The organism is Saccharothrix stipae, from assembly GCF_054781895.1.
The window spans coordinates 791,690-848,134 of sequence record NZ_BAAGTN010000017.1 but is presented as its reverse complement, the minus strand read 5'-3'; the positions used below and the strand labels follow the sequence as shown (position 1 = coordinate 848,134).

The 56,445-nt window shown below is 68.3% G+C and carries 52 protein-coding genes, 3 tRNA genes and 2 pseudogenes (2 of these 57 only partly in view); 24 read left to right on the top strand and 33 right to left on the bottom strand.

Annotation, left to right across the window (positions count from 1 at the left end):
* The 3 genes in view from ACYVLT_RS32135 to ACYVLT_RS32125 are tightly spaced (each overlapping or abutting the next) and all read right to left on the bottom strand, a layout consistent with a single transcriptional unit that may run on beyond the window.
* On the bottom strand, positions 1 to 68 hold the 5' portion of the coding sequence (locus tag ACYVLT_RS32135) for a hypothetical protein (protein WP_461123892.1). Its footprint begins 769 nt before the window's first position; the window shows 68 of its 837 coding nt (coding positions 1-68); its start codon is at positions 66 to 68; its stop codon lies beyond the left edge, outside the window.
* Positions 46 to 387 (bottom strand): hypothetical protein, encoded by a 342-nt coding sequence (locus tag ACYVLT_RS32130; RefSeq protein ID WP_461123891.1) that lies wholly within the window; start codon positions 385 to 387, stop codon positions 46 to 48. Before ACYVLT_RS32130 ends, ACYVLT_RS32135 begins: the two co-directional genes overlap by 23 nt.
* Positions 387 to 1,208 carry a hypothetical protein gene (locus ACYVLT_RS32125; protein WP_461123890.1) on the bottom strand — a complete coding sequence of 274 codons (822 nt, stop codon included), beginning with the start codon at positions 1,206 to 1,208 and terminating at the stop codon, positions 387 to 389. Before ACYVLT_RS32125 ends, ACYVLT_RS32130 begins: the two co-directional genes overlap by 1 nt.
* 369 nt (positions 1,209 to 1,577) lie before the next feature.
* Between ACYVLT_RS32125 and ACYVLT_RS32120 the strand changes: the two genes are divergently transcribed.
* A complete protein-coding gene (locus ACYVLT_RS32120; RefSeq protein WP_461123889.1) occupies positions 1,578 to 1,763 on the top strand; it encodes a hypothetical protein in 186 nt (61 codons plus the stop codon).
* Positions 1,764 to 1,780: 17 nt separating this feature from the next.
* Here ACYVLT_RS32120 and ACYVLT_RS32115 read toward each other — a convergent pair whose 3' ends face one another.
* On the bottom strand, positions 1,781 to 2,677 hold the full coding sequence (locus tag ACYVLT_RS32115; protein ID WP_461123888.1) for a ribonuclease Z: 897 nt from the start codon (positions 2,675 to 2,677) through the stop codon (positions 1,781 to 1,783).
* Positions 2,678 to 2,694: 17 nt separating this feature from the next.
* On the opposite strand from ACYVLT_RS32115, the gene ACYVLT_RS32110 reads away from it, so the two are divergent.
* Both ACYVLT_RS32110 and ACYVLT_RS32105 read left to right on the top strand, forming a co-directional pair.
* Positions 2,695 to 3,510, top strand: coding sequence for a serine hydrolase domain-containing protein (locus ACYVLT_RS32110; protein ID WP_461123887.1), 816 nt, complete (start codon positions 2,695 to 2,697; stop codon positions 3,508 to 3,510).
* Between the two features lie 121 nt (positions 3,511 to 3,631).
* A complete protein-coding gene (locus ACYVLT_RS32105; protein WP_461123886.1) occupies positions 3,632 to 5,602 on the top strand; it encodes a glycosyl hydrolase family 28-related protein in 1,971 nt (656 codons plus the stop codon).
* Here ACYVLT_RS32105 and ACYVLT_RS32100 read toward each other — a convergent pair whose 3' ends face one another.
* The 3 genes from ACYVLT_RS32100 to ACYVLT_RS32090 are packed head-to-tail and all read right to left on the bottom strand — an operon-like array spanning position 5,603 to position 7,206.
* Positions 5,603 to 6,565, bottom strand: coding sequence for an NAD(P)-dependent alcohol dehydrogenase (locus ACYVLT_RS32100; protein WP_461123885.1), 963 nt, complete (start codon positions 6,563 to 6,565; stop codon positions 5,603 to 5,605).
* Positions 6,565 to 6,786, bottom strand: coding sequence for a helix-turn-helix transcriptional regulator (locus ACYVLT_RS32095; RefSeq protein ID WP_360454505.1), 222 nt, complete (start codon positions 6,784 to 6,786; stop codon positions 6,565 to 6,567). Before ACYVLT_RS32095 ends, ACYVLT_RS32100 begins: the two co-directional genes overlap by 1 nt.
* Positions 6,787 to 7,206, bottom strand: coding sequence for a hypothetical protein (locus ACYVLT_RS32090; RefSeq protein WP_461123884.1), 420 nt, complete (start codon positions 7,204 to 7,206; stop codon positions 6,787 to 6,789).
* 162 nt (positions 7,207 to 7,368) lie between these two features.
* Between ACYVLT_RS32090 and ACYVLT_RS32085 the strand changes: the two genes are divergently transcribed.
* Positions 7,369 to 10,752 carry a wHTH domain-containing protein gene (locus ACYVLT_RS32085; protein WP_461123883.1) on the top strand — a complete coding sequence of 1,128 codons (3,384 nt, stop codon included), beginning with the start codon at positions 7,369 to 7,371 and terminating at the stop codon, positions 10,750 to 10,752.
* On the opposite strand, the gene ACYVLT_RS32080 is transcribed toward ACYVLT_RS32085, so the two are convergent.
* Positions 10,749 to 10,991, bottom strand: a complete 243-nt coding sequence (locus ACYVLT_RS32080) for a zinc-binding dehydrogenase (RefSeq protein ID WP_461123882.1) — start codon at positions 10,989 to 10,991, stop codon at positions 10,749 to 10,751. The two genes, ACYVLT_RS32085 and ACYVLT_RS32080, sit on opposite strands and share 4 nt — an antisense overlap.
* Before the next feature lie 72 nt (positions 10,992 to 11,063).
* Positions 11,064 to 11,339 carry a hypothetical protein gene (locus ACYVLT_RS32075; RefSeq protein WP_461123881.1) on the bottom strand — a complete coding sequence of 92 codons (276 nt, stop codon included), beginning with the start codon at positions 11,337 to 11,339 and terminating at the stop codon, positions 11,064 to 11,066.
* A gap of 380 nt (positions 11,340 to 11,719) precedes the next feature.
* Between ACYVLT_RS32075 and ACYVLT_RS32070 the strand changes: the two genes are divergently transcribed.
* The 13 genes and pseudogenes from ACYVLT_RS32070 (at position 11,720) to ACYVLT_RS32010 (ending at position 24,561) form a co-directional block, all read left to right on the top strand.
* Entirely contained in the window at positions 11,720 to 14,524 is a 2,805-nt protein-coding gene (locus ACYVLT_RS32070; RefSeq protein ID WP_461123880.1) for an AfsR/SARP family transcriptional regulator, read from the top strand.
* Positions 14,517 to 15,623: a hypothetical protein gene (locus tag ACYVLT_RS32065; protein ID WP_461123879.1), complete on the top strand. Its 1,107-nt coding sequence runs from the start codon at positions 14,517 to 14,519 to the stop codon at positions 15,621 to 15,623. Before ACYVLT_RS32070 ends, ACYVLT_RS32065 begins: the two co-directional genes overlap by 8 nt.
* Positions 15,620 to 16,549 carry an alpha/beta hydrolase gene (locus ACYVLT_RS32060; RefSeq protein ID WP_461123878.1) on the top strand — a complete coding sequence of 310 codons (930 nt, stop codon included), beginning with the start codon at positions 15,620 to 15,622 and terminating at the stop codon, positions 16,547 to 16,549. Before ACYVLT_RS32065 ends, ACYVLT_RS32060 begins: the two co-directional genes overlap by 4 nt.
* 21 nt (positions 16,550 to 16,570) lie before the next feature.
* Complete coding sequence (locus ACYVLT_RS32055) at positions 16,571 to 17,149, top strand: histidine phosphatase family protein (protein WP_461123877.1); 579 nt, start codon at positions 16,571 to 16,573, stop codon at positions 17,147 to 17,149.
* A 457-nt stretch (positions 17,150 to 17,606) separates the two neighbouring features.
* Positions 17,607 to 17,765, top strand: a pseudogene (locus ACYVLT_RS32050) (DapH/DapD/GlmU-related protein); the annotation flags it as partial.
* Between the two features lie 106 nt (positions 17,766 to 17,871).
* Positions 17,872 to 18,934, top strand: a pseudogene (locus ACYVLT_RS32045) (IS630 family transposase); the annotation flags it as partial.
* A complete protein-coding gene (locus tag ACYVLT_RS32040; RefSeq protein WP_461124165.1) occupies positions 18,935 to 19,780 on the top strand; it encodes an IS630 family transposase in 846 nt (281 codons plus the stop codon).
* A gap of 282 nt (positions 19,781 to 20,062) precedes the next feature.
* On the top strand, positions 20,063 to 20,212 hold the full coding sequence (locus ACYVLT_RS32035) for a hypothetical protein (RefSeq protein WP_461123876.1): 150 nt from the start codon (positions 20,063 to 20,065) through the stop codon (positions 20,210 to 20,212).
* Positions 20,213 to 20,463: 251 nt separating this feature from the next.
* Entirely contained in the window at positions 20,464 to 20,880 is a 417-nt protein-coding gene (locus tag ACYVLT_RS32030) for a hypothetical protein (RefSeq protein ID WP_461123875.1), read from the top strand.
* Positions 20,877 to 21,518 carry a helix-turn-helix domain-containing protein gene (locus tag ACYVLT_RS32025; protein ID WP_461123874.1) on the top strand — a complete coding sequence of 214 codons (642 nt, stop codon included), beginning with the start codon at positions 20,877 to 20,879 and terminating at the stop codon, positions 21,516 to 21,518. Before ACYVLT_RS32030 ends, ACYVLT_RS32025 begins: the two co-directional genes overlap by 4 nt.
* Complete coding sequence (locus ACYVLT_RS32020) at positions 21,515 to 22,252, top strand: DUF2637 domain-containing protein (RefSeq protein ID WP_461123873.1); 738 nt, start codon at positions 21,515 to 21,517, stop codon at positions 22,250 to 22,252. Before ACYVLT_RS32025 ends, ACYVLT_RS32020 begins: the two co-directional genes overlap by 4 nt.
* A 67-nt stretch (positions 22,253 to 22,319) precedes the next feature.
* The gene (locus ACYVLT_RS32015) at positions 22,320 to 23,153 is read left to right on the top strand and encodes a serine/threonine-protein kinase (protein WP_461123872.1); all 834 of its coding nucleotides are present in this window, start codon (positions 22,320 to 22,322) and stop codon (positions 23,151 to 23,153) included.
* Complete coding sequence (locus ACYVLT_RS32010) at positions 23,143 to 24,561, top strand: hypothetical protein (RefSeq protein ID WP_461123871.1); 1,419 nt, start codon at positions 23,143 to 23,145, stop codon at positions 24,559 to 24,561. Before ACYVLT_RS32015 ends, ACYVLT_RS32010 begins: the two co-directional genes overlap by 11 nt.
* Before the next feature lie 2,080 nt (positions 24,562 to 26,641).
* On the opposite strand, the gene ACYVLT_RS32005 is transcribed toward ACYVLT_RS32010, so the two are convergent.
* From ACYVLT_RS32005 to ACYVLT_RS31985, 5 genes are all read right to left on the bottom strand, one after another.
* The gene (locus tag ACYVLT_RS32005; RefSeq protein WP_461123870.1) at positions 26,642 to 26,836 is read right to left on the bottom strand and encodes a hypothetical protein; all 195 of its coding nucleotides are present in this window, start codon (positions 26,834 to 26,836) and stop codon (positions 26,642 to 26,644) included.
* Between the two features lie 173 nt (positions 26,837 to 27,009).
* Entirely contained in the window at positions 27,010 to 28,608 is a 1,599-nt protein-coding gene (locus ACYVLT_RS32000; RefSeq protein WP_461123869.1) for a relaxase/mobilization nuclease domain-containing protein, read from the bottom strand.
* A gap of 6 nt (positions 28,609 to 28,614) precedes the next feature.
* Complete coding sequence (locus ACYVLT_RS31995) at positions 28,615 to 29,145, bottom strand: MobC family plasmid mobilization relaxosome protein (protein ID WP_461123868.1); 531 nt, start codon at positions 29,143 to 29,145, stop codon at positions 28,615 to 28,617.
* 210 nt (positions 29,146 to 29,355) lie between these two features.
* Positions 29,356 to 30,093, bottom strand: coding sequence for a bifunctional diaminohydroxyphosphoribosylaminopyrimidine deaminase/5-amino-6-(5-phosphoribosylamino)uracil reductase RibD (gene ribD / locus ACYVLT_RS31990; protein ID WP_461123867.1), 738 nt, complete (start codon positions 30,091 to 30,093; stop codon positions 29,356 to 29,358).
* On the bottom strand, positions 30,074 to 31,408 hold the full coding sequence (locus tag ACYVLT_RS31985; RefSeq protein WP_461123866.1) for a helix-turn-helix domain-containing protein: 1,335 nt from the start codon (positions 31,406 to 31,408) through the stop codon (positions 30,074 to 30,076). The genes ribD and ACYVLT_RS31985 overlap by 20 nt, the downstream gene beginning before the upstream one ends.
* A gap of 478 nt (positions 31,409 to 31,886) precedes the next feature.
* On the opposite strand from ACYVLT_RS31985, the gene ACYVLT_RS31980 reads away from it, so the two are divergent.
* A complete protein-coding gene (locus ACYVLT_RS31980; protein WP_461123865.1) occupies positions 31,887 to 32,456 on the top strand; it encodes a bifunctional DNA primase/polymerase in 570 nt (189 codons plus the stop codon).
* A complete protein-coding gene (locus ACYVLT_RS31975) occupies positions 32,453 to 32,776 on the top strand; it encodes a hypothetical protein (RefSeq protein WP_461123864.1) in 324 nt (107 codons plus the stop codon). The genes ACYVLT_RS31980 and ACYVLT_RS31975 overlap by 4 nt, the downstream gene beginning before the upstream one ends.
* Before the next feature lie 60 nt (positions 32,777 to 32,836).
* On the opposite strand, the gene ACYVLT_RS31970 is transcribed toward ACYVLT_RS31975, so the two are convergent.
* Positions 32,837 to 33,064, bottom strand: a complete 228-nt coding sequence (locus ACYVLT_RS31970) for a DNA-binding protein (protein ID WP_461123863.1) — start codon at positions 33,062 to 33,064, stop codon at positions 32,837 to 32,839.
* A 94-nt stretch (positions 33,065 to 33,158) separates the two neighbouring features.
* Here ACYVLT_RS31970 and ACYVLT_RS31965 point away from each other — a divergent pair, with 94 nt between their 5' ends.
* On the top strand, positions 33,159 to 33,845 hold the full coding sequence (locus ACYVLT_RS31965; RefSeq protein ID WP_461123862.1) for a helix-turn-helix transcriptional regulator: 687 nt from the start codon (positions 33,159 to 33,161) through the stop codon (positions 33,843 to 33,845).
* A complete protein-coding gene (locus ACYVLT_RS31960) occupies positions 33,842 to 35,056 on the top strand; it encodes a tyrosine-type recombinase/integrase (RefSeq protein ID WP_461123861.1) in 1,215 nt (404 codons plus the stop codon). The genes ACYVLT_RS31965 and ACYVLT_RS31960 overlap by 4 nt, the downstream gene beginning before the upstream one ends.
* Positions 35,057 to 35,165: 109 nt before the next feature.
* Here the strand turns inward: ACYVLT_RS31960 and ACYVLT_RS31955 are convergent.
* From ACYVLT_RS31955 to ACYVLT_RS31925, 7 genes are all read right to left on the bottom strand, one after another.
* Positions 35,166 to 35,238: transfer RNA gene (locus tag ACYVLT_RS31955), tRNA-Arg, on the bottom strand.
* Between the two features lie 39 nt (positions 35,239 to 35,277).
* Positions 35,278 to 35,367, bottom strand: a tRNA-Ser gene (locus ACYVLT_RS31950).
* A 128-nt stretch (positions 35,368 to 35,495) separates the two neighbouring features.
* Positions 35,496 to 37,493, bottom strand: a complete 1,998-nt coding sequence (locus tag ACYVLT_RS31945) for an acetoacetate--CoA ligase (protein ID WP_461123860.1) — start codon at positions 37,491 to 37,493, stop codon at positions 35,496 to 35,498.
* A gap of 59 nt (positions 37,494 to 37,552) precedes the next feature.
* Positions 37,553 to 38,317, bottom strand: a complete 765-nt coding sequence (locus ACYVLT_RS31940; protein WP_461123859.1) for an ESX secretion-associated protein EspG — start codon at positions 38,315 to 38,317, stop codon at positions 37,553 to 37,555.
* Entirely contained in the window at positions 38,314 to 39,660 is a 1,347-nt protein-coding gene (locus tag ACYVLT_RS31935; protein WP_461123858.1) for a hypothetical protein, read from the bottom strand. Before ACYVLT_RS31935 ends, ACYVLT_RS31940 begins: the two co-directional genes overlap by 4 nt.
* Entirely contained in the window at positions 39,660 to 40,289 is a 630-nt protein-coding gene (locus ACYVLT_RS31930) for a hypothetical protein (protein ID WP_461123857.1), read from the bottom strand. The genes ACYVLT_RS31935 and ACYVLT_RS31930 overlap by 1 nt, the downstream gene beginning before the upstream one ends.
* Before the next feature lie 133 nt (positions 40,290 to 40,422).
* Entirely contained in the window at positions 40,423 to 41,100 is a 678-nt protein-coding gene (locus ACYVLT_RS31925) for a dienelactone hydrolase family protein (protein WP_461123856.1), read from the bottom strand.
* Positions 41,101 to 41,221: 121 nt separating this feature from the next.
* Between ACYVLT_RS31925 and hisC the strand changes: the two genes are divergently transcribed.
* Positions 41,222 to 42,289 (top strand): histidinol-phosphate transaminase, encoded by a 1,068-nt coding sequence (hisC, locus tag ACYVLT_RS31920; RefSeq protein ID WP_461123855.1) that lies wholly within the window; start codon positions 41,222 to 41,224, stop codon positions 42,287 to 42,289.
* Between the two features lie 4 nt (positions 42,290 to 42,293).
* Here hisC and ACYVLT_RS31915 read toward each other — a convergent pair whose 3' ends face one another.
* The 3 genes from ACYVLT_RS31915 to ACYVLT_RS31905 all read right to left on the bottom strand — a co-directional run bounded on the left by ACYVLT_RS31915 (position 42,294) and on the right by ACYVLT_RS31905 (position 46,383).
* Positions 42,294 to 43,043, bottom strand: a complete 750-nt coding sequence (locus tag ACYVLT_RS31915) for a sulfite exporter TauE/SafE family protein (protein ID WP_461123854.1) — start codon at positions 43,041 to 43,043, stop codon at positions 42,294 to 42,296.
* 155 nt (positions 43,044 to 43,198) lie between these two features.
* Positions 43,199 to 44,101 carry a KPN_02809 family neutral zinc metallopeptidase gene (ypfJ, locus tag ACYVLT_RS31910; protein ID WP_461123853.1) on the bottom strand — a complete coding sequence of 301 codons (903 nt, stop codon included), beginning with the start codon at positions 44,099 to 44,101 and terminating at the stop codon, positions 43,199 to 43,201.
* 554 nt (positions 44,102 to 44,655) lie between these two features.
* Positions 44,656 to 46,383, bottom strand: coding sequence for a bifunctional metallophosphatase/5'-nucleotidase (locus ACYVLT_RS31905; RefSeq protein WP_461123852.1), 1,728 nt, complete (start codon positions 46,381 to 46,383; stop codon positions 44,656 to 44,658).
* Positions 46,384 to 46,517: 134 nt separating this feature from the next.
* On the opposite strand from ACYVLT_RS31905, the gene ACYVLT_RS31900 reads away from it, so the two are divergent.
* Entirely contained in the window at positions 46,518 to 46,988 is a 471-nt protein-coding gene (locus ACYVLT_RS31900) for a MarR family winged helix-turn-helix transcriptional regulator (RefSeq protein ID WP_461123851.1), read from the top strand.
* Positions 46,989 to 47,047: 59 nt separating this feature from the next.
* On the opposite strand, the gene ACYVLT_RS31895 is transcribed toward ACYVLT_RS31900, so the two are convergent.
* From ACYVLT_RS31895 to ACYVLT_RS31870, 6 genes are all read right to left on the bottom strand, one after another.
* A tRNA-Ser gene (locus tag ACYVLT_RS31895) sits at positions 47,048 to 47,134 on the bottom strand.
* Positions 47,135 to 47,199: 65 nt separating this feature from the next.
* Entirely contained in the window at positions 47,200 to 48,504 is a 1,305-nt protein-coding gene (locus tag ACYVLT_RS31890) for a hypothetical protein (protein ID WP_461123850.1), read from the bottom strand.
* A 167-nt stretch (positions 48,505 to 48,671) separates the two neighbouring features.
* Positions 48,672 to 50,009: a hypothetical protein gene (locus ACYVLT_RS31885; RefSeq protein ID WP_461123849.1), complete on the bottom strand. Its 1,338-nt coding sequence runs from the start codon at positions 50,007 to 50,009 to the stop codon at positions 48,672 to 48,674.
* An 89-nt stretch (positions 50,010 to 50,098) separates the two neighbouring features.
* A complete protein-coding gene (locus tag ACYVLT_RS31880) occupies positions 50,099 to 51,427 on the bottom strand; it encodes a hypothetical protein (RefSeq protein ID WP_461123848.1) in 1,329 nt (442 codons plus the stop codon).
* Between the two features lie 318 nt (positions 51,428 to 51,745).
* Positions 51,746 to 53,272: a M28 family metallopeptidase gene (locus tag ACYVLT_RS31875; protein ID WP_461123847.1), complete on the bottom strand. Its 1,527-nt coding sequence runs from the start codon at positions 53,270 to 53,272 to the stop codon at positions 51,746 to 51,748.
* A 63-nt stretch (positions 53,273 to 53,335) separates the two neighbouring features.
* Entirely contained in the window at positions 53,336 to 53,983 is a 648-nt protein-coding gene (locus ACYVLT_RS31870) for a GNAT family N-acetyltransferase (RefSeq protein WP_461123846.1), read from the bottom strand.
* A gap of 55 nt (positions 53,984 to 54,038) precedes the next feature.
* Between ACYVLT_RS31870 and ACYVLT_RS31865 the strand changes: the two genes are divergently transcribed.
* Entirely contained in the window at positions 54,039 to 55,007 is a 969-nt protein-coding gene (locus ACYVLT_RS31865) for an NAD(P)H-quinone oxidoreductase (protein ID WP_461123845.1), read from the top strand.
* A 123-nt stretch (positions 55,008 to 55,130) separates the two neighbouring features.
* Here the strand turns inward: ACYVLT_RS31865 and ACYVLT_RS31860 are convergent, their stop codons facing one another.
* Positions 55,131 to 55,772, bottom strand: coding sequence for a class I SAM-dependent methyltransferase (locus ACYVLT_RS31860; RefSeq protein ID WP_461123844.1), 642 nt, complete (start codon positions 55,770 to 55,772; stop codon positions 55,131 to 55,133).
* Positions 55,773 to 55,803: 31 nt separating this feature from the next.
* On the bottom strand, positions 55,804 to 56,445 hold the 3' portion of the coding sequence (locus tag ACYVLT_RS31855; protein WP_360454429.1) for a cysteine desulfurase-like protein. 558 nt of this gene lie beyond the right edge of the window; the window shows 642 of its 1,200 coding nt (coding positions 559-1,200); the start codon falls outside the window, past its right edge; its stop codon occupies positions 55,804 to 55,806.

Genomic DNA, 56,445 nt, shown 5'->3' with positions numbered 1-56,445 from the left:
GGCCCCGGCCCACGCGAGTGCGCGGACGGTTCACCGTCCTCCGGTTCACCGACTTCCGGCTGGTCCACCCCGATCACCCGCCCTCGACAGGTCGGCCAGCGCGGCGAGCCGGTCGGCCAGTTCGCCGTCCGTCCGCCGGTATTCGGCGGTGATGGCGCGCAGCACCTCCGCGGTCCGCTCGGCGCCGCCGCACAGCCGGTCCATGGCGGCGTGCAGGCTGCGCTGGTACACGGTCACCGCCTCGCGCAGCGGGTCCGACTCGGCGAGCTGCGCGACGTCGATGCCGAACCGCCACACGACGTGGCCGCGACCGTCGTCGGACACCGCGGTGAACCCGCGCGCCAACCGGTCCAACTCGTCCAGGTCGACGGACAAGCCGTCCGCCATCACCGACCTCCCGCCCAGCGCCGCGCCACTTCCTCGGCGGTCCAGTAGGTGCTGCCCAGGCCTCCGACGACCGGGTCGACCACCAGACCGATGCCGGAACGGGCGGCCAACCCGAGCAGGTCGCCGCCACCGGCGCGTCCCGGGGCGCCCGGCGGCCCGCCCCGGGTCCGCTGGTACTCGGCCAGCCGCTCCGAACTGGTGAACACGCACAGGTACTCGCCACGATCGGCGGTCTCGGTCGTGGCCAGGAAGCCGCTGTCGGTCTCGAAGTGCAGGACCCACCGCTCCAGCAGATCCTCGATCTCGCCGCGCCCGGACGAGTTCCAGCTCTCGATCAGCCTGGTGAGGCGGTCCGGGCCGATCGCGTCGGTGCGCACGCCCACACCGGTGGCCCTGTACTCCTCCTCCGCCTGCCGCAGCCGGTCCAACTCGGCCGACGTGGGCGGCGCGGGTGGCCGTGCCCGCCAGTGCTGAACCAGGCGCAGACCGAGCGTGGCGACGCGCTTGTCCGCCGACCGCCGCTTCGGACCGCGGCGTTCGGCGAGGAGTTCGAGCCGCTTCTCCTGGTTGTCGAGGCTGTTGAGCACAGGGTCTCGTGGTGTGTTGCAGCTGTAGGCGAGGATGTCCGCGTCCCCCGCCCTTTCCACCACCTCTGGAATCGCCTTCTCCAGCTGGTGGAGCACCTTGACCAGAACGGTGTCCTGACCATCGGACGGGTGGACGTGCAGCAACGCACCGAGCTCGGAACCGCAGATTCTGATCAGGCCGTCGTCGCGCACACCCAGCCGGGCACGCAGCTTCTTCTCATCGAACACCGACACGTGGGGGACTCCTTGCGAAGCGCGCCGGAAACGGGTGATGGCGGACGATGGTAGCCGATCTCCACGACTCGCCCCACCCACTAAAACGCCAGGTCAACGCATCTGGATGATCTTTCCGACAAGTTTCCCGGCACCGAACACCGTTCGCCGCACGATTGCGGGCCCGAGCACCGGAGTTGCCCGGATATCGCGCGTCCCACCTGCGGAAACTTCCGCGAACTTTCCGGACCTCGCCGACGGAGCACGGCGAATTGCCGAAAAATTTCCGAAAGGCGGATATTGCCTGGATCTTGCCGACCGAAAACGTTGAAAGGCGTCCGAGAGGCCTCTTAACTCGATGAGGAGGAACGACGAGACAGGAGACCGGAGATGACCGCGACGCCCGATCCCGGCGGATGGCCCGCCCTGCTGCACCGGCTGGTCACGAGCTGGTCGGTGCTGCTGCGACTGCTGGTCGGTGTGGCCTCCGTGGTCGGGATCGTCACGTTCGCCTTGTACTTCCTCGGCGCGGTGACGGTGCAATTCGGGCCGTTCGTCATCGATCTCCACCCGTAGTCGACGGTGGTGCTCGCTCAGGACCGGCCGTCACGCCGCCGGGGCAGCGGTACCCGGTCCAGGTCGGCGGCCACCACGACCTCGCCGTCGAACACCTCGGCGGCCTCGTCGTGGAACAGGCGCGGGTCGGTGTAGCGCTGCGAGAAGTGGGTGAGGACGAGCTTGCGCACGCCGCACTGGGCCGCGACGGTGGCCGCCTGGCGGGCGGTGAGGTGCCCGTGCTCCACCGCGAGCGGCTCGTCGACGTGCAGGTACGTCGACTCGATGACCAGCATGTCGGCGCCGTCGGCCAGCTCGAACACCCCGTCGCACAGCCGGGTGTCCATGACGAACGCGAACCGCTGGCCCCGGCGCGGCACGCTCACCTCGTCCAGCAGCGGCGGCCGGAGCTCGCGGATCGCCGGGCCCCGGATGCCGCGGGCGGCCAACCGCTCGGGGAGCATCGTGCGGCCGTCCGGCTCGACCAGGCGGTAGCCGAAGGCGGGCAGCGTGTGGTCCAGCCGCCGTGCCTCCACCCGGCCGAACGGCCCCTCGGCGAGCACGCCCTGCTCGGTGACCGGGTGCGCGCGGACGTCGGCCACGTCGTGGAACGAGCTGGCGTGCCGGAGCCGTTCGAAGTAGTCCGCGCCCTCGGCCGGGAAGTGCGCGTGCACGGGGTGCGGGACGCGGTCGAGCGACATGCGCTGCACGACCCCCGGCACACCGAGGCAGTGGTCGCCGTGGAAGTGCGTGATGAAGAGCCTGGTGACGTCGGTGACCGCGACGCCCGCGCGCACCATCTGCCGCTGCGTGCCGTCGCCCGGGTCGAACAGGAAGCCCTCGGCGTCCCAGCGCAGCAGGTAGCCGTTGTGGTTGCGGGCGCGGGTGGGCACCTGGCTCGCGGTGCCGAGCACGACCAGTTCTCGGGGTGACACGTGGCAGAGTCTGCGGCATGGAGAGCTTGCAGGCCGTGTCGTCGTGGCCGGTGGACACCGCGGCGACGGCCGTGGTCGACGCGCGGGGCGAGGTGCTGGGCACGCACGGGCCGGTCGACCACCGGTTCCCGCTGGCGTCGGTGACCAAGCTGCTGACGTCGTACGCGGTGCTGGTGGCGGTGGAGGAGGGCGCGGTCGAGTGGGACCAGCCCGCCGGGCCCAAGGGGTCGACGGTGCGGCACCTGATCGCGCACACGTCCGGGTTGGCGTTCGACTCGGCCGAGGTCCAGGCCGCGCCGGGGGCCAAGCGGATCTACTCCAACACCGGCTTCCAGGTGCTCGCGGACTTCGTGGCGGCGGCCACGGAGATCCCGTTCGCGCGGTACCTGGCGGAGGCGGTGTTCGAGCCGCTGGGCATGGCGTCGTCGGAGTTGACCGGCTCGGCGGGCGCGGGCGGGGTGTCCACGGTGTCGGACCTGGTGCGGTTCGCGGCGGAGGTGCAGGCGCCGAAGCTGGTGTCGGCCGAGCTGGTGGCCGAGGCGACGACGGTGGCGTTCCCGGGGCTGCGCGGCGTGCTGCCCGGGTTCGGGTTGCAGAAGGAGAACGACTGGGGCCTCGGGTTCGAGGTCCGGGCGGCGAAGTCGCCGCACTGGACGGGGTCGGCCAGTTCGCCGCGCACGGCCGGGCACTTCGGGCAGAGCGGCACGTTCCTGTGGGTGGACCCGGACGCCGGGGTGGCGTGCGTGGCGCTGACGGACCGGACGTTCGGCGAGTGGGCCGCGGCGGCGTGGCCCGCGTTCACCGACGGTGTGCTGGCGGAGCTGGGCCGATAGTCAGTGCAACTAGTCGACTGATTCGCGCAATTTCTCGACAAACTCTTGTGATGCAGCGCACAGCCCGCCTAGGGTCACGTCGCCCTGCCGGTGCGAGAGAGACGAGATCCCGATGCCGCGGATGTCAGCCAGGTTCGGCATGGTCGTGGCGGTGGTGGCGGCCGGGCTCGCGACGCCCGCGGCCCAGGCCGCGCCCGCACCCGTCGTCACCAGGGCCGCGCTCGACCCGGCGCTCGTCGCGGGCCGGGGCGCGGACGTCGCGTTCGTGGAGCAGGAAGCCGAGAACGCGACCACGACCGGCACGGTGATCGGACCCGACCGCACGGCGTACACGTTGCCGTCCGAGGCGTCCGGCCGGATGGCAGTCCGGCTGCGGCCCGGCGAGCACGTCGAGTTCACCCTGCCGCAGGCCGCCGACGCGATCACCGTGCGGTACAGCATCCCGGACGCGCCGACCGGCGGCGGGATCACCGCGCCGCTCGACGTGGCGGTGAACGGCAAGCACCGCACGACGATGACGCTCACCTCGCAGTACGCGTGGCTGTACAACCAGTACCCGTTCACCAACGACCCGGACGCCGACCTGCTGCACCCGGACTGGTGGCTCACCGAGTGCTCGTGCGTGCCGTCGCAGACCACGCCCGCGCCCGTCATCCGCAAGCCGTTCCGGCCCAGTCACTTCTACGACGAGCAGCGCCTGAAGCTGAACCGGACCCACCGCGCGGGCGACCGCGTCCGGCTCACCGCGCCCGTCGGCACGAACGCCGCGTGGACCGTGATCGACCTGCTGGACTCCGAACTGGTGCCCGCGCCGCACGTGCGCCCGGTGGCCGCGAACGTGCTGCTGTTCGGCGCGGACCCGACCGGCGGGCGCGACTCGGCCGCCGCGCTCGACCGCGCCATCGCGTTCGCCAAGCGGCACCGGCTCCCGGTGTACCTGCCGCCGGGCACGTTCCGGGTCGACCGGCACATCGTCGTGGACGACGTGACGATCGAGGGCGCGGGCAACTGGCACACCGTGGTCAAGGGCCGGGAGGTCGCGCTCCCCGAGCCCGCGCCCGACGGCTCCGTCCACACCGGAGTCGGCTTCTACGGCAAGCCGGCCGAGGCCGGCGGCAGCCGCAACGTGCACCTGCGCGGGTTCGCCGTCGAGGGCGACGTGCGCGAGCGCATCGACACCGACCAGGTCAACGGGATCGGCGGCGCCCTCAGCGACTCCACCATCCGCGGCCTGCACCTGCGCCACACCAAGGTGGGGCTGTGGTTCGACGGTCCGATGTCGAACGTCTCGGTCACCGACAACATCGTGGTCGACCAGATCGCCGACGCGGTGAACTTCCACACCGGTGTCACGGATTCCTTGGTGCGCAACAACTTCATCCGCAACACCGGTGACGACGGCCTGGCCATGTGGTCGGAGCACCGGCAGAACGCCCGCAACCGGTTCGAGCGCAACACCGTGCAGTCACCCGTGCTGGCCAACGGGATCGCGCTGTACGGCGGCACGGACAACGCCGTGGTGGGCAACCTGGTCGCCGACCCGGTGCGCGAGGGCAGCGGCATCCAGCTCGGCTCGCGGTTCGGTGCCCAGCCGTTCACCGGGTCGGTCCGGATCACCGACAACACCACCGCGCGGGCCGGCACTTACGAGCTGAACTGGAACATCGGGCTCGGCGCGATCTGGTTCTACGCGTTGGAACGTGACATCGACGCCGACGTCCGGGTCGTGGGCAACCACTTCCTGGACAACACCTACAACGCGATCATGATGGTGAGCGAGTGGTCGGTGAAGGACCTGCACTCGATCACCAACGTGCACTTCCGGGACGTCCGGGTGGACGGGACGGGCACGTCGGTGGTGAGCGCCCGTTCGGCCGGGTCGGCGACGTTCGAGAACGTGGACGCCCGCAACGTCGGCGCGGTGCCGGTGAACAACTGCGGCGCGTTCCACTTCCCGGCCACCGGCTCGGAGTTCGCCCTGACCGACCGCGGCGGCAACGACGGCTGGCTCGCGCCGTGGCTGCTGCCGAACACGATCACCTGCGACGACCGCCCACCGGTCGTGCCGCCGCCCGCGCCGTCGCGGTGGTGACTAGGGCGTGATGACGGCGTGGCCGCGCACCCGGCCACGCCGCACGTCCTCGATCGCGGCGGCCGCCTCGGCCAACGGGTACGTGCGGTCCAGCGCGGGCGTGACCTCGCCCGCCTCGATGAGCTCGCGGAGCAGCACGAGGTCGACCAGGCGGTCCTTGTGCACCAGCGGCCGTGCCCTGATCCCGAGGAACGGCGCCGCGACCAGCCCGCGGACCCACCGGTCCAGGCCCATCAACCACCGACCGCCCGTGCCGCCGACGAGCGCGACCGTCCCACCCGGCTTCAGCAGCCGGCCGAGGGTGCGCAGCGGCGGGTTGCCGTAGAGGTCGAGCACCACGTCGAACCCGCTCGCGGTCAACGGCCCGGCCGCGTAGTCGAGCACGTGGTCCGCGCCGAGCCCCGTGACCAGGTCCGCCTTCGCCGCGCTGCACACCGCGGTCACCTCGGCGCCGTAGTGCTTGGCGAGCTGCACGGCGTACACCCCGACGCACCCCGAAGCGCCCAGCACCAGCACCTTCTGCCCGGCGCGGACCCGGCCCACGTCCCGGACCGCCTGCAACGCGGTGAACCCGGCGATCGGCACCGCCGCCGCCTGTTCCGGGGTGAGGTTGGTCGGCTTCACCGTCACCTGGCCCTCGGGCACGGCGGCGTACTCGCAGAACGCGCCGGAGCACCACCCGAACACCTCGTCGCCGACCTCCAGGCTGGTCACGCCCCGGCCGATCGCCTCGACCGTGCCCGCCAGCTCCAGGCCGGGCACCCGGTTGCGGGGCCGCCGCAGCCCGACCACCGGCCGTGCCGCGTAGGGCAGGCCGCGCAGGATGTGCCAGTCGGAGCCGGAGACCGCGGCGGCGTGGACGCGGACCAGCACCTCGCCGTCCCCGACCGAGGGCTTGTCGATCTCGTCGAGCCGCAGCACTTCCTCGAGCACGCCGTACGCGTCCTGGGTGATGGCTCTCATCAGTCTTCCTCCGGGTACTGGAACACGTCGCCGAGCGGGACTCGGAACACGCGGGCGATCTGGAAGGCCATCTCCAGCGAGGGCGAGTAGCGGCCCTGCTCGATGGCGATGACGGTCTGGCGCGTGACGTCGATGCGGCGGGCCAACTCGGCCTGCGTCATCTCGCCGTGCGCGAAGCGGAGGGCGCGGATCGAATTGGTGATCCTGGTCGGCTTGCCCACTCAGAACCCCCGCCGGTAAGCGACCAGCTTGACCGCCGCCCCGAACACGGCCCACGCGGTGAACACCGCGTAGATCGCGTTGGCGATCCAGAAGTGCGGCGCCTCCACCATCGCCAGCACGAAGGGCAGCACCATGCCGGCCCCGAGCACGATCCCGGCCACGTGCTCCCCGAACCGGTTGATGTCGCGGTCGCGGGCGTCGGCCTTGTAGCTGTCGCTGGGCTTGGCGATCTCCATCGCGATCCGACTGATGATCGACAACGCGATGGAGACGCCGATGGCCCACAACATGGGCGCCAGGTAGGACACCTCGGCCAACGGCCGGCCCCCCGCCCGCCCCAGGACGACCACGGCGTACCCGAGGTAGGTCAGCACGCTGACCACCAGGTACACCAGGGTTCCTCTCTCCTCGTACGACATCGCGCCCACCCCATGTAAAGGAAACTTGACATGGCCAGTGTCTGCCTTGCTTGACAGCATGTCAAGGATCTTTGACATCCGTAGGGCGTCGGGTGTCGAGCGCCCTCTACTGCGGGCGCTTTGGGATGCTTGTCGGACGCCGCCGCAGGACAGGTTGGAGCCATGTCGGACCGTGAGGTCAACAACTCGATAAGCGGATCCATCGTCTTCGGCGACGTGATCCAGGCAGGAGCCCTGGGGCAGCCGCACGACGTGTTCGCCGGCGCCGACGAGTGGGTCGTCCGGGCTGTCGGGTCGACCGTGTGGACCCACGTACCCGCCGAACGGGATCCGGGCGGGTTCCGCCACCACGTCCACCACTGCGTCCGCCGCCTGGTGGAACTGCGTGACGGGGTCGAGCCCCGGCTCACCGCCGATCCCTGGCACGACCCCGGGTTCGCCCTGCGCTTCCTGGAACGCGTCGAGTGGCTGGTGGGCGAACCGGATCCCGACACCCACCTCGACCTCTACCCCGCCGAGGCCGCCCTCCTCGTCCTCCTGCCCTTCCTGCACCAGGTGCACGGCTCGGAACTCGTCGCCGAGGCCGCGGGCGCGGACACCGCACGGGTGCTCCTCGAACAGGCCGAGGGGCACGACTTCCTGCTGAAGCGGGCCCGGCTGCGGCCGGACAGCGAGCCGTCCATCGGCTGGTGGCTGTCACACCGCCGGATGGCGCGGGGCGACGACTTCGGCGCTCCCGGACGGGTGCGGGACCTGCTCCACCGCATCGGTGCGGCCGCCATCGGGGAAGCGTTGTCGACGCACCGGGTCGTGTCCCTGCTCGACGGCTTGCGCCGCGGGCGCGAGGTGTGCGACTCCGAGTTCCTCGACTCGCTGCCGTCCGACGACCGCGTGCGCGGTCCCGGGCACCAACGCGTGCGGGACCAGCGGCTCTGCCTGATCACCGCGCTGGCGCACGGCGCGGCGATCGGGATCGCCGACTTGCCGGAGGTGGTGCCCGCGCACCTGGGCATCCCGCACCCGGTTGAGCCGCGAGCGCTGCGGCGCACCCTGGACGAGATGTCCTGGGGTGGTTCCCACGACTTACCAGTGCTGCGCGCGCAGTGCCACCACGAAGCCGTCATCGAAGGCCTGCGAGAGCACACCGCCCGCCTCGACGACTTCCTGCACGCGGTGCACCGCGTGGCACGTGAGCGGATCACCCAGCCCATGCCGGCCCTGCCTACGCGGTTGTCCGCGGCCGGCGTGGTCCCGGCGGACGGCGCGTTCACCGGGTGGGCGCGGTTCCGGCTCGACGAGCACCGGATCCGCGACCTGCTCATGGGCGTCCAGCTCTACAAAGACGAGGAACTGGCAATCCGGGAGCTGTACCAGAACGCGCTCGACGCGTGCCGGTACCGGGCGGCGAGGACCGAGTACCTCGATCGCACCGGCCCGGCGAAGTACTCCTACGACGGTCGGATCCGGTTCACGCAGGATGTCGACGAGGACGGCCGCCACTACCTGGAATGCGCCGACAACGGCATCGGCATGGGTGAGGCGGAACTGCGGGGCGTGTTCTCCAACGCGGGCGCGCGTTTCACCCGGCAAGCGGACTTCCGGCACGAGCGCGGCGCCTGGGACCGACTCGACCCGCCGGTGCGGCTGTACCCCAACAGCCGATTCGGCATCGGCGTCCTCAGCTATTTCATGCTTGCCGACGAGGTGCGGGTCACCACGTGCCGGATGGGTCGGGACGGCCTTCCCGGTCCCTTGCTGGAGGTCGGGATCCACGGCCCCGACCATCTCTTCAGGATCGTCGAGCGCGCCGAACGCGGTGACGAGCCCGGCACGCGTGTCCGGCTCTACCTGCGGGACGACGGCCTGTCGAGCATCGAGGTGCTGCGGCGCCTGCTCGCCATCGCCGAGTTCGCCACCTCCGTCCACCACGGTGAGCACGTCGAGCGGTGGGCACCGGGGCAGCTGAAGATCCGCAGGGGAGCCAACGAGACGTTCGGCCTCACGGCGCACGGCGCAACGGTCGCCTGGACGGAGGCTCCCGCCGGAGCACGGGTGATCTGGTGCCAGTACGGCGGCGCGCTCCTGGTCGACGGCTTGGTCGTGCACCCGTCGGTCCGCGCGGGCGTCTTCGCGCAGAGCTCCGCCGGCCTGGTCGGCGCCGTGGTCGACCTGTCCGGACCGTTCGCGCCGAAGCGGTTGTCGGTCGACCGGACCGAAGTGCTGGACGATGTCGCACCGGTGGTCGAAGACCTGCTGCGACGTGCCGTGGGCGCACTGGTGGCGGATGAGGCGGTGCTCGACTTCTCATACCTGTGCCGGGTGGCCGCCGGCAGCGTCCAGCTCGCCGACATGATCACCCGGACGTGCGTCCGGGGGCGGCATGAGCTGATCCTCGCCGACCGGGCGGTCGACATGGCGCGGGCCGGGTGCTTCCCGGCCGACGTGGGCATCCTCCGATCGCTTCAGTTCTCGAACCTGCTCACCGAACAAGGCGCTCCGTGGACCGGCGTACGAGGAGGCCTGGCCGACCACGTCCTGCTCTGGCGGTTGCTCGCCCATGCGCCGAACCCGGCATTGGACCGGCTCGTGGAGTTGTGCCCCGAACTGGACGTCGCCGCGCCGGTCCGCCCGGCACTTCCCTCGGATCAGGTAGTGCTCGCCACAATGGGTGGCCCCACGACCGGTACGTGGCGGCTATTCCCGATCTCCACCGAGGCGCTGCGGGCGGAGGTGACCTCCGCCGGCCTCGGGATGACCGAGGCGGAGCTGGAGCAGGCGATGCGGGCGCTCGGTGTCGACCGCGTCCCCGACCCACCGGATCTCGGGACGGTGCTCGACTCGGTGGTGTCGGAGGTGGAGGACGAGTACAAACCGGCCTACCTGCTGGTCGACGCGGCCGAGAACGGGTCCGAGGTCGAAGCCGCCGCCGCACGGGCCCGGCAGGAGGGTTACGTCGTCGCGGAGGACGTGGTCGCCATCGCCGCCGAAGCCGCAGCGGACGGCGACGACGTCCTCTTGGCGATCGACGGCGACCGGGAGTCACACGGTTGGATCGACCTCGACGAAGCGGTCCCTCCCGGGCACCTCGCCCGGATCACCGCCGCTCGCGGCATCCCCGCGTCCCAGGCGGTGCGGAAGCTCCGGCGGCTGGGGTTGGTCGCGGACGCCGCCGGCGTGCCCGCGGAGCCGGACGAGATCACCATGTCGCTGCTGAGTCGCTACTGGACCGGGTCAGGGTCGTGGCGCGAGCCAGGGGCGCGGGTGTCGCTCACCGAGGTCATGGAGGCGGCGATCACCCACGACCTACCACTGGCCGAAACCCACCGGCGGCTGGCCGAGCTGGGATTCGACGTCCCGGAGGCCTTCCCCGCCGACGCGCGAGTCGACGACCGGTTGCTCTTCCCGGTCGACGAAGGAACCGGCGAAGTGCTGGAGCCGACGGACGTCGTGAGGTACGGCGACGTCATCGCGTCCGCGTCCAGGAACGGCCTGCCAATCGCCGAAGTGGTGAAACGGCTGAACTACTACGGCCGCGGTGGTGACTAGGGCGTGACGACGGCGTGGCCGCGCACCCGGCCACGCCGCACGTCCTCGATCGCGGCGGCCGCCTCGGCCAACGGGTACGTGCGGTCCAGCACGGGCGTGACCTCGCCCGCCTCGATGAGCTCGCGGAGCAGCACGAGGTCGGCCAGGCGGTCCTTTCCGCGGGCGGCCGCGCCGATCCCACCGAGCGGCCCTCCCGACGGGTCCGAGGTCTCGGGAAGCCTGGCGGCCAGGCGCTTCACGCTGCTCGTGGCCCACCTGCTGCCAGCATTGCCCCTAATGGCGCATCCCCGGACTGGCGTCCGGCCTGAACCTCACCGCGCCAGCCCCTGCACGATCAAGGTCAGTAGTTCCGGCGCGAGCACTCCGAGACCGATCAGCGCTCCAGTCGCGAGCACCAGCAGCAAGCACAGGCGGATGAATCGCTTCCGGTCGTCGATCGCGCGGTGCAGGAACCCAAACCATGTGACGGGATCGCCGTTCGCCTCGGGAGTGATCCCGACTCGCGTGGACATTTGGCCGACGTCGGCCCGCTCGACCTCGGTGGTACCCGACTGAGAATCGGCCGATCGGTCGTATGGCTGCTCCATGTCTCCTCCTCTACACCGGTGATCGACGTCGGTCGACGGCCACGGGCTGGCCTGGGTCCAGGTGCACCCATTGGTGTGCTTACGAGGCTGACGAAACGCACTGACCAGCAATGATCTGCAATCTGTCGAGTACTCGTCATCTATTCAGCGCCTGATAGCGATACGCCGGCATCATTGGAGGCAGTCAGCGGTTGTTACGTTCTCGAGCCAGCTCCGATGCAGAGAAGTGAAAGCAGTTCTAGATCGCGGCAAGTCGGATGCCAGGGCTGACAGCAGCAAGACAGTCACTGGACAGTGGCTGGACAGCGAAGGTCGGCAAGATCGTCGTGGTACCTGCGACGCAGGTGCGCGGGTTGGGATGGCCAGCGGTGGAGTTGAGAGTGCTCGGCACGGTAGACGTCTTCACGGGTGCCCCCCACAGGGCCGACGAGCATGGCGACGTCGTCGAGTTCGACGGCCCGTCCGCAGCTCTTCTCACGGTGCTCGCGCTCCACCGGGGAGAGCGAGTGTCGAAGCAGTACCTGCACGAAGCCGTGTGGCACGGGGCCGTGGCGGTGAACGCGGTAGAGACCACGGTCGCCCGGGTGCGGCACCGGCTCGGGCTGCGGGCGAGGGACAACACGTTCCTGGTCACGGACCGTTCCGGTTACCGACTGGCAGCACGAAGCGACATCCAGGGGTTCGAGGAAGAGGCACGTCTCGGCGACCAGGCGTTGCGGACTGGGATGAACGCCGAAGCACTCGCCTTCTACGACGCAGCACTGGCACTGTGGCGAGGTGCACCGGGTGCCGGACTCCTCGACGATGCGCTCGATGTACGGCCTGCGCTCGAAGAGCTGCACAGTTGGCACTGGGCCGTTCAGGTACACCGGCTCAAAGCGCTGACCAAGCTCGAACGGTGGGACAGCGTCCTGCGCACCGCCGACCGTCTACTTGCCCGCGAGCCGCACACCGAGCGGCTGTTGCTGGCGAGGCTCCACGCCGTCGAGCACCTGAAAGGCGCATCGTCGGCATACGACGCGCTCACTGCGGCCGTGCGCGCGATGCGGGACGATCTGGGCGCGGAGCCCTCGCAGGATCTCCGCGCCTACCGGACGAGATTGCTGGCGACGATGACACCCAGCAACGACTCGATTCCGCACGAAGCCGCCTCGGCGTCGGAACCGGCACTGGAAACCAGGGTCGAGCCCTCCGGAGCCGCACCGGGCACGCGGCTCGACACCGCGGTCGATCACAACCTGCCAGCTCCGACATACTTCACGTTCGTTCCGCGCCCACACACCAAGAGGATCCAGGAGGCGCTGACTGCGGGCCTGCCGATCATCTCGCTGGTCGGCATCGGCGGTAATGGGAAGTCGACCCTGGCCAGGGAGTTCGCTTTCGCAATCGCCACCGCCGCCGACCCGTTCAAGTTGATCGTATGGGTTTCGGACAAGGAGGTACCAGGGTCCACCACTCTTCCCTTAGTTCTCGACGAGATCGCGCTGACAGCGGGATTGCGTGAGCTGACGGCGACCACCCACGCCGGCAAGATCCAACAAGTGAATCGCATGCTGCGGCAGAATCCGGCTCTTATTGTCATAGACAACTTCGAGACTATCGTCGATCAGGAACTCATCGACTGGCTGCCGACCGTGCCGTACCCGAGCCGCGTGTTGATCACCAGTATCGTGCGGCCGCGAGCAGTGGAGCAGTACTGCCTCGAGATCGAAGTTGGCGGCTTGGGCGAAAAAGAACGGCATTCATTCCTGGCCCAGTTGTTGATCCGACACAATCTGCGGGATTTGCGTGCCGACTCGGACGCGATTTCCGAAATCTGGGCAGCCTCGTACGGCAATCCGAAACTCGTCGAGTGGGCACTCGGGCAGTACCGGAGCCGCGGCAGGAGCCTCCGGTCGATCGCAGACGAGATCACCAGGACCCGCACGCGCGCAACGACCGAACGACTGGGTGGGGACTTTGTATTGGAGGAGTTGTTCAGATCCAGCTGGAAAGAGATGACCGACGACGAGGCGCAGGTGCTGTTGGCAGCTTCTTTGTTTCCACACGGCTGCGCGACCGAAACCGTACACGAAGTAGCGGGCATCGACGTACGGTTCGCCGACACGATCGAGTCGCTGACCAATCTCTGCTTCCTCTCACGACAGGCTCGTGACGACGACCAATCGCCCTGGTACGCGGCCGAACCGCTCGTCCGCATGCGTCTTGCCGGTCACTTCGCTGTCGACGTCACGGACGTAGAGGACCGTTTCTTCCGCTATTGGACGAACTTCACGGCGAGCATCGGCTTCTGTCCCCACGATGTGACGAGGCTGCTCAAGCTGGACATTCCGGGTACCCGCGAGAACCTGGAGTACGCCATCTGGCTGGCTGCCGAGTCCGGTCGACATCACGATGTAATCCGGATCGCTAGGGAGGCTCGGTACTACTACTACGTACGTGGGTTCTGGTCCGAGGAACGGAACATCCACCTGCTCCGGGCCGAGGCCGCGAAGTCAATCAGTGACCACACCGAGGAGTTCGACGCCCGGGTCTACTTCATCAACATCGCCAGCAAGCAGGAGAACCTGACCGCGGTGGAGAAGCAGAACCCGAGGCTCACCGAACTGATCCGCCGGTACGGAAGTGAGCTGGACAGTCGGAGTGTAGGCGAGTATCGACACGCCTACGCCTTGTATCTCCTGGCCAAGGGCGACTACACCGAAGCCGAAGACTTGTGGCGGGAGAATCTCCTCGATGTCGAGGCCCTTGGTCCGGCCAACCACAACGCAAATCTGCGCTGGTTGGCGATCTGCATAGCCCGTGGCTCATCGGCACGTTCATCCGAGGCGCTTGAAATATTCGCCTCGGCTCGCGCACAGGCCGACCAGTTCGGCTATAAGAGGGCCCGCTTTCTCATTGACCTCGAACAGGCCCAGATAACGTTGAGCCAACAACCTTCGAGGTCGGTAATCGGTCATCTTCTACGGATGTTGACCGGGCCGGATGCACTGGAGCAGCTTACCCTGCTCGGAGATCGCCGGTACGAGGCGGACCACCAGTGGCTTCTGGCAGGTTGCCATGAACACCTCGGCGACTACGGACTCGCCATCGAACGTCGCGAGAAGGCGGCGGAACTCTACGACTCGCTCGGCCTCATCGAGCGTGCGGCTATCGCCAGGCGAAGAGGTGACCTGAATGCGTGAGCTAACCTCTCGTGACGCGACACAGGAAGCTATTTTGCCTCACCTGCGGACGACCGAGATGCTGCTGGCCAGGGCGGCATCACGGATTTCCGGTCGATCGCGGGACGCCGAAATCGTACCGATGGTCGATTTAGGCATACCACACAACGTACTTCGGATGCACGGCGGCTTCTTCACGGGTGCCCACTACCGGTGGGATACCGACGTACCCATGGTTCCAGTCGATGCCACCGTGAACGTGTGCGGTGTCGCATTGTTCAAGACATCCACCGACATCAGCAGTGAAGAGGAGTTCCATGGTCGTGTCCGCGCGGCCCGGAAGACCTGGGAAGAGCAGACACCGTTCTCGTGGAACTTCAATACCGGCAACCACTTCATCATCTATGCCCAGGTTTCCGGAGAAGGACAACTGCCAGCGGGCCGGTACCTGGTCGTGCACGCATCGACTGCAGAGTTCAAGTCCCAGTTCAACGGTCTCTACCCGAGCCAGAACAACTGGTACAGCGACCATGTCTCGTACCTGCCCGGTCCCGGCAACCGCTACCTCCGGTATTTGAGCGGTCGAATGGCCGAACGCTTCTACGGCGTTGCCACGATGCTACAGGGGTACCAGGTGCATCGGCAGCGCCTGATCGCAGGGCTCGTGCTCGGTGAGGAAGGGGTGGAACGTGAGGTTCTGTCCGTGCCACACTACGGCATGCCGGACCAGTCTTCGGTGGCAATCGGTTGTCAATGGCTGGACGCCGCCAGTGCCCGTTACCTCCTGCTCACCCGGCCGCACGCACCGCTCTACTTGATCGAGGCGCATGACGGCGGTTCCAATGGGGTGCGCACCGAGCACGGTGACCGGTTGTTGACGCCACACGGCCTGGGTGTCCGCAGTACCGGAACCGACGTATCGATCGAATACCTACCCGACTCGCTGCTGGTTTCCGGCAAGAGATTGAGCCGATCCGAGAGCTTGCGATCGGCTGGGGGGATGAGCATACGAAATTTCGATCGTGAATACGCCATCGGTCAGGTTCTCAAGTCCTGCCCCGGGACCGTCGAAGATGAGTTGACACAGATCTACTCGTACTTTTGGGAAGGAAACAAATGACCTCGCTCGACCCACAAGCGCAGGCACTCCTCGACGGCGCCGCACGCAGTGGCCTCCCGCCCGTCTACGAACTGACGATCGAGCAGGCCCGGACTCGCATGCGAGCAGCCTTCATCTCCGAATTCGATACCACTGTGATCACGGAGAATAGGGAATCCCCTGGCCCCGCAGGTCCGATCGCGGTGCGCAAGTACTCCACAGGGACCGCGGCCGAAGCGCCAGCGGTGATCTTCTTCCACGGCGGGGGCTGGACGGTCAACGACCTCGATACCCATGACCGGCTCTGCGCGCTGATTGCCGAGCAATCGTCGTGCAGTGTGCTATCGGTCGATTTTCGACGGTCGCCTGAGGCCAAGTACCCGAATCCGCTCCTGGATGCGTATACGGCAACGAAGTGGATCGCGGAGAACGCCGGGGAACTCGGCGTCGACGCGCGGCGCCTGTGCCTCGCGGGGGACAGCTCCGGCGGCACCCTGGCAATCGGTGTCGCGCTCCTGTCGCGGGACGAAGGAGGACCGGACTTCAGGCAACTAGTGTTGATGTACCCGGTAACGGACTATATCACTTCGGCGACGGGCTCCTATCTCGAACGCGGCCGGGGTTACTCCCTTGACCGCAAGTTCATGGAATGGGCATGGCACAACTACCTGCCCGCAGACTGGTCACGAGACGATCCTTACCTGTTCCCGATGCGAGCGACGCTGGATGGTTTGCCGCCGACCCTCCTGCTCACCGCCGAATTCGACCCCTTGCGGGATGAGGGCATCGCGTTCGCCGCGAGCCTACGTGGGGCCGGGATCGAGGTCGACCACTGGCACTACGAAGATCAGATGCACGGCTTCGCCATGCAGACCAAGAGCATCGCTCGTGCGGCTGACGCGGTGAGCAAGGTAGCCGCGGCGATTCACGATCGTCTGTACGCCTGAGGTCGAGGAAAGCAGGATAGGATGGACGTGTCGGGATCCTTTGTCGGCCTATGGGCACTGCGCCATGCGGAGACGAAGTCCAATCAATCCGGAACCTTCATGGGGTCGCTCGACGTACCGGCCAACCCGGAAAGCCTCCAGTTGGCGAAGTCGATTGGCAGCAAGCTGCGAAAAGAATTCCACCGAGCATACGCCTCGCCGCTTTCACGAGCGACGGAAACCGCTCGTGCCATCTTTCCGGACGAGTCGATTGTCATCGACGATCGACTTCGCGAAAGATCGCTCGGCCAGTGGGAGGGCATGCGCGTAGCGGAGGTCCGAGAAAGATCACCCGAAGCCTTCGTCAGTGGACACATGGACGCCAGGTACACGCCACCTGGTGGTGAAACCTTCACCGAGATGCGGAACCGGATCATCGAATTCGTGAACTTTCTGGCGACACAGGACGAACCAGAAAAGATTCTGGTTGTGAGCCACAACGGTTGGATACGGACCACACAGAATCTCGTCGGCTGCATCGCCGTCCAGGACATTTATCTATATTCGATCCCGCAACTCGAACCGATCCGGATCAACAAGATTGTCCCACCGGATGCGTAAAGAGATTGCCTCATTCGAACGCGAGAACGGGTCCGACAATGCACCACTGTACCATCTTCTCCAGTTGGCCAGGCGGTGCGAGTGGCTGTACATGAGAAGTCCCGTCGGTCACGTCCGCGTCGGCTCTGCCGAATGGCACATCCGCCAGAATCGCTTGTCACGGAGATCCTCTGTGGGACTGGACCTAATCGTCCGTTCGTGGTTCTACGAGACCTCGCTGGCGTCCTGCGGTCGGGAATTGTGCGTCTTCCCGGACGTCGTGATGCACTACCCGCGCAACGTACGAGTAGGACGGAACGTGTTCATTAACCGCGGTGTAAGCATCACGGCTCCCGCGTCGGTCACGATCGGCGACGCCGCGCTCATCGGGCCTTATACTGTGATTAACAGCGGGAACCACCGGTTCGCGGAGAGCAGGCGACTCATCCGTGACCAGGGACACGACCTGAGGCCCATCGTCATCGGCGCGGACGTGTGGTTAGGCGCGCACGTCACCGTGGTGGCAGGGGTGCACATCGGTGATGGCGCGGTCGTCGGGGCAGGCGCGGTAGTCACCAAGGACGTCGCGCCGAACACGGTGGTCGGTGGAGTACCGGCCACTTTGATCGGTAAGAGAGAAACGCTGACTTCTACACCCTCGGCATCCAATTCGTACCCGCCCGACCTTCCGGCTTCCTAGTGTCCTCCGCCGGAAATCCGCCTGCTAAGTCTAGTGTGGCTGGATGACACGGATCGGACGGCCGCCCGCCGAGGTGAGGTTGAGCGAGCAGGAGCGCGAGACGCTGCTGCGGTGGCGCGTCGGGCGAAGTCGTCGTAGGTGTTGGCGCAGCGGTGCAGGATCGTGCTGGCGTGCGCGGATGGCTTGCCCAACAAGCAGATCGCCGAGGACCTAAGGGTCCATCCGACGACGGTCACCAAGTGGCGCACGAAATTTCTCAAGCACCGCTTGGACGGCCTGGCCGACGAGGCGCGGCCGGGCCGTCCTCCGTCGATCCCGTTGGACCGGGTCGAGGAGGTGATCGTGGCGACGCTGGAGGAGATTCCCCGCAACGCCACGCACTGGTCGCGCACCTCGATGGCCGAACGCACCGGCCTGAGCGCGTCGACCATCGGCCGGATCTGGCGCGACTTCGGCCTCAAACCGCACCGCGCCGAGACCTTCAAGCTGTCCACCGACCCGTTGTTCGTGGAGAAGGTCGTCGACGTCGTCGGCCTCTACCACAACCCGCCCGAGCGGGCGGTGGTGCTATGCGTGGACGAGAAGTCCCAGATCCAGGCACTGGACCGCTCCCAGCCGGTACTGCCGATGATGCCGGGCATGCCCGAGCGTCGCACCCACGACTACCACCGCAACGGCATCACCAGCCTGTTCGCCGCGTTCAACGTCGCCGACGGGACGGTCATCGGCCAGTTGCACCGCCAGCACCGCGCCACGGAGTTCCGCAAGTTCTGACCACGATCGACAAGACGGTGCCGGCGGAGTTGGACGTGCACCTGGTCTGCGACAACTACGGCACCCACAAGACCCCGGCGATCAGGAAGTGGCTGGCCGCGCACCCGAGGTTCCACGTGCACTTCACCCCCACCGGCTCCTCCTGGATCAACCAGGTCGAGCGTTGGTTCGGCTTCCTCACCGACCAGATGATCACCCGCGGGGCGCATCGCAGCGTCCAAGCGCTGGAACGCGACATCCGGGCCTGGATCGCCGACTGGAACGCCAATCCCCGCCCGTTCCTGTGGACCAAGACCGCCGAGGAGATCCTGGAGTCAATCGCCCGATTTTGTATGGCCAGGATCGGTCGGACCGCGAAGGACCCGGTGCGGTTGCGTCGGGCGATCGTGGTGCTGATGTCGGCCCAGGGGCAGGCGGTCCCTGACATCACATCGTTGATGCAGGTCAGCGCCGACTACGTGCGTGATGTGATCCACGCGTTCAACGAGCGGGGGTTCGCGGCACTGGACCCAAAATGGAGCGGCGGGCGACCGAGGACGATCGGTGAGGCGGTCCGGCAACGGATCTGCCTGATCGCCCGGACCTCGCCCGCCGACTGGAACATCACCGCGTTCTCCACCTGGTCGCTCGCGAAGCTGCGCGCCCATCTGATCGACCGCGGCACCGTCGTGGCCATCAGCCGGGAGACCCTGCGCCGCATCCTGCACGACGGCGGGGTGTCCTGGCAGACCACCAGCACCTGGAAGTCCTTCACCGATCCCGACTTCGTGGCGAAGATGCACCGCATCCTCGACCTCTACGACCACCCACCCGAGAACGGCAGGGTGATCTGCCTGGACGAGTTCGAACCACTCAACCTCCAGCCCCGCAAGGGCAAAGCGTGGCGACCTGCCAGGTCACCGCGACGATTACGGGCCACCTACAACCGCCGGCACGGCGTGATGCACATGCTCGCCGCACTCGACCTGACCACCGGGCGGATCCACTACCGCATCCGCCGCCGCAAACGGCACCGAGAGTTTCTCGACCTGCTCAAAACCCTTCGCAGCCGCTGGCCCGACGGCAGGCTCTACCTCGTCATGGACAACTTCTCCCCGCACCGGCACGCCGACGTCCGGACGTGGGCCGACGACAACGACGTCGACTGGTGTTCCTGCCGACCTACAGCTCCTGGCTGAACTGGATCGAGGCCGAGTTCACCGCGTTGCGCTACTTCGCCCTCAACGGCACCGACCACCTCACCCATGACGAACAGAACGCCGCCACCGCCGCCTACATCCGCTGGCGCAACGCCCGAGCCCGCCCCAAGACCGGCTTCGCCACCGACTCACCCATCCGCACCTGGTCGACCAGGCTCCACGTCCTGACCGACCGCGTTGACATACGGTCTCCGAAGCCGACCTCGATGAGTCCGACCGCCCTCAGACCGCCGATCAAGGCCACCACGCAGCTTCTTCGCCGTGGGCGGCGACGCGGCGACGGTGCAGCGGATCCTGCGGCACAGTTCGATCAGTGTGACGACCGGCACGTACATCGAGGTGATCGAGAGCGTCCAGCAGGATGCGGTCAACCGGATGGGCGTGCTCTTCGACGAGCCCGCCGAGAAGTGAACTGCGGTCACAAATGCGGTCAGAGCCCCTGTGGAAGATTCTCCACAGGGGCTCTGACCAGTGCGCGCTCGGCAGGATTCGAACCTGCAACCTTCTGATCCGTAGCGGCGAGAAGGTCAGCCCACACGGTCCGCCTGGTCCGTTCGAGCTGGTGAGCGTCCGTTAGGCAGTCCAGGTCAGGGCCTCCGATCCCGCCCCGTCCGAGCAGTCCGTGAGACGACTGTGAGACGGGCGCGACGGAGGCCCGACCAATGTCGACACCTACCCACTCCTCTATTCGCACGCCCGACGACATCCCGCACCAGCCGCTCGGCGAACTGGTTGAGCACTGGTCGTCGGCGCGACTCCGCACCGCCCTGGCCACCCATGTCGAGGGCAGCACTCCGACCGCCGACGACCTGTTCGCCGAACTGGCCTACAGCACCCGCATCGCCCAAGAGGCCATCTCCGGTCGCTGGTGTGCAGTCGCCGACCTGTTGCGCACGCGCAACGCCACCTCGTGGCCCGAGATGGGGGCAGCGATGGCGATGACCGGCCTCGAAGCCAAGACCGGCTTCCACGAGTGGATCGTCCGCCAGACGCACCTGCGTATCACCACCGGCACCCTCGGCCTCACCGACGCCGAGGCGACCACCCTCCACCTCCTCGCCGGGGAGGTGTCCTGGTGAGCATTGAAGCGATCGGCTGGGCGCTCAACGACGCACCGATCCCCCGCGACCGCGGGGACGCCGCCAGCCTGGCGGCCGTGCTGATCGGCCTGGCGAACCACGCGGACCCGAACGGCCGCCACGCCTTCCCCAGCATCGAGAAGCTGATCCACTACACGCGCCTCTCGGAGCGCACCGTCCGCTCAGCTCTCCGCAGCCTCCAGGCCCTCAACCTGATCTGCCCCTCGGACCCGGCCGTCATCGCCGCGCACATCAAGAGGGCCGACCGCAGGCCGAACGGCTACGACCTGGCCCTCCGCCCTTTCACCGAACCTGAAGACACCCATCACCACGGCCTGCGAGCATTGCCGCCCGTTGACCAGCACGAGGGGCAAATAACGCGGCTACGACCGGCAAGGAACGGCTTCACGAGGGGCAGCACTCGCCCCCGAACCGTCCTTAACCCTCCAGAGAACCGTCCTTCGCGCGAGCCCGCGCCCGAAGCGCGCTCGCCCAGGCCGCCCTGCGGCGAATGCGACGCCCGCGACTCCGACCCGATCTCGGCCCGCGTCATCTGGCTGGACGAAGACCGAACCCGATCGGTCCTCTGCGCCCGCTGCCACCCACGAGCCATCGGAGCTGGGGAGGCGGCCCAGTGACCGCGCCCGACCCGGAACTCGTCACCCAGATCCGCCAAGTCCTCGAAACGGCGCGAGCAGCAGGCGAACCACCACCGGGCCGCCCCACGCTGGTACGCCTCACCGGCGCCACAGATCACGCTGTCCGCAAGGCCCTGGCGGAGTTGGCGGCGGAGGACACCAGCCCTGGCGACACCTCCACACCACCCTCGCCTGCCACTCCACCAGCCCGAACCACGGACGGCCGCCTGATCGCCTGGGCAGGCTTCGTCTTCGGCTCGTTCATGTCGATCGCCGCCAACGTCCTCCACACCTGGCTACCAGCCGAACACCACCCCGCCGGCTGGTCACCAGGACTGGCACCCCAGATCGGAGCCGCGGTCTGGCCCATCGGCCTTCTGCTCTCCGTCGAAGTTCTCTCGCGCATCCACTGGCCGAAGGGCTGGCAATGGACCCTCGCCCGCTTCGGCGGCACCGGCACCGTGGCCCTCGGCTCAGCCGTCATCTCCTACCGACACCTTCGCGACCTCCTACTGGCCTGGCACTACGGCCCGCTAGCAGCCGCCGTCGGTCCACTCGTTCTAGACGGCCTCATGGTCATCTCCGGTGTTGCGCTTCTGGCAATGACCAAACCCGAAGCTCACTCATCGAAGACTCGTGCTGGTACAGGGCAGTGTGTAGCACCGAGGCACTTGCCGACGACAACAGTGCAACGAGAGGTCGACCCAACGAAGGTCACAGTTAACAGGATGTGACCCATATCACCCAGAAGGGGCTATCCTGTAGAGCGGAGCGATTGGCAACGTAGCGACGAGGAGCGAAGTGGGACGACAGTACGACGACAACACAATCGCCGAGGCATTCGGCGTCGATCGGCAAAATATTGAATATCTCGGAACCGGCGCATTCGGAGAAACATGGAGAATACGCCAACCCGACGGTACCGATACGGCGTGCAAGATCATCTACTCCGATGGATTCCCCGCAGAACGAGTCGACCGAGAAGTAGACGGACTTCGTCGAATTCACCATCCGCGCGTCGTCAGCTTCTTGGAGCACACGGAGCTAACAATCAGAGGAGAACTACGTCAGTTACTCCGTTTCGAATACGTTCCTGGCGGTGACTTGCAGCACGCACTTCGTCATAGTTACCAAGCGACAGCAGCAGAAACATTTGACCTACTTAGAGGATTGCTTGAAGCAGCTCAAGCACTTCACGACGCACACGTTGTGCATCGTGACATCAAACCCGGCAACATAGCCCTTCGACAGGGCTCACTGACCGAGCCTGTATTGCTCGACCTAGGACTGGTAAAGCCACTGGATGCCTCCAGTCTCACAGAATATCCAATGCCTATCGGTAGTCCGCCATACATGGCGCCAGAGCAGGTACTTGGCGACCGTGCCCGGAACGGCGCCGATCTTTGGGCGATTGGCGTGGTGACAGCAGAAGCTGTCATCGGAATGCATCCTTACTGGAAACCACACCTAATACGTGATCGAACTCAATGGATAGCTGCGCAAGAAAAGCTTGCCGTAACGCTACCGCCGTCTCTCCCGGAGCCTGTACAAAAAGTAATTACAAAACTGCTGTCGTTCAGAAAATCTCAGCGTGGTTCCGCGCGATCCGCACTAGCTATACTGAATGGTCGGTGATGCAGGCGTGTCGGGTAAAGACTTCAATGAGGAACAAGATGAGTCAAGCGCCTACGGTCCCCTAGGCGTCAATTTTGATCCTCAAACCGGTCTCTTTTCCGCCGATGGCGAGGAAGATGCCAAATACGACTCTGAATTCCCTGAGGAGTTGGCCGAAGAGTTCGGCGAAACACAGACCGAGATTTCGATCGGTGAGGCCCTTGAGGATGACGGAACATACGCCGCTCCACCGTCCGCCCAGAACGCCATCAATACAGGGTTCCCCGTCCTGTTGCTGACGAGACCGCATCGGGATTTCAATTTGATTCCACCGATTCTCAGGATGATTTCTCGTCAGTACGGAAGCACTATTAACCTAGCTGCCAGCACCTCGCTAATTCGTATCGGCCCAAGCAATGGAGATGCATTTCTCGCGAGCTGCAGTCCAGCGGCATTGCGTATAGCGGATCCTGTGGCCTTTGCATCCCACGATAATGTCCCAGGCCGATCACCTGCGGCACCGAAGAATCTAAGATGGCCGTATCAGCAGCATGGAACCCTCACCAGCAATAACGAAGATGCGTGGATAGCAGAGGTCATCGCCGCTCAGCGCGCAGCAGGAGCGAATATAATTCTTTCACCTGGTCGATATCTCGCAGGTGACGACATTCAGCTTGAACTAGACACCGCTATTAGACAAGCGGAATCGACCGCGGGCCAAGTTTCCAAGGGTGAACCAAGCGCCCTCAATCTGACATTGGGAACTAGTTGGGTAACCAACCCCGCGAAACGCGATAACTTGCTCGAGAGACTGATCGAATACGGCCCCAGCCTCGTCTTCGTAAGGGTTTTGTGGCCACGCCTCGATACTGCTGCGCAACCCGTAGACCCGGCTCTTCTGATCGGATACAAAGAGATGTGCGAGGTTGCCGTTTCAGAGGGGATAAGACTTATATTTCCTAATACCGACCTCACCGGCTGGCTGACGTTGTCTTGGGGATCCACCGGCTTCGGAACTGGCATTTATGCCGAAGCCCGCGCCTTCACTACAACACAACGAGGCGGCCCTACACCAAACATTAAGGCGAGGTTCCTTGAAGGAGAACTTCTACATACCATCCTCCGTGATGAACACGAAAGTCTCGTGAGGCTTTCGCATGTAAGCCCGTGCCTGTGCAAATTTTGTGCTATTGCCGGGAATGGATACCCCTGGCCGATATTGCAAGCCAGCCATCACGTTCTAGAGGTGGCGAGACTGACTTCCCTCATGCCCACGCCGCGCAATTCGAATATACCCGCAGCGCGAACGAAAGTGGCGAAAACTCACGTGACCTCAGCTCAGCGCCTATACAAGAAGGCAATCAAGGACATAGCCTTCGAGGCGGGATCGATGCCGAAACATCTAGCTTCATGGCAATCAGTACTCTGACCAACATTCCTTCAAAATCGTGGGTCCCGCCCTGTGGAAACTGTCAACATTTTCCCGAAAACCTGCTGGACAGGGCCAGAAACGCGACCAGTCCAAGCGACACCCAAAACTTGCTCTGCGACGTACATGCGCGCCAACGCACTTCTCGTTGTCCGAGACGGAAATGGAGCGGAGGCCAAACAAGTCACCTGACGACTATCCGGGTCGACAGACAATACGCCCAACTGCGCATTAGTGATTATGCGAGACTGTGCTACCGCACGTACACCAACCGTGGGTGGTACCGCCAAGAAGGAAGCATCAGCGAAAGCAGTATGCCGGCTCGCTTGCGCTGCTGCACGCCTCCAGTCAGCTCTCTTGGCCTCCACAGCAATCAACTTCATTACCGGCAGTCTATATCGCCATGTCGCCGAAATCCGGGCTCCTTTCTGTTCACTCACGACATGTCCATTGGCCTCTAGTCTAGCCAGCGGCCCTCTACGCAGACCCGAAACAGAAAGCCCTACCTTTACTGCCGTGTCAACCACTGGAACCAAATTTCCACCAAGCGCTTGCAACGCCGCGAACGTACGCACTTCATATCGATCAGTTATTGGCTCCAACTGATAAGTACGCCTCTCCATCAAAGCATGTCCATCGAACAGAACGTACACCACATCGACCACACCGCTAGTTGCCTGCACTTCGAATATCACAGACCACCGTTCCCCCGTTACACTAGAATTGGTCATTCGTTGTGCGTAATCGCGCAGCGCAGGGAGCATATCGGCTTCTCGTTCGAATGCTGCCGTGACATTCGACCTAGCCTTTACCGACACCGACACCGCAAACCCCTTTACACAGCCAAGCAGACTACAACTCATCGAGAATACTCTATAGCGCGCGCAGGAGGGCCGCTTCGCGATTATTGCACCCGTAAGGAGTAATGCAAGTCACGCGCGCTCACCGGACAGAGCCGATCGCTTAGGCGAGATTACTACCGATAGTCACTCGTGCAACACATAAAGCGGCAGGCGAACTGTCCAGCGGTGCACTCATCGGCTCGACTGATCGATGAGCAAGATAAGTGCAAGAGTGCCTCTTTCTGACAGTCAAGACCGCCGCCGTCCTAACCAGGTTCAGCGAAGTGAAGAACTCCGCTCCCATAGTGACCTGCGGCTCGGAGTACCGCATCAGGAAAGCCCCCGGCAGTCCGGTGCCCGCTGGCGCGGGCGGCGACTCAAGAACGATCTCGACGGGCACAATCAAGAGGTTGCGCCGCAGCATCGTGGGTGGGGTCAGGTTTTCTGCCGCTGACCCTCGCCTCAACCGCGCGGATGCTGGGACAACGCCTTGGCCGTCGCACCGGCCCGTCCCCTGTCCACTGGCTCGCACCTGACGACTGCTGCGTACCAGAGCGGGATTTCGACTCGGTGGGCGTCGCCAACGGATGATCTACCTCACTGCCGAGTAGCAACTGGGTGCCGCGAAGACGGAGTCGGATCTGCACAACCCTCGGCACTAACGGTCACCCACACGGGCGAGGTTGTGTGATCGAAGCCGACCTGGTGAACCCTGCAGAGCAGACCAACCACGAGCGACAGGGGACCTGAGGCGCAGCATCCGCCCAGCGGACCCGCATCGGCCAGGCAGTGTTCTCCGATGCATTCTGCAGCAGGCAGGCATGCTGGGCCTGCTCAGTCATCACCGGCGAACATCCGAGTCGCACGCTGCGGGCCCGGCCCGCGTCCAGGCCGTCCTGGGTGTTCCCTGCAACGCCTAGACCTCATGGGGCGGCCAACAGCTTCACACGGACCCGGCTGCGCCTACGCCGCGCGACACCATCCCCGAGCTTGGTACGGCTGATCGAGCCTCCCGAAGGTGAGACAGAGTCTAACGACATCAGACACGTTTTTGCTGGTCAGCCGGGTGGCGTGTCCTCGCCAGATTGACTATGAGTCTCGTGTGTCTCACACTTGTCACAGCGCCATCGGCAGACTATCGCGATAGTGTGCCGATGAGCTGCCAAAGGGTGAGGGACCGCACCGGAGGTCTGAACGACCTACCGGCACGGCCCCTCAGGGTGATCAGCCTGTGGTGACTACTGGTCGAGCAGGAACCACAGGGCGATCCGTGCGATGAACCCTACGACGCTGAGGAGCGTCCGCGCCGCCTGCCAGCGGTTCGGGCGCTTCTTGCGTTCAGGGAGCCTCGCGGGGGTGTCCCGGTTGGCCTTACCGCGGTCCTGCTGCGGCTCCTGAGCGCGGTCGTGCGGTTCGTTCTGCCCGTCCGGCATGTTCTTCCACCTCGTGTTGTTGGCAGGGGAGAACCTCTCCGGTGATCCGGATCGGCTCCTGCCGCGAAGGTCGTCGGTGGAGACGTGCCAATTCAGGCTCCGCAAGGATCTCCCCTAGGGCCTTGCTTACGCAACTCGATGGGGTGATCGGGCGTGTCACTCGCACGCCGTGGTCACCGGGTCGGACCGGCACGACGACGCGCGCCCATCTCTGGCACCGAACGTCCGGACAGCCGGGCCTTCGACGGGTCGAGCCGCCGTTCGACGTCGTCAACCAGCCGCGCCGCCGGAGCGGCGGTGGTGCGGTGCCGATAGGGGCGCAGGTGATCGGCGGCCGCGCGCAGGTGCGCGCCGGGTTCGCCGCGTGGTGGCCGTGGTTCGCCTGTCCCGGTGATGCGGTCGGACAGGGCGATGACCAGCATCGCAAGTGCGGCCAGGACCAGCAGGGCCAGGGCCAGTTCTGCGTCGCCGGTGCGCACCAGGCGCACCAGGCGCACCAGGCGCACCGCGAGCTTGGCCAGGACCGGCAGCAGCGGGCGAGGTCGAGGCGGGCGGCGCGTCGGTGAGGGGTGCCACAGCCGGGTCGCAGCGGCGAGGTCGTCGGCCGCGCGGCGCACCGCGTCGGCCACCCGCTGCTGGTGTTCGTCGGCCGGGTCGGCGGGCCAGCGCAGCGCGAGCACCGAGGTCAACTGCGCGGCCTGCTCCACCGCGACGTGGCGGTGGACCGGGTCGTCGAGGTCGAGGCGGTCCAGCAGCCCGGTCGCGGTGATCACGAGCACCTTGGCCATCGCCCACCACGCGTCGCCGCCCCGCGTCGGCTTGGTCGACGTCGGCGCCCACGCCGCCGGGTCGCCGACGTCGACCACCACGTCCGGATGGTCGGTTCCCTTGTCGTCGGCCAAGACGGTGCGGGTGCGTCCCCACCTGTCGACCAGCTCGGGTAGCGTCAGGTCGCGGGCCAACTGCCCGCCGCCCAGATGCAGGGCCGGGCCGCCATCGAGCACCTGGTCTTCGGCCAGAGCGACCCGGTAACCGGTCACCCGCCGCGCGCCCGAGTCGTCGCCTGTCGACGGCGTCACCCGCACCCCAGCGAGCGCGAGGACGTCAACGAACTCCCCCGGCCCGGTCGACCCGGCGGCCGCGGCCCGCACCCGCCGTTCCAGGGTGCGCCGTTGCGGCTCGACACCGGTGCGGTCGGCGCGTTCGTGTTCGGCACGGGTCAGCTCGCGGGCGCCGGTGCCGGTCGCGCCGGTGCGCACCAGGCCCAGCCGCTGTTCGACCTCCTGCGCCCACGCGCGGGCCTTGCGCTTGCTATGCGACAGCCGCGCGACCTTGCCGTCCTCGTCGACCAGCTGCACCACCAAGTGGATGTGGTCGTTGCCCGCCTTGGAGGTGCCGTGGTGCACGGCGATCCACCTGCACCGCTCCAACCCCAGCCGAACGACGAACTCGCCCGCGAGCTCGCGCCACCGCTGGTCGCCGAGCAGACCGTCGTCGCGGTGCGCGGAGATCGGCACGTGCAGCACGTGCCCGGCCGCCACGGTCTTGCGCCGCAGGCGGCGCGGTGCGTCGAGCTGCGTGATGATCTCCCGCAGTACGGTCTCCCATTCCGCGCCCTGGTCGTTGGGGCGGGCGACCTCGGGGTGCAGCAGGTCGTCATCCCACGCGGCGACGATGTGCGGGTCGGTGTGCACCGTGCGGCCGCCGACGGCGAACAGATACCGGACGGTCTCGCGCAGGTTGGAGTGGCGCGGCAGCAGCTTGGGCAGCATCTCGGCTCACCGGGTGCCGCGCCGATGCACGACCCGGTCGGGGTCGAGCCGGTCCAGCCAGTCCTCGACCCGCGCGAGCACGTGCGCCAGGTAGTCGACCGCGGCCGTGAGCTGCGCCGCGCTGACCTGGTCGCCAGCGTTGGCGGCGCGGGCGAGCTGGTTGAGGTTGGTGCCGATCCCTGACAGCGTCCGGCGCAGCGGCACCAGGTCCGCCGCCAGGGCGACCGCGTCCTGCCGACTCATCGGCGGCCGCAGCCGCCGCAGCGCGCGGGCGGTGGGCTCGAAGAACCTCGCGGTGATGTGCGCGAACGCCGCCGGAGCCACCCCGTAGACGGCGGCGCGGCGGGTGACTTCGGCCAGCTCGGCGGCGGTGAACCGCAGCAGCAGTTGCCGTCGACGTCCACCGGGAATGGGTGCCAAGTGCCCGCCGTGGCCGATCAGGGTCGGCAGCGACGCCAGCCTCTCCTGCCCAGAGGTGTCCGGTAGCGATCCGGTGATGTCGGGATCATCGACTGGCCAGTCGCCAGCCAATTGCACGCGGTCGTCCTCGCTGTGGCGCATGAGGTCCCCCCGGACCGTCGGGGCGTTCGACGCAATCCCCCGACGCGCCGCGTCCCACGCCGCGACCCTACGCTCGCGCCAAGCCGTGCCGCATACGTGCACGGCTGGTGACCTGGTGTTTCCGCCTTCGGTTAGCGCAGCTAGCCGAAGGCACATCTTGCCTCCGGCCCGGTGGCGGTGGGGTGGCTATCTGACCGGACGGGCCACTAGACGAACGTCGCTCCCCGAACGGGCTACGTCGAGCAGCTCTAGGCGGAGGATTCCGGCCATGCTGTGGATGCCCGCGTTCTCCAAGCCGCTCTTGCCGGAGCCGAGCAGGGCGGGGGCCACGTAGTTCACCACGCGGTCGACCAAGCCTTGAGCGATGAAGCTGCCGGCGAGCGTGGGGCCACCTTCGAGGAAGATCGCCCGCACGCCGCGGTCGTGGAGGCCCGCCAGGACGGATGGCAGGTCGAGGCCCTTGTCCGCGCGCTTGACCTTCAGCACGTCCACCACGCCGTCGAGGTGTGACGCATCGGCGTCCTCGGCTACGACGATGAGCGTGGGCGCGGCGTCGTTGCAGACGTTCGCGTCGGCTGGGGTCTTGGCGTTGCTGTCGATCACGACGCGAAGCGGTTGGCGCTTCGGGTCGTTCACGATGGACAGGTCCAGGCGCGGGTCGTCGTTGCCGCGCACGGCCAGGTTGGGGTTGTCGGCTTGCTGGGTACCTGAGCCGACCACGGTGGCGTCGCAGCCCGCCCGGAGGAGGTGGACCTCGGCTCGGCTCTCCGGGCTGGTGATCCACTGGCTGGTGCCGTCCTCGGCGGCGATGCGGCCGTCGAGGGTGGCGGCGAACTTGTAGACCACGAACGGGCGCCGGTGCGTCTGGGTCAACGAGTCCCATTCGGCTCGGCCGACCAGCTCGTCAACGCTCAGCGTGCCCATTCGGATCCCCTTCGTTCCTCACCGCTCGGATGAACTCGTCGACGCTCGGGTGCGCCTTCCACGACTGCATGATCTTGGCGCTCGTCGCCAACTCTCGGACCGTGCGGTGCGACTGGGTGTCCTGGGCGATCCTGAGCGCTTCTACGCCGCTCTCCAGCGCTGCTTCGGGGAGACCCGCCCGTGCTGCGACAGCTGTCCTGCGGGCGAGGTGCAGGCCGCGTTCGCGGTGGAAGGACCTGGGCCACTGGCTCATGACATGGTCGTACTCGGCGAGAGCACGTTCGTGGTTGCCGAGGGTGCCGTAGACGGCCGCACGCTGCACTGACACGTAACTGGATGTGCAGTAGCTCGCCAACGAGTACGGGTCGAGCGCTGGTGCGGTGGCCTCGGAGAGGGCCTCAGCACGGTCGATGTAGGTCATGGCTGCGTGCTCGTTGCCGTCCAACGCGCTCGCGTGCGCGGCCTGCTGATGGATGGCCGCCCGTACCTGTGGGCTGGACACCCAGGCTTCGTAGCGGATGGACGCCTGGGCGAGCGTGATGGCTCGGGCGCGTTCGCCGAGGAATTGGGCCTGCTGGCTCATCCGCATGAGGACGTAGGCCGCGATGTTGGGATTACCGGACGAGTGAGCCCACTCAAGTGCCCGGCTCGACCAGCCTTTGCCCGCGTCGAAGTTGCCCAGGTCGTCGGCGAGCCAGCCGCAGAACTCGGCGAACAAGGCACCGATCTCGAACAGGCGTCCGCGCGACCCCGACTCGATCCGTTCGTACAGCTTGGCGATGTTGCCAACCTGCTCTCCCGCTGACCGCACTAGGTCACCGGGTCCGAGGAGACTGTCCGCCGACACCAAGGCGTCCCTGAGCGAGACGAAGTGGTCGATGACCTCGGGATCTACCGCGGCACGGCCACCAGACCGCGGGGACAGGAAGCCTGGGAGGGAAGCCGCTGCTAATCCGGCCAGAGTTCCCATGAATTCACGCCGCTCCACGCTGTCCCCTCCGGACGAGTCCTCAGCCCGCCTGGCGAGGCGGCGCTGCGCTTTGGTGGCAGCGACCGCCCGTGCGAGCACTTCCACCGGAATTCCGAAGCCGCTCGCATAGTGCTGCTGCCAGTAGGGCGTCACCAGGCGTTTCTCGGATTCCCAGCGGGACACCTCGTTCCGGGTGACCGCACGGCCGGCACGCACGGATAGGTCATCGGCCTGCTCGCTCTGCGAGCGACCGGTCTCCTCGCGGAGGCGGCGCAGGAGCGCACCGATGCTCGTCGGCCCGTGCATGTCGCCATCCTGACTGCCGAGGAGGTGGAACGTCACCATTGTGGCCACCTCCCCCGGCCCCCTCTGGCCTATATGGCCCCTCTGGCGGCGACTCCGCCCGATCGGTCTAACAGCGACGCTGATTCCGGCACCGGCGCCAGGTGATCAGTCAGGAAGTGCCCCCATGACCTGCGGCATCTCTGGCGCTGGTAGCCGCTCAATGAGGCCGTACGACGAGGAGGGCGGACGACTGTGACGGCCGCGCCGACGTCGTACACCGTCAGGCTCCGCGCCAAGTCCTTCGCGAAAGCGGCGCAGCTCGCCGGCTTCAGCTCCGACTACCGCCTGGCCGGCGCAATGGGACTCAACCGCTCGACCGTCAAGCGGGTCAAGAGCGGCGAACTTCAGCCCGGTCCTGCGTTCATCGGCGGCGCACTGATCGCGCTGGCACCGATGCAGTTCGAGGACTTGTTCGAAGTCGTACCCGAGTCCCGACGGACTGGCCTCGACGTTCCCCAGCAAGAAGAGAGGACCGACCGTGCCGAAAGCCACCCCGGAGATCACCGATCCGATGACGGCCGCGCTGGCGTACGCCGAGATGGGCTGGCCGGTCATACCCGGAGCGGTGTGGCGGAACGGCAAGTTCGTCGACCCGGTGTCGGGTGAGCCCGCAGACAAGATCGTGTTGCGGCCGATCGAGACCGCGACCGCGGATCTCGACATGGTCCGCCAGTGGTGGTCGACCCCCGGCCTGCACGCCCCGACGGTGCTTGCCGTGACCGGGCCGACGTTGGGCGCGGTCACGGTCCACGAGTCGTTGGTCGAGGCGGTGCTCGATCACCGCTGGTTCGCGACCCACCCCACGCCGGTGTTCGCCATCCCTGGGATGCCGATGGCCTACTTCCTCGTGAAGCCGCCCTGTCCGTTGGCACTGGTCCGCGACGAGGTGCGGGTCATGGCGGAGGGCACGACGCTTCCGCTGCCTCCGGCCTCCATCGGCGAGACCCAGGCGATGTGGCTGGTCACGCCCGAAGAAGCAGGCAACGTCCTGCTCCTGGCGGACGAGTTCGATGCCCTGCTGCGGAGTGTTGGGAAGGCTGCCGCATGACCGAGCTGGACGAGCGCCCGGTAGTCGAGGCGCAGTGGGGTCAGGAAGAGTTCGCCGACGTCATGCGAGAACTCGCCGAGCAGGAGGCCCCGCGGTTGTTCGCCCTCGTCGAGGAGTACGGGGATCGAGTGGACGCCAGGGTCGCGGCCTACGGCTTGGCTTACCCCGACCGCGCCGACGTCAACTCCGTGGAGGGCGACTTCTCACTGAGGTCCCAGAGCCCGGAGAACGCGCGGAAGCTCTTCGAGATCAGCTCGCGATCCAGGGGTGTACGAGTGCACGTCGTGTGGCTGGACGGCGCGGACGGAAGCCTTCAGTAGCCCCAGTCCGCCCGTCAGCAGGAGGTGGTCCCGATCGACGGGGCCACCTCCTGCTGGTGTCTAAGCAGCCTCGGCGGACAAGGCTCGGACGATCGACGCGGTGATCACCCGGTAGGTGGTGCGCAGTTTGATCACCTTGGCCGGGAACTTCCTGGTCGCGATCAACTCGTAAGCATGACTGCGCGAGATGCCAAACGCGCTCGCCGCCTTCGCCACGTTCACTGTCGCGGGCCAGCGCCTGACCTCGTCGAGCGTCGGGTGCCATGCATCCTTGTTTTGCCTGGTCATGTAACGAACCCCCCGATTCGTTGTAGTCCATTCGAGTGTGCGTCGACCCTCGTCTGTCTGTCAAGCGAACCGACGAGCTGGCATACTCGGCGAGGTGACAGAGCCGCAGTCGGTCGGTGCCGTCGTCGGGGAGAACCTGGAGCGCCTGCGGAAGCGGGCGCGGCTCACCCAGCACGAGACGGCTCGGTTGTTCTCGCGGCGGGGAATCCCGTTCAGCCGCAGCAAGATCGCGGCGTTGGAGGCCGGGGAGCGGCCCAACCCGAACTTCGCCGACGTGCTATTGATCGCTCACACGTTCAACGTGGAACTGTCGGAGCTGTTCGAGGGTGACGGGCCGGTCGCTGTCGCCGAGCACATCACCCTGAACCGGCCGCTGATCCGGGACTTCATCCGGGGGATCGCCGTCGTTGGCGGGTCGGAGCAGTGGGATCCGAAGACACGCCGGGACGAGCTGTTCGGGCTGTCCGCGATCCGGGCCAAGGGTGAGGCGTGGTTCGCGGCCAAGGTGCAGGGGACCGAGGCGGACAACACCCTGGCCAACCGGCTCGGGGTCTCGCCCAAGGCGGTGGTCGACATCGCCCAAAAGCTCTGGGGACGGACGCTCACTGACGAGCGGGACGCCCAGTTGGCTGACCTCGGCGACATCGACATCAACGAGCGCCAGGCCCGCCGCGGGCACATCACCCGGCTGCTGTCACAGCAGGTCCAGGCCGAGCTTGATCGGCGTGGGCTGATCGTGAAACCAATCGAACCAGTGGGACCGACGGAGGAGGACGAGTGAGTGACCCAATCAAGAAGATCACGTTGAAGGACGGGACGGTGAGATATCGGTTCGTTGTGGACATCGGCCGCGACCCGGCGACGGGCAAGCGGCAGCAGAAGACGTTCACGTTCGACACCAGGCGCGAGGCCCGCGTCGAGTACGACAAGACCCGCCACAAGGTCAACGAGGGCACCTACATCCGGCCCAGCAAGGTCACGGTCGATGAGTACCTCGATGGGTGGCTGGAGGGTGCGACGCGCGACCTTCGGGCGTCCAGCAAGCGCAGCTACCGGGACGCGCTCCGACCCGTGCGCGAGCAGTTGGGCGCCACGCCGATCCAGAAGGTCACCAAGGCCGACATCGAGCGGATGGTCACCTGGATGCAGACGGAAGGAAGACGTCGTGGTGGCAAGCCGGGGACAGGGCTGGGGCCGCGCAGCGTCCGGTTGACGTTGGGCAGGCTCACGGCCGCGTTCGAGATGGCCACGCTGGAGGGCCTGGTGGCGCGGAACGTCGCCAAGCTGGTGAAGCCGCCGAAGTACAAGCCCGCGAAGCCGGACACCTGGTCGAAGGACGAGGTGCGGCTGTTCCTCCTCAAGGCCAAAGAGGACCGGTTGGACGCGGCTTGGAGGTTGACGCTGTACGGGCTTCGCCGCGGCGAGGTGCTTGGGCTGCGGTGGGACGAGGACATCGACTTCGGCACATTCGCCAAGGCGTGCAGCACGCACGAGGTGAAGTGGTGCATGGACTGCTACGTCGAGGGCACGGCGACCGTGCACGTCCAGCAGGCCCGCGTGTTGGTCGAGGGCAAGGTGCTGATCGTCCCGCCCAAGTCGGAGAACGGGTTCCGCAAGCTCCCGCTCGACCTCGCGGCGGCGTCGGCTCTGCACACGCTCAAGGTCAAGCAGGCCGAGGAGAAGCTGGCGGTTGGCGAGGGCTACCGGCAGAGCGGCTACGTCGTTGTGGACGAGGTCGGCGAGCCAGTGCACCCCGAGTGGTACTCCGACGAGTTCGGCAGGCTGTCCAAGCGAGCCGGCGTGAAGCGGATCGTCCTGCACGAAGGGCGACACACGGCGCTCAGCCTGATGGAGAAGGCCGGAGTGCCGATCTCGATCGTCAGCAAGTGGGCTGGGCACTACGACACGGCGTTCACGTACTCGACCTACGTCCACGCGAGTGATGAGGATCTCCACAGCGGGACCGAGGCGCTCGGCAAGCTCTACGGCTGAGCAGCAGCACGAGCGTTCGTGTGAAGATGTGAGACAGCAGCCCCCCACACAACAAATCAGGACCCCGTTCCGTTAACCGAAACAAGGCCCTGACCTGGACTTACTCTTGCGCGCTCGGCAGGATTCGAACCTGCAACCTTCTGATCCGTAGTCAGATGCTCTATCCGTTGAGCTACGAGCGCATCGTTCTTCAGTTGTCACCCGGCCGAAGCCGGGTGTTGCGGAGGCTCCGGGATTTGAACCCGGGATGGGCGATAAACCCAAACCGCATTAGCAGTGCGGCGCCATAGACCAGACTAGGCGAAGCCTCCCGGAGCCCTCGGCTACGACGCATAGATTACACATGACCCCGGTGGTCAGGCAAAACGCCCCCCTCCTTACGGCATCCTCGCTGGTCAGAGCCGGTACAGGTGGGTGGAGGGGGGCGTTCACCGGGTGTTCAGGGGGTGGTGGCGTGAGGTAGGTCTCGTGCCAGGTCGAGGAATGGTGTCAGTGCCGCCGGGTTGCGCAGGGCGTCGAGGCTGACCGCCCGCTCCGGTGGGGTGCCCGCCAGGATCTTCTTCACCGGGACCTCGCACTTCTTGCCGTTGAGGGTCCGCGGGATCTCGTCCACGGCCACGAACCGGTTCGGCACGTGGCGCGGTGACAGGTTGGTGCGCAGTTCCGACCTCAGGCGGGGTTCCAGGTCGGCCAGGGCGACCTGCGGCTCCAGGACCAGGAAGCACAGCAGCTCGCCATCGGTCCGGCCCGCGCCGGACGTGTCGATGACGAGGGAGTCGGCCACGCCGGGCAGGCCCTCGACCACGCGGTAGAACTCGCTGGTGCCCATGCGCACACCGCCGCGGTTCAGGGTGGAGTCGCTGCGGCCGTAGATGACCGCGGAGCCGCGGCCGGTGATCCTGATCCAGTCGCCGTGCCGCCAGACGCCCTCGAACGTGGAGAAGTAGGCCTCGCGCAGCTTCGAGCCGTCCTCGTCGCCCCAGAAGAACACCGGCATCGAGGGCATCGGCTTGGTGATCACCAGTTCGCCGACCTCCTCGACCACGGGCACGCCGGACTCCGAGAAGGACTCGACGGCCGCTCCCAGTGCCCGGCACGAGAGTTCGCCCAGCCAGACGGGGAGGTCGGGCGAGGCGGCGACGAACGCGGTGCACAGGTCGGTGCCGCCGGAGACCGACGCGATCTGGACGTCCGGACCGACGGCCGACGCGATCCAGCGGAAGCCCTCGGGGGTCAGGGGGGCGCCGGTGGAGCCGACGACGCGCAGTCCCGTCAGGTCGTAGCGGTCGGCCGGGTGGACGCCCTCCTTCAGGCACGACTGGATGTACGGCGCCGACGTGCCGAAGTACGTCACGCGGTGCTGCTCGGCCAGGTGCCACAGCACGCCGAGGTCGGGGTGCGCGGGACTGCCGTCGAACAGCACGATCGTCGACCCGACCAGCAGGCCGGAGACGAGGAAGTTCCACATCATCCAGCCGGTGGTGGTGAACCAGAAGAACCGGTCGCCCGGACCGAGGTCGCTGTGCAGCGCCAGCATCTTCAGGTGTTCGAGCACGATCCCGCCGTGGCCCTGGACGATGCCCTTCGGCAGGCCCGTGGTGCCGGACGAGTAGAGCACCCACAGCGGGTGGTCGAACGGCACCGGTTCGAAGGCCAGCGGGGCGTCGGCGTGCGCGGCCAGCAGGGAGTCCCACGTCACCGCGCCGGGCAGCGGGGTGCCGCCGACGTAGTCGATCATCACGGTGGCGCGCAGGGACGGGATCTCCGACCGCAGCGCGTCCACCGTCGCCCGCACGTCGAACGCCCGCCCGTTGTACCGGTACCCGTCGACGGTCACCAGCACGGTGGGCGAGATCTGGGTGAACCGGTCGGCGATCGCCCGCGCCCCGAAGTCCGGCGAGCACGACGACCAGGTCGCGCCCAGCGACGCCGCCGCCAGGAACGCGATCAGCGCCTCCGGCGAGTTCGGCACCAGCGCGACCACCCGGTCACCGCGCCGCACGCCGAGCTCGGCGAACCCGGCGCGCACGGCGGCCACCCGACGGCGCAGCTCCCCGTACGTGAGCTGGGACGACAGCCCGTCCTCCCGGTGGAACACGACGGCCAGGTCGCCGTCCGGGCCCCGCAACGCGTGCTCGGCGTAGTTGAGCGTGGCACCGGGGAACCAGACCGCGCCGGGCATCACCGGGGCCTCCAGCACGCCCGTGGGCGCGCTGTGGAACACCACCTGGAAGAACTCCGCGAGCGCGCCCCAGAACCCCTCCAGGTCGGAGGTGGACCACTCCCACAGCGACGGGTAGTCGGGGAGGTCCAGGCCCTTCGACGAGGCGAGCCAGGAGCGGAACGCGGTCATCCGGCTGTCCTGGACCCGGTCGGGGTCCGGGCGCCACAGGACTTCCGCCTCGCCGGGGGCGGTGCCGGCACGCATCTCGGTCATACCTGAAGTTCCTAGCCGATCCGACGGCCCGGAACCACAGTCACCACCCACACACCGGGTCAGTTCCGGCCGGCGGTCGCCACCAGTCCCTCGACCGCGGAGATCAGCCGCTGGGCGTCCGCGGGCGCGACGACGAGCCACCCGTCGTCGCGCCGCACGAGGTAGCGGCCGTCGGCGGTGTCCAGCCACGACACGACCGCGCCGGTCGGGTGCAGGTAGCCGGCCCGGTTGCGGGCGATCACGCCGACCTGGCCGCCGCCGCTGCGCGTGGTCACCGCGCGCATCAGCGTGTTGGCCTCGGGCTCGCGCAGGCCGACGGCGCGCAGCGCGTCGAGGAACCCCTCGCTGCCGTCGTCCTCCCCCGCCTTGCCGGCGGCCAGGTAGTCGTCCCAGCGCACGTTCACCGACCGGCCGGTGCCGGGCGGCGCGGGCGGCAGGGTGTTGACCGTGGTGGCGGCCAGCGCGGTCGGCCGGAACCCGGCGACCTGCACCTGGTTGCCGAGCCTGCCCGCGAACGCGCCGTGCCACGCGGCGGTGGCCAGGCCGCGTGCCTGGGCGCCGCGCACGGTGAAGAACACCTCCAGGCCGACCTCGAACTCGGCCAGGCCGCGCAGCAGCCCGTACAGCTCCTCGTCGGGCCGCTGCACGGTGCCCAGACCGCGTGCCGCGAGGTCGCGGGACGCGGTCTCGACCAGCGCGGCACGTTCCCGCTGGGTGTGCCCGAAGTGCCTGGTGCCGAGCGGGACCGGGTGGGCGTCGCGGTGGACGGCCTGCCAGAGCAGGAAGAACTCCACTTCGCTGAGCCGGAAGACGCGCTCGGTCACAGGCCGATCACCGGTGGTGCGGCCTTGCGGTCGACGCCGAAGACGTTGTCGTCGTCCTCCAGGTACCCGGGGCGGTTGCGGTCCTTCTCACCACCGGCGCCGGCGACGGGCGGCGGCGCGGCCATCGGCGCGGCGCCGATCATGCCGGACTGCGGCGTCACCGACTTGGGCGCCTGGAACTGGCTGGTCACGCTGCCCGGGTTGGCGCCGGAGCCGCCGCGGTCGGCACCGAGCGCTCCGGTCACGCCACCGGGACCGGCCATCGGGCCGCCGCCACCGCCACCGCCGCCACCGCTCGCGCCGACGGGCGTCGGCATGGCGCCGCGGCCGCGGAAGCCACCGCGACCACCGCCGGCGCCACCGCGACCGAACTGGGCGGACGTGCCGCCGGGCCGTTGGTTGGCGGTGCCGTCGGGGTTGGTGGCGGGTGCCGGGACGGGGTTGGCGGAGCCACCGGTACCGCCGCCGACGCCGTCGCCCACGGGCGGGTTCGGCGTGATCACCACGGGCGGCGGAGGGGGCGGCGCGACCGGGTTGGTCGGCGGGGCGAAGGACGGCACGGTGCGGTCGACCTCGTAGGAGTTCAGCTGGAACATCGCCATGACCTCGGCGGCCTGGCGGTGCGTCGCGTCGGCGGTGAGGACGGAGTCGACCGCGGGCGCGGCGATGCTGTCGATGCCGGTGAACGCGCCGACCGACCTGGGCAGGGTCGGGCTCGCGACCAGGCCGTCGTCGGACACCGGGACCGGGGTCCGGAAGCCGCCGACCTCGTCCACCGGCCGGTGCCCGACCAGCGGCGAGCGCGGCGTGGCGACCGGGGTGGGCGTGGCGACCGGGGTCACCGCGGTGCCGCCGACGGGCGTGACGACCGGGGGCGCCGGCGCGGGCGGCGGCATCATCTCGCGCGCCGTCTGCACGTGGTCGATCTCGGTGGCGATGCACTTGGCCACGTTGTCGGCGTGGTCGCTGGTGTTGAGCGCCCACTTCTCCACCGACTCCAGCGCCTCGCGGGCGCGTTCGGCGGACTCGCCCGTCCACGCCTGGCTGGACTGGCCGATCGCCTTGGCGAGCAGCGACTGCACCTCGCCCAGCGCGTTGCCCACGGCCGCCCAGTCGGCCTGGGCGCTGCCCGCGGCCTTGAGGTCGACGCCGGTGTTGACCATGTCCCACAGCTGCTGGTGGGTGTAGGTCATCCAGTCGACCTTCTGGCCGAGGTCGGAGGGCTTGTCGTGGCCGTGACCGCCGCCGTGGCCACCTCCATGACCGCCGCCATGACCGCCGTGGCCCTGGCCGTGACCGCCGCCGTGACCACCGTGGTTGCCGCCGTGCTTGTTGTCGCCCATCAGCCCTTGGCCTCCCCGGCGGAACCGAAGGCGTCCGCCGCTTCGTCGTCGGCCCGTTCCAGGTTCCGCGCCGCTTCGCGGATGGTCTCCTCGACCTCGAAGAGCACCTGCATGAAGTCGCCGATCACGTTGACCGCCGACTCCTCGTTGCCCACCGCGACCTCGCGCAGCCGTCGGCTGATCGCGTCGCTCACCCAGTTGTTGCCGAACTTGAGCTCGACGTCGAGGTTGTTCACCGCACGGCTGTGCACGGTGTCGACCAGGTTGCGGGCCTTCGAGACCAGCTTGAGCAGGTCGTCGACGCCCTGCTTGTCCAGGTCGAGCTGGACCGACCCCTTGTCCACCGCGCCCAACGCCGTGGTGGCCTTGTCCAGGTCGGCCTGCGCCGCCGTCGCGAAGTTCTCCGTCACCGGCTTCACCACGACGGGCTCGGCCGGCGCGGTCACCGCGGCGCCCGCCTCGGCGGCAGGCGCCACCGGCTCGGCGGCGACCGGGGCCGCCGGAGTCGCGGGCACGTCGGCGGGCGCCGGCGTCGCGACCGCCGGTGGCGGTGCCGCGGACGGCGTGAAGCCGGGCGGGATCTGCACCGTGGGTGCTCCCGCGAGTGGAACCGTGTTCCCGTCGCTCATCACTACCCCCTGCACTGCGATTCGCCGCGGGCCCACCGCGCGTTAGCCGACGACGAGGAGGAACCAGGCGTTCCGGACGCCTCCCTTAGATGTACCGGGAAGCACGTTCGGTTCCAAGCCGCCGACCAGAGGCTTAACGCAGGTGCGAGTCGAACCAGTTCAGCGCCCGCTGCCAGGCCTCCGCGCTGACCTCCGGCGTGGTGTCGAACCGGTGGCTGGTGTGCGAGAACCGGACCACGTCCGTCGCGACGGGTGCCGCGGCCGCGGCGTCGCGCAACTTCTCCACGTCGCTGAACGGGATCTCGGCGTCGTCGTCACCGTACAGGCCGAGCCACGGGCACGTCAGCTCTTCCGCGACCTCCACCAGCGACGGGAGACCCTCGGCCAGCGGATCCAGGATCCCACCACCTCCGACGGTCACCGCGGCACCGATGGTTCGGCTTCCCGCAACCACCATCGCGACCGATCCGCCCAGGTCGAAACCCATGACGCCCATCCGGTCCTGGCTCACGCCCTGCTGCCCCAACCAGACGAACGCGACGTCGGTGTCGGCCAGCACGGCGTCACCGGACAGCGTGCTCACCATGGCGGGCGCCTCGTCGCCGGACACCTCGTCGTAGAGGTGCGGCGCGACCGCCAACCACCCCTCGGCCGCCAGCGAGCTCACCAGAACGCGGACGGTGTCGGTCACGCCACGCGCCTCGTGGAGGACGACCAGGCCGCCGCGGACGGCGTTCTCCGGCTCGGCGACGGTCAGCCGCAGCTCACGGCCGTCGGTGAGGGAGAGCGTCTCGGTGCGGGTAGCAATCATGGGCCAACCCTTCCACGTGGGGGTGAACGCCAGTCAACGTGAGCATCCGTACGGCGGGTATGACCCATACGGCTCTTTCACCGGATAACGTCCAGCTCAGAACCCCGAAGGGAGTCCTTGGATGACCGTGCGAACCCGCGCCGACCTCGTTGCCCTGCCCGGATACGTGCCCGGCAAGACCATCCCCGGCGCGATCAAGCTGGCCAGCAACGAGGTGTCGGCCGGACCGCTGCCCAGCGTGGTGCGGGCCATCGCGGACGCGGCCACCGCCGTGAACCGCTACCCCGACACCGCCGCCACCGAGCTCGTGGCCCGGTTGGGCGACAAGCTCGGGGTGCCCGTGGCGCAGCTGGCCGTCGGCTGCGGCTCGGTGACGTTGTGCCAGCAGCTGGTGCAGGCCACCTGCGCCGACGCGGACGAGGTGGTGTTCGCGTGGCGCTCGTTCGAGGCCTACCCGATCATCACCGCGGTCGTCGGCGCGCGGCAGGCCAAGGTGCCGCTGACGCCGGGCCACGGGCTCGACCTCGACGCGATGGCCGACGCGATCACGCCGAAGACCCGCCTGGTGTTCGTGTGCAACCCGAACAACCCGACCGGGACGGCGCTGCGCCGGGCGGAGATCGAGCGGTTCGTCGAGCGGGTGCCGTCCGACGTGCTCGTGGTGATCGACGAGGCGTACAAGGAGTTCGTGGACGACCCCGACGTGCCCGACGGCGTCGAGCTGGCGAAGGCGCAGTGGGCGGCGGGCCGGGACAACGTGGCCGTGCTGCGCACGTTCTCCAAGGCCTACGGGCTGGCCGGGCTGCGGGTCGGGTACGCGGTGGCCTCGCCCGCGGTCGCCGAGACGCTGCGCAAGGTCTACGTGCCGTTCAGCGTGAACGCGCTGGCGCAGGTCGCGGCGCTGGCGTCGTTGGACGCCGAGGCGGAGCTGATGGCGCGGTGCCGCGCGATCGTGGCCGAGCGGGCGCGGGTGCGCGGGGAGCTGCTGACCGCCGGGTTCGAGGTGCCCGAGTCGCAGGCGAACTTCGTGTGGCTGCCGCTGGGCGAGCGGACCGCGGCGTTCAACGAGCACTGCCTGGCGCACAAGGTGGTGGTGCGGGCGTTCGTCGGCGACGGCGCGCGCGTCACGATCGGCGAGCCCGAGGAGAACGACGCGTTCCTGGCAGCGGCCCGGTCCTTCACCGGCTGAGCGGTCAGCGGGTCAGCAACTGGGTGATGGCCACGACTCCCACCACCACGATCACCGCGCGCAACGCGGCGGGTGGGAGTCGGCGGCCGACCTTCGCGCCGAGCTGGCCGCCGACGACCGAGCCGATCGCCAGCAGCAGCACCGCGAGCCACGCCACGTCGGCGATGAAGATGAACAGCACGCCCGCGACCAGGTTCACGAACGCGGTCAGCACGTTCTTCAGGGCGTTCATCCGCTGGATGTGCTCGCTCATCAGCACCCCCATCAGGCCCATCACCAGCACGCCCTGGGCCGCGCCGAAGTAGCCGCCGTAGATGCCCGCGAGGAACACGCCGATCCACAGCGCGAGGCCGCCGTGCTCGTGGCGCTCCCGTTCGGCGAGCTTGCGGTTGAGCCACGGCTGGGCGACCACCAGCACCAGCGCGATGGCGATCAGCACCGGCACGATCCTGGAGAACGCGTCCTCCGGCAGCACCACGAGCAGGATCGCGCCGACCACCGCGCCCAGCACCGAGGCGGGCAGCAGCCGCTTCACCCGGCCCGCCTGGCCGGTCAGCTCGCGCCGGTAGCCGAACGCGCCGCTGAGCGAGCCGGGCACCAGGCCGAGGCTGTTGGACACGTTGGCCACCACCGGCGGGTAGCCGACGGCCAGCAGCACCGGGAACGTCACCAGGGTGCCCGAACCCACCACCGTGTTGATCCCACCGGCGAACACACCGGCCAGCACGACGACGATCACTTCAAGCGTCGTCACGGGCACGCCCCTGTGCTGGATCGCCGCTGCTCCGCAGCCGGCGGGCGGAGATCAGTGGTGGTCCGTGCTCGCGACATCGGTGGTCAGCTTAGGGCGAACGGGCGAACACGGCCCCGGGAAGTGAGGATCGTCGCGGTTCGGGGCACGGGCGGGGGTCAGCCCAGGTTGTTGGTGTCGAAGGTGTTGCAGCGGGTCGGGTCGCCGGTGTCGAAGCCGGTCATGTACCACTTCTGGCGCTGCGCGGACGAGCCGTGGGTGAACTTGGTCGTGTCGACGTGGCCGCCGCCCAGTTCGCCCTGGATGAAGTCGTCGCCGATGCGGGCCGCGGCGTCCAGCGCGGCGTTCACGTCGTCCTGGGTCACGCCGGTGATCAGCGGTTGGCCGGACGCCGTGGGCACGTTCTGCGCGTGGTTGGCCCAGGCGCCCGCGTAGCAGTCCGCCTGCAGCTCCAGCCGCACCGAGCCCGACGTCGGCCCGGACTCCTGGCCCACCCGGTCGGACGTGCCGAGCTGGTTCTGGATGTGGTGGCCGTACTCGTGCGCCAGGATGTAGGCCTCGACGAACGGCCCGCCCGTGGCGCCGAACTTCTGCTGCATCTCCTGGAAGAACCCCAGGTCGATGTACACCTGCCCGTCCGCGGGGCAGTAGAACGGCCCCACCGCGGACGACGCGTTGCCGCACCGGGTCGACACCCCGCCGGAGAAGAAGTTGGTCTGCGCGGGCTGGTAGGTCCGGCCCGACCGGGCGAACTGGTCGGTCCAGTAGGCCTGGATCGAGTTGATGAACGCCACCGCGCGGCAGTCGGACTCGCGGTTGGCGTCCGCGCCGGTCCGGCACTTCTCCTTGATGGCCTCCGACCCGACCTGCTGGCCGTCGGTGACGTCGCCGAACCCGGAACCGGACGGCAGCTGCACGCCACCGCCGAGCTGCGACAGCACGAAGTAGATGATCAGACCGACGATCCCGAGCCCACCGCCGCCGAGGGCGACCCGGCCACCGACCCCGCGTTGGTCGGTGACCTGCGACGTGTCGAGCTCGGCGTTCTCGTTGAACTGCACCGCGAGGCCTCCCAGTTGCGCACCGAACCCGGACAGCACGAGTCCCGGGTGCGGGACCCGACGTCGGGGCACCGCACCCGGGATTTCCCATGTGGAAGTGACGAAACCTGCGTGACGAGGTCGGCGTGGACTCCGGTCGGCGCCGACGGTGGAGACGGCACACTGAGACATCCCGGGTCAACATCGTCAAGCGCGGCGATGGCGCCGGTGGCGCCGTGCGCTCGAAACCCCTCGTCGGAACCGCTCACGTTCGCGATCGGGCCGGTCTTGGGACCGCTCCGCCCGCGGGGTTGCGGTTCGAACGCGATTCGTCACCGCGAGGACTTACCTGCACCGCACCACCTACCCCTTCCGGGCGTGCCGTCGGCGGGTCAGCTCGGGTTCCGCCGGTGGCAGGTCCTGCATCGAGCATGCGCCTGATCGGCGCAATGCACAACTGCTGGAGAAGCCCCTGAACTGGTGAAATGAGATTCATCCGGGTCGGTGGGCCGACCGTCGCGCACAGTGAGCGCGCCGTGAGCGGACACCTCGGCGCCCGCTCACGGCGCGTGTTCTCACGGGGTGGTGGTGATCCGGCCGAGCGCCGGCGGAGCGGTGTTCGGGTTGGCGGCCAGGTAGGCGGTGAAGCCGTCCAGGTCGATCCCGCCACCGGTGATGTCGGTGCCGCCGGTGAACGCGCTGAAGCCGTCACCGCCGCCCTGCAGGAAGCTGTTGATCGTGACCCGGTAGTTCGCGGCCGGGTCCAACGGCGTTCCGTTGAGGACGATGTTCGACACCTTCGAGCCGATCGGGGCCGACGCCGACCACGAGTAGGTCAGGCCCTGGGACGGCTGGAGGATGATCTGCCGCGTCGCGCCGTTGACGACCTGCCACTGCTGCTCCAGCGCCGCCTTGAGCTGCACGCCGCTCAACGTGACCGTCTGCAGGATGTTGCCGAACGGCTGCACGGTGAACACCTCGCCGTAGGTCACCACGCCGTTGCCCTCGCCCGCGGGCGAGGAGGCGTAGGTGAGGTCGGCGCGCACGCCGCCCGGGTTCATCAGCGCGAGGACCGCGCCGTTGTCCGTGGTGGCGGCCAGCTGGGAGTCGGCGATCAGGTTGCCCAGCGCCGACTCGCCCGCCGGGTTCTGCGCGCGCAGGATGTCCTGCGCGATGGTGCCGACCGGGCGGTTGGCGATCGGGCCGGACTTCGACTTGGCCAGGTCGATGATCGACTGGACCTCCGGGTCCGCGGGCACGTCCTTGGTCACCACGTGGTTGCGGGCGACCGTCGCGGGCCGGATGACCTCGCGGGTCCGCTTGTCGATCTTGAGGTCGACCACGGACAGCTCGCGGCCGAACGCCAGGCCCTCGATGAACGGGCGCGGGTTGCCCGCCGGGTCGTTCACCGTGCAGTTGTAGTGCTGGTGGCTGTGGCCGGAGAAGATCGCGTCGATCTTCGGGCTGACCCGCTCGGCGATGCTGCGGCCGGGGCCGCTCGGGACCGTGCGGCAGTCGTTCGGGCCGCCGCCGGAGGTGCTGTCGCCCTGGTGGATCAGCAGCACGATCGACTTCACGCCGAGCCAGTTCAGCAGGTCGGCGTACCGGTTCGCGGCCGCGACCTCGTCGCCGAACTGGAGCTCCTTGATCCCGTTCGGGTCGACCAGGATCGGCACGTCCTTGAGCGGCATGCCGATGAAGCCGATCGGGACGCCGTCGCGGAACTCCACCCAGAACGGCGGCAGCGCGGGGCGGCCGTTCTTGGCCAGCGTCACGTTCGCGCCGAGGATCGGGAAGTTCGCGCCCTGGTAGGTGTCGCGGAACTGGCAGCCGTCGGTCGGGTGGCAGCCGCCGCGCTGCATGCGCAGGAGCTCCTGGTAGCCCTCGTCGAACTCGTGGTTGCCCGCCGCCGTGGCGTCCATGCCGACCTTGTTGAGCACCTCGATGGTCGGCTCGTCGTGGAACAGCGCGGACACGATCGGGGAGGCGCCGATCAGGTCACCCTGGCCGACGATCACCGAGTTGCGCACCTCGGCCTGGAGGTTGCGGATGTGGGTGGCGTTGTAGGCGGCGCCGCCCGCTTCGACCTGCGTGCCGTCGGAGAGCGTGACGCGGCCAGAGGAGCCGGTGGGCGGCTCGATGTTGCCGTGCAGGTCGTTGATGCCGATCAGGCGCACGTCGACCGTGCGCGACGGCTTGTTGTCGGCTTGCGCGGGGTTCTGCACGAGCGTGACCGCCAGCGCCGCCGCGGCGGTGACCGCGAGCGCGGCGGAGCGCTGCGCGGTGCGTCTGAACGAGGTCATGGGGTGGGTTCCTCCCTGCGGCGCCCCGGTAGGAGGGCGCGGTACGGCGCAGGAGTTTGCCCGGCGCAGCTGTCCGGCACCAGACATGTTCATGGATCGTCCGTTAACGGAGATGTGCGGCATAGCCTTGAGGGGTGACTGAGCACGAGCCGCGGTGGCTGGACGATGGGGAGATGCGCGCCTGGCGCAACTACGTGGTCGGGGCGTCGATGCTCGCCGACCGGCTGCACCGCGAACTGCAGGACGGGCACGGGGTGTCGCTCGCGGACTACGAGGTGCTCGTCCGGCTGTCCGAACGGCCGGGGCGGCAGATGCGGATGTCGCAGCTGGCCGACGAGGTGGCGTCGTCCAAGAGCCGGGTGTCGCACCAGGTGGCGCGGATGGAGCGGGAGGGGCTGCTGCGCCGGCGGGACTGCCGCGACGACGGCCGCGGGGTGTTCGCCGAGCTGACCGACGCGGGCATGGCGCTGCTGGAGGCGTCCGCGCCGACCCACGTCGAGGGCGTGCGCGAGCACATCATCGACCTGCTGTCGCAGGAGGAGCAGCAAGTGGTGGCCGAGGTCTTCGAGCGGGTCATCGCGCACCTGCGGGACCTGGACCGGTAGTCGCCACCCGGGACGCGGCAGCGCCCCGTACCCGGTGCGCGGGTGCGGGGCGCTTTGCGCGGTAGCGGTGGGATTTGAACCCACGGAGGGGATCAACCCTCGCACGTTTTCAAGACGTGTCCCTTAGGCCGCTCGGGCACGCTACCTCGCCCAGGAGCCTAGCCGACGGGCGTCCTCGGCGAGGAACGCCGTCGGTCGCGCGGGTGTCCGGTCAGGCGAAGATGCCGTACACGTCGATGACCAGGTGCGTGTAGCCGGCGTTGTTGTAGAACGAGTGCGCCGGGCGGTGCACGCCCGCACCCGGGTCGTACGCGCTGCCGAAGCGGACCGCCGCCGTGTTGGGCGCGGTCTGGCCGGGCACCAGGTTCAGCGACGAGGTGCCGGCCCGGTCGGAGCCCGTCGGGAACGCCGTGACGTAGGTGTGCGCGGTCGGTTCCGTGCCGGTCAGGTTCATCAGCAGGGTGTTGCCCGGCGCGATGTCGGGGTCCGTGTACAGCAGGGTCATCGTCTCGGCGGGCCACATCGGCTCGCCGTCGCCGCGGGTGTCGTACGCGCGGGTGGGGGTGACCGGGTAGAAGTCCGCGCCGCCGTCCTCGGTGGGCAGGTAGTACCCGGCGATGTCGACGACCAGGTTCAGGAAGCCCGCGTTGTTGTACAGGTTGACCCTGCGGTCCGCGCCCAGCGCCACGGTCACGCCGTTGGGCGTGGTGCGGCCCGCCGGGACGTTGAGGCTGGACGCGGTCGGCCGGTCCGAGCCGGACGGCCACGCGGTCACGTAGGTGCTCTCGGTCGCGTCGACACCGGTGACGTTCAGCGACACCGCCGTCGCGGCGGACGGTACGCCCGCCGACGCGAAGTCGACGCCGCGCGACTCGCCGGCCCAGAACGCGCCGCCGGAGGTGCGGGAGTCGTACACGCGGGTCGGACCGGTGGCGAAGTACCGGCCGGGCGTGGTGAACCCGGCGCCCGGGTCGTCGCGGACGTAGTAGCCCGCGACGTCCGCGATCAGGTGGGTGCTACCCGCGTTGTTGTAGAGGTTGACCGTGCTGTCGGGCGACACCCACGTGGTGACCGAGTTGGCGCGGGTCTCACCCGGCACCAGGTTCAGCGACGACGCGTCGGGCCGCGGCACGTCGGCACCGCCCTCCCACACCGTCACGTACGTGGCCGCGGTCGGCGAGGTGCCGGTCACGTTCAGCACGACCGCGAGGGTGTGCTCGGGCAGGCCGTCGACGGCGACCTCGATCCGGCCGCCGGCGCCCACCGGCGCGGTGACGCCGTCACGGCCGAGACCGCTGCGGGTGTCCAGGACGCGACGCGGGGCCGACGGGGTGAACCGCGTCCCGTCGTACGCCTCGGCCCCAGCCCTCTTCGTGCCGTAAGGGCGGCCGATGCCGGTCAACGACACCCCGGTGCGGGCGACCCGGTCGCCGTCGCGGGGCTCGGCCGCCGCCGGGACGGTCACCACGACCGCGGTCACCGCCGTGGCGACGAGCAACGCTGCGGAACGACGCATCGATCCTCATTTCCGGACGGCGCGAGGTGAACGCCGACGCTATCCCGGCGACGTGATCGCGGACGACGGATTCCCGGCATCCCCGCCCCGGTTTCGTCGTGGGCGAACGGAAAGGCCGGCCTCCCGCGCGGGGGAGGCCGGCCTTTCACCACCAGCTCTGCGCTCGATCAGGCGAAGATGCCGAACACGTCGACGACCAGGTGCGTGTAGCCCGCGTTGTTGTAGTACGAGTGCGCGGGGCGGTACACGCCGGCGTCGTAGTCGTACGCGCTGCCGAAGCGCACCGCGGCCATGTTCGGCGAGGTCTGGCCGGGCACCAGGTTCAGCGCCGAGGTGTTGGGCCTGCTGTAGCCCGCCGGGTACGCCGTGAGGTAGGTGTGCGCGGTCGGCTCGGTGCCGGTCAGGTTCATCAGCAGGCTGTTGCCCGGCACCACGTCGGGGTGCATGAACAGCAGCGTGAGCGTCTCCGCCGGCCAGATCGACTCGCCGTACTCGCGGGTGTCGAACGAACGGGTGGGCGTCACCGCGTAGAAGTCGGCGCCGCCGCTCTCGGTCGGCAGGTAGTACCCGGTGATGTCCACGACCAGGTTGAGGAAACCCGCGTTGTTGTACAGGTTGACCTTGCGGTCCGCGCCCAGCGCCACGGTCACGCCGTTCGGCGTTGCGCCACCGGGCACGACGTTGAGGCTCGACGCGGTCGGCCGGTCCGAGCCGGACGGCCACGCGGTCACGTAGGTGCTCTCGGTCGCGTCGACACCCGTGACGTTCAGCGACACCGCCGTGGCGCCGGAGGGCACGCTCGCCGAGGTGAAGTCGATGCCGCGGGACTCGCCGGCGTAGAAGGCGCCACGGGTCGTGTTGCGGGAGTCGTAGACGCGCGCCGGGCCGGTGGCGAAGAACTTGCCGGGGGTGGTGGAGCCGGCGCCGGGGTTGTCGCGGACGTAGTAGCCCGCCACGTCCGCGAGCAGGTGGGTGCTGCCCGCGTTGTTGTAGAGGTTGACCGTGCTGTCGGGCGACACCCAGGTGGTGACCGAGTTGGCGCGGGTCTCGCCCGGCACCAGGTTCAGGGTCGACACGCCGGGCCTGGTGATGCCGCCGCCCTCCCACACCGTCACGTAGGTGGCGGCGGTCGGCGAGGTGCCGGTCACGTTCAGCACCACCGACTCGGTGTACAGCGGGACGTCGCCGACGCGGACCTCGATCCGGCCACCGGCGCCCACCGGCGCGGTGACGCCGTCACGGCCGAGACCGCTGCGGGTGTCCAGGACGCGACGCGGGGCGGTCGGGATGAACCGCGTGCCGTCGAACGGCTCGGCTTCCTGGCCGGTGCTCTCGGCCTGCTTCGTGCCGAAGGGGCGGCCGAGACGACCGGCACCGCCCGGCGCCAACTCGGCGCGGGCGATCTTCTCCCCGTCGTGGACGGGCTCGGCGGTGGCCGGGGCCACGCCGGTCACCACGGCCGCGGTCGCCGCCGTGGCGACGAGCAGCGCTGTGGATCGACGCATTGATCCTCATTTCCGGACAGAGCGCGGTTTCGTCGTGGGAGCGGAAAGGCCGGCCTCCCACGCGAGGAGACCGGCCTTTCGTCGCTTGACTAGGCGAAGATGCCGAACACGTCGACGACCAGGTGCGTGTTGCCCGCGTTGTTGTAGAACGAGTGCGCGGGGCGGTACGTGCCGTCACGGTCGTCGTACGCGCTGCCGAGGCGGACCGTGGCCATGTTCGGCGCGGTCTGGCCGGGGGCCAGGTTCAGCACCGAGGTGTTGGGCCTGCTCTCACCGGCCGGGTACGCCGTGATGTAGGTGCTCTGGGTCGGCTCGGTGCCGGTGAGGTTCATCAGCAGGCTGTTGCCCGTCACCACGTCGGAGCTCATGAACAGCAGCGTGATCGTGTCACCGGGCAGGATCGGCCAGCCGTGCTCGCGGGTGTCGTACGAGCGGGTGGGGGTGACCGGGTAGAAGTCCGCGCCGCCGCTCTCGGTGGGCAGGTAGTACCCGGTGATGTCGACGACCAGGTTCAGGAAGCCCGCGTTGTTGTACAGGTTGATCTTCCGGTCGGCGCCGATCCCGACGGTCACGCCGTTGGGCGTGGTGCCACCGGGCGCCACGTTGAGGCTCGACGCGGTCGGCCGGTCGGCGCCGGACGGCCACGCGGTCACGTAGGTGTGCTCCGTCGCGTCGACACCGGTGACGTTCAGCGACACCGCCGTCGCGCCGGAGGGAACGCCCGCCGGGGCGAGGTCGACCGTGCGGGTCTGGCCGGCCCAGAAGGGGCCACCGCTGGTGCGGGAGTCGTACACGCGGGCCGGGCCGTTGGCGAAGTACCGGCCGGGGGTGGTGTAGTCCGGGCTCGGGTAGTCGTAGACGTAGACGCCCGCCACGTCGGCGATCAGGTGGGTGCTGCCCGCGTTGTTGTAGAGGTTGATCTTGTGGTCGATCGACACCGAGCTGGTGACCGAGTTGGCGCGGGTCTCACCGGGCACCAGGTTCAGCACCGACACGCCGGGCCGGGCCACCGCGCCGCCCTCCCACACCGTCACGTAGGTGGAGGCGCTCGGCGACGTGCCGGTCACGTTCAGCACCACCGCGAAGGTGAACTTCGGCAGCTCGGCGATGGCGACCTCGATCTGGCCGCCCGCGCCGACCGGCCCGGTGACGCCGTCACGGCCGAGACCGCTGCGGGTGTCCAGGACGCGCCTGGGTGCCGGGGACGGGATGAACCGCCCGGCGCCGTAGGACTCGGCCCCCACCCCCTGGCCGTCGGTCTTCCTCGTGCCGAAGGGAACCCGGTCCAACGACGCCTCGGTGCGGGCGACCCGGTTCCCGTTGTCGACGGGCGCGGGCTCGGCGGTGGCCGGGGCCGCGGCCGTCACCACGGCCGCGCTCGCCGCCGCGGCGACGAGCAGCGCGGTGGAACGACGCATTGATCCTCTTTCCTGACTGCAGGGGGAACTGACGACGTCGGTCCACCAACCCGTCCGCGGCGCAGACGCGCGGACGTGGGGCAGCGCGGCACGCGACCCCCGTGGGACGAGCCCCCGACTCGACCGAACGGGCCGGACGCTACCTCAGGGATACGACCGGGCGAAAGTGAAATGTGGTCGGTTTTCACTTTTTCCGTGCGGTGCGCGAATTCGCTGTCCCGCCGGCGGGCCGACCATTCCTCTGTGGACTGTCCCGACCGGACGAAAAAGGCCGGCCCCATAGGGGACCGGCCTTTTCGTTACTCGTTCAGCCGTGTTTCACGCCACATCGGCGTGCGAGTGGTGCTCCTCCACGTGCAGCGAACGCATGGCCGCCGCACGCGCCTCGGCCCGCTGCGCCCGCGCCGGCACGCCGTTCACGCTCTCCGTGCTGATCGCGTACGACGCCGTCACCCACGCCAGCGCGTCGGTGTTGCGGTCCAGGGCGACCCGGTCCAGGTTGCCCAGGTTGTCACCCGACCCGTGGTAGTTGGGGTCGTAGGCGACGCCCGCCGTGCCGCCCCACTTCGCCGCCTGCGCCTCGGTCTTGACGCCCTCGGCGCCGGTGAACAGACCACCGGCCGGGATGCCCTGCGCGATGAACTCGCCGTAGTCCGAACGGCCGCTGAAGTCGGTGCCCTCGGTCTGCACGCCCTTCTCGACCGTCAGGTACTGCACGAACGCCTGCTCGATCTGCGCCGAGCCGTACGGGCCCGCGCCCGCGCCGACGCCGTCGGAGTTGTCGCCGTCGTAGACGAAGTACGCCGCGTTGGGCGAGCCGATCATGTCGAAGTTCAGGTACAGCGCGATGTCGAGCTGCTGCTCGAACGTCAGCGACTGCACGTACTTCGTCGACCCGATCAGGCCGAGCTCCTCAGCGCCCCACCAGCCGAACCGCACCGCGTTGTTGACCTTCGGCGACCCGCCGAGCTTCAGCGCGGTCTCCAGCAGGCCGGCCGAGCCGGTGCCGTTGTCGTTGATGCCCGCGCCGTTCTCGACGCTGTCCAGGTGGGCGCCCGCCATCACGACATTGTCCGTGCGACCGGTCTTGGTCTGCGCGATCACGTTGCGCGAGACCCGGTCCTCCTCGTGGTAGCGCAGGTCGACGGTCACCGGCTGGCCACCGAGCTGGGCCAGCGCGTTGCCGTCGGCCTGGGTGACGCCACCGGTGGGCACGAGGCCCGGCGCGCCGAGCGTGACGCCCGCCAGCGTGCCCTCGCGGTTGTTCGAGATGATCACCGCGACGGCGCCCGCGGCGGCCGCGTTGCGGTGCTTGACGTCGAACGTGCACGAACCGCGGCGGATCAGGGCGACCGCGCCGACGAAGTCCTGCCCGGCGAAGTCGGTCGCCTCGCAGCCCGGGGTGGTGTCCTCGGGCACGACGCGCAGCGGGGCGGTGATGCCGCCGACCGGCGTCTGCGGCGAGAACTCAAGCGGGATGTTCTCGTAGGTCGTCGAGCCGACCTTGGCGGTCGCGGCGTCGGTGATCTGCACCGGGTAGATGAACTCCGGCGTGGTCACTTCGAAGCCCGCGCCGCGCAGCTTGCCCGCGACGTACTCGACGCTGGCGTCGTAGCCCGGCGTGCCCGCGGCGCGGTTGCCGTCGTTGCGGTCGGCGATGCGCTGGAAGGCGATGAGGTGGCGGTGGACCCCTTCCACCGTGACGTTCTTGGTGAGGTTCTTGGCCAGCTTCGGCCCGTCGAGCGTCGATGCCGAGGCGACGTTGACGGCCGGAACGGCGACCAGTGCGAGGGACGCGGACGCCGCGAGGATCGCCGCGCGTCGGATCCCTGTTCTACCTGACATGATCGAGTTCCCCTTCACTACGGATGCCGAACCATCACAAGTCACGGAGGTGAAAGCAATCCGTCACTCGGCGGGTTCTCGCCCTGTGAGCAGGGACAAGCATGGCGTGACACCCGTCACCCCCAGCTCCCAGTCGGGTCGGCGCACCGTCGCCGGTGTCACCAGCAGCCTGACCTGCTCGGCCGGCTCACCGCGCCGGACCTGCGTGAACGTGCCGTCCGGCCGATAGCCGAGCTTGCGGCTCACGCCGTGCGACGCGAGGTTGTCGGCGAACGCGCTCGACCGCGCCGCCACCGCGCCGAGGTGGTCGAACGCGAACACCAGCACCGCCGCCCGCATCTCCGTGCCGATCCCGCGGCCCTGGTGCCGCAGCCCGAGCCACGACCCCGTGGTGACCTCGCGCAGCACCGGGAAGTCGTCGGCGCCGAGGCCCTGGGTGCCGACCACCCGGCCGTCCAGGCGCACCACGAAGTTCACCGTCCACCGCTGCGGCGACAGCGTCGAGCGGACCCGCCAGAAGTGCTGGAGGGTGTTGACGCCCAACCGGTCGCGCGGCGCGTCGGTCCACTCCAGGCCGAACGGCATCCAGTCCGGCGCGTGCACGCCGTCCAGCGCCAGGTCCGCCAACTCGGCCACGCCTTCGTCGTCGTCCGGGCGCAGCTCCAGGCGCGGTGTGCGGAGCACGAGGTCGTGCAGCGGCCAGTGCTTCATGCCCGTCGATGGTGGCGACCGCGCACGCCGAAGGCGACCGGATTACCGTCGGATCATGCGCGCGATCACCACTCGTGGACCCGGCGGACCGGACGTGCTGACCTGGACGGAGGTTCGGGATCCCGAACCCGGGCCGGGCGAGGTGCTGATCGACGTGGCCGCGACCGCCGTGAACCGGGCGGACCTGCTGCAACGTCAAGGCCACTACCCGCCCCCGAAGGGCACGTCGGACGTGCTCGGCCTGGAGTGCTCGGGCACCGTCGCGGCACTCGGCGACGGCGTCACGGACTGGCGGGTCGGCGACGAGGTGTGCGCGCTGCTGGCCGGCGGCGGCTACGCGGAACGGGTCGTCGTCCCCGCCGCCCAGCTCCTGCCCCTCCCGGAGGGCGTCGACCTGGTGACCGCCGCGTCACTGCCCGAGGTCGCGTGCACGGTCTGGTCGAACGTCGTGATGGCGGCGCACCTGGAAGCCGGCGAGACGTTCCTCGTCCACGGCGGCGCGGGCGGCATCGGCACGCACGCCATCCAGGTCGCCAAGGCGCTCGGCGCCCGCGTCGCCGTCACCGCCGGCTCGGCCGAGCGGTTGCAACGGTGCGCCGAACTGGGCGCGGACATCCTCGTGAACTACCGCGAGCAGGACTTCGTCTCCGAGGTCGGCCGCGCGGACGTCGTGCTGGACAACATGGGCGCCGCCTACCTGGACCGCAACGTCGACGTCCTCTCACCGGACGGCCGCCTGGTGATCATCGGCCTGCAAGGCGGCGTCAAGGGCCAGCTGAACATCGGCAAACTGCTGTCCAAGCGCGCCACCATCACCGGCACCGGCCTGCGCTTCCGCCCCGTCGACGGCCCCAACGGCAAGGGCCGAATCGTCACCGAAGTACGTGACCACCTCTGGCCACTGATCGCATCAGGCCAGGTCAAGCCCATCGTGCACGACGTCCTGCCGATCACCCACGCCGCCGACGCCCACCGCGCCCTGGAAGCCGGCCAAGTCCTCGGCAAACTCATCCTCACCACCTGACCACTTCACCGCCCCTTCTCGAAACCCGGACCACGCTGGTACGGGAAGTCGACCGCGGGGCCGTGTCATCCTGCTGATCTGCCCGTCCGGCGAGGACTCTCTTGATCTTTCGCTTTCAACGGCTCACTCCAACGCCGTCGCACTGGCCAAGAACGTCCGCGGCGTCGTCCGGAACCTCAACGCGAACTCCTCCGCCCACCGCACCAACACCGTCTGCTCACCGGGCCGCTCCGCGTCGTCCACCAACACCGCCGCCCCCGGCGCGAGCACCCCGCGCAACACCGGTAACGCCGGATACCGCGCGTCACCCAGCAGCGGCCCGTCCACCAGCAGCAGGTCCACCAACCCGTACCGCTCCACGTACGCCGACACCTCGTCGTGCACGAGCTGCGGGTGGTACCACTGCGCGTTCCCCAACGCCGCCGGATGCGGCGTCAGCGGCGCGTGCACGACCCGCGCCACGTGCCCCAGGCCCTCACGCCGCAGCTGGCTGGCCACGAACGCCGCCGTGCGCTCGTCGTGCTCGACCGACAGCAGGTGCCCGAACCCGCGCCGGGCCAGCAACCGCGCCAGCACCACCGACGACGCCCCGCACCCGCACTCGACCAGCACCGTCCGCGACCCGAGCAGCACCTCGTCCACCACGGCCGCCAGCGCCGCGGGGCGCAGCTCGTGCGCCGTGTTGGGCAGGTACTCCGACATCAGGGGCGCCAGGCGGTGCAGTGCGGCGAGATCGGCGAGCTCCCGTGACAGCAGGTCGTCCACCCATCTCCCCCGGTCTCAGCGCAACCCGATCTCACCCCAGCTCGGCAACCGCCCGCACGAGCTCGTCCACTTCCACCGCGTTCGTGTAGTGCGCCAGACCGACGCGGATGGCCCCGCCGACCTCACCCACTCCCAGCACCGAGAACACGCCGTGCTGCCCCGAGTCCGCGAACGCGCACACGCCCCGCTCGGACAGGTGCTCGACGCCGTCGGTCGCCTTCACGCCGGCCACCGTGAACGCCAGCGCGGGCACCCGCCGCATGGCGTCGCCGATCACCATGACGTGACGGAGCGATCGCAGTTCGTTGATGAGATTAGCCAGAAGTCCCGCCTGGTAGGCCTTCACCGAACCCAACGACGTGAGCACGCGCTCGCGGCGCGGACCCACCGCGGCGTCGTCCATCCCGGCCAGGTACTCGACCGATGCCACCAGACCCGCCAGCAACGGGTAGGCGTGCGGACCCAGTTCCAGGCGTTCGGGACCCCGCGCACCGGGCTCCACGGCCACCGAGGGCAGCAGGTCGAGCATCGACGGGTCGCGGAACACCAGCGCGCCCACCGGCGGCCCGCCCCAGTTGTTCGCCGACACGGCCACCACGTCGGCGTCCATCGCGGTGATGTCCAGCGGCACGAACGGCGCGGCGGAGGAGGCGTCCACCACGACCAGCGCGTC

Excerpts from the sequence above, each read along its gene's own strand:
- ACYVLT_RS32055 (WP_461123877.1), top strand. The coding sequence starts at position 16,571 with ATGGACGTGTCGGGATCCTTTGTCGGCCTATGGGCACTGCGCCATGCG.
- ACYVLT_RS32010 (WP_461123871.1), top strand. The coding sequence starts at position 23,143 with ATGGTCGGTGATGCAGGCGTGTCGGGTAAAGACTTCAATGAGGAACAA.
- ACYVLT_RS31975 (WP_461123864.1), top strand. The coding sequence starts at position 32,453 with ATGACCGAGCTGGACGAGCGCCCGGTAGTCGAGGCGCAGTGGGGTCAG.
- ACYVLT_RS32060 (WP_461123878.1), top strand. The coding sequence starts at position 15,620 with ATGACCTCGCTCGACCCACAAGCGCAGGCACTCCTCGACGGCGCCGCA.
- ACYVLT_RS32065 (WP_461123879.1), top strand. The coding sequence starts at position 14,517 with ATGCGTGAGCTAACCTCTCGTGACGCGACACAGGAAGCTATTTTGCCT.
- ACYVLT_RS32100 (WP_461123885.1), bottom strand. The coding sequence starts at position 6,565 with ATGAGAGCCATCACCCAGGACGCGTACGGCGTGCTCGAGGAAGTGCTG.
- ACYVLT_RS32030 (WP_461123875.1), top strand. The coding sequence starts at position 20,464 with ATGTCGACACCTACCCACTCCTCTATTCGCACGCCCGACGACATCCCG.
- ACYVLT_RS32005 (WP_461123870.1), bottom strand. The coding sequence starts at position 26,836 with ATGCCGGACGGGCAGAACGAACCGCACGACCGCGCTCAGGAGCCGCAG.
- ACYVLT_RS32110 (WP_461123887.1), top strand. The coding sequence starts at position 2,695 with ATGGAGAGCTTGCAGGCCGTGTCGTCGTGGCCGGTGGACACCGCGGCG.
- ACYVLT_RS31890 (WP_461123850.1), bottom strand. The coding sequence starts at position 48,504 with ATGCGTCGTTCCGCAGCGTTGCTCGTCGCCACGGCGGTGACCGCGGTC.
- ACYVLT_RS31870 (WP_461123846.1), bottom strand. The coding sequence starts at position 53,983 with ATGAAGCACTGGCCGCTGCACGACCTCGTGCTCCGCACACCGCGCCTG.
- ACYVLT_RS32000 (WP_461123869.1), bottom strand. The coding sequence starts at position 28,608 with ATGCTGCCCAAGCTGCTGCCGCGCCACTCCAACCTGCGCGAGACCGTC.
- ACYVLT_RS31935 (WP_461123858.1), bottom strand. The coding sequence starts at position 39,660 with ATGGGCGACAACAAGCACGGCGGCAACCACGGTGGTCACGGCGGCGGT.
- ACYVLT_RS31880 (WP_461123848.1), bottom strand. The coding sequence starts at position 51,427 with ATGCGTCGTTCCACCGCGCTGCTCGTCGCCGCGGCGGCGAGCGCGGCC.
- ACYVLT_RS31865 (WP_461123845.1), top strand. The coding sequence starts at position 54,039 with ATGCGCGCGATCACCACTCGTGGACCCGGCGGACCGGACGTGCTGACC.
- ACYVLT_RS31905 (WP_461123852.1), bottom strand. The coding sequence starts at position 46,383 with ATGACCTCGTTCAGACGCACCGCGCAGCGCTCCGCCGCGCTCGCGGTC.
- ACYVLT_RS32120 (WP_461123889.1), top strand. The coding sequence starts at position 1,578 with ATGACCGCGACGCCCGATCCCGGCGGATGGCCCGCCCTGCTGCACCGG.
- ACYVLT_RS31885 (WP_461123849.1), bottom strand. The coding sequence starts at position 50,009 with ATGCGTCGATCCACAGCGCTGCTCGTCGCCACGGCGGCGACCGCGGCC.
- ribD (WP_461123867.1), bottom strand. The coding sequence starts at position 30,093 with ATGGGCACGCTGAGCGTTGACGAGCTGGTCGGCCGAGCCGAATGGGAC.
- ACYVLT_RS32075 (WP_461123881.1), bottom strand. The coding sequence starts at position 11,339 with ATGGAGCAGCCATACGACCGATCGGCCGATTCTCAGTCGGGTACCACC.
- ACYVLT_RS32130 (WP_461123891.1), bottom strand. The coding sequence starts at position 387 with ATGGCGGACGGCTTGTCCGTCGACCTGGACGAGTTGGACCGGTTGGCG.
- ACYVLT_RS31945 (WP_461123860.1), bottom strand. The coding sequence starts at position 37,493 with ATGACCGAGATGCGTGCCGGCACCGCCCCCGGCGAGGCGGAAGTCCTG.
- hisC (WP_461123855.1), top strand. The coding sequence starts at position 41,222 with ATGACCGTGCGAACCCGCGCCGACCTCGTTGCCCTGCCCGGATACGTG.
- ACYVLT_RS31925 (WP_461123856.1), bottom strand. The coding sequence starts at position 41,100 with ATGATTGCTACCCGCACCGAGACGCTCTCCCTCACCGACGGCCGTGAG.
- ACYVLT_RS32085 (WP_461123883.1), top strand. The coding sequence starts at position 7,369 with ATGTCGGACCGTGAGGTCAACAACTCGATAAGCGGATCCATCGTCTTC.
- ACYVLT_RS32040 (WP_461124165.1), top strand. The coding sequence starts at position 18,935 with ATGGCCAGGATCGGTCGGACCGCGAAGGACCCGGTGCGGTTGCGTCGG.
- ACYVLT_RS31985 (WP_461123866.1), bottom strand. The coding sequence starts at position 31,408 with ATGGTGACGTTCCACCTCCTCGGCAGTCAGGATGGCGACATGCACGGG.
- ACYVLT_RS31970 (WP_461123863.1), bottom strand. The coding sequence starts at position 33,064 with ATGACCAGGCAAAACAAGGATGCATGGCACCCGACGCTCGACGAGGTC.
- ACYVLT_RS31875 (WP_461123847.1), bottom strand. The coding sequence starts at position 53,272 with ATGTCAGGTAGAACAGGGATCCGACGCGCGGCGATCCTCGCGGCGTCC.
- ACYVLT_RS31930 (WP_461123857.1), bottom strand. The coding sequence starts at position 40,289 with ATGAGCGACGGGAACACGGTTCCACTCGCGGGAGCACCCACGGTGCAG.
- ACYVLT_RS32105 (WP_461123886.1), top strand. The coding sequence starts at position 3,632 with ATGTCAGCCAGGTTCGGCATGGTCGTGGCGGTGGTGGCGGCCGGGCTC.
- ACYVLT_RS32090 (WP_461123884.1), bottom strand. The coding sequence starts at position 7,206 with ATGTCGTACGAGGAGAGAGGAACCCTGGTGTACCTGGTGGTCAGCGTG.